This is a genomic window from Rhizobium sp. N122, assembly GCF_002211295.1.
Classification (GTDB): domain Bacteria; phylum Pseudomonadota; class Alphaproteobacteria; order Rhizobiales; family Rhizobiaceae; genus Rhizobium.
Genome location: NZ_LOKU01000029.1, coordinates 1 through 57,671, shown reverse-complemented (window position 1 = coordinate 57,671; position 57,671 = coordinate 1). Strand labels below are relative to the sequence as shown.

Below are 57,671 nucleotides of genomic sequence, written 5' to 3'. Positions count from 1 at the left end.
AAGGTCAGGCCGTTGTCGAATTCATGTTCGAACTGATAGCCGACCTGCTGCTGCTTGACCTTCTGGTAATCGTAGTCGGGATCGCTCTCCCTGAGTTCGTGGAACTTGCCGTCCAAGGTCGTGATCGCGCCGACATTGGAATCGGTCTCGTCCGACTGCGCCAGACCGTATACCGTTAGGGACGTGCCCTCGTCAGGCTTCCAGGTGAAAGACGGCGCCAGGAAATAGCGGTCGTCGGCAATATCGAAATTCGTGTCGCCGCGGCGGGCGAGACCGACGATGCGATAGAGGAAATCGTCGTTGCCCTCACTGATAGGCCCGCCGAAATCGAACATCCCCTGCAGCCGGTCCTTGGTGCCGTAGGTAATGCCGACTTCGCGGATCGGCTCCTCGGTCGGAAGCTTCGATATTTTGTTGACGAGGCCGCCCGGCGATCCCGCACCGTAGAGAACGGAAACTGGCCCCTTGATCACCTCGACGCGCTGTAACTGATAGGGATCGGTGCGGAACATGCCGTAATTCATGTAGGGCTGACGCAGGCTGTCACGAAAGTCGCCGACCGTCGTGATGTTGAAGCCGCGAATGTAGATCTGGTCAAATCGCGGATCGAAACCGTTCGGTCCGGTTGTCACGCCAGCGGTATAACGCACCGCCTCGATGACGCTCTGCGCGCCGCGCTGCTCGATTTCCTTCTCGGTGGTGACGGAGATCGAACGCGGCGTTTCGACGAGCGGCGTGCTGATCTTGGTTGCGCCCGCGCTGTTCTTGGCGGTAACGGACGTCCGGTCGGTCTTGCTATCAGAGGCTGCACCTTGAATGACGATCGGTTCCAGCGCCGTCGCGGTGTCACCTGTGGTCGCGCTCTGGGCGGCAGCCGGTAGGGCTGCAATGCCGGTCGCGATCAGAGCTGTCGTGGCAAACAGGCTATCCCTGTAAATTCTGGGTACAATATTAGAAACATTCAGAAAAACACGCGCCATTCTTGGTCCCTACCTCACGGATGCGGGCGGAACCTATGGAGCGAAGGAAGCATTGTCAACATAAGATGATTATTTTAGTCACCTTTTATTGATGAAATCCATGGCTTTCGGCACTCCCGAACAGGTTGCACACGTCCCCGAGGCTTGGCCCGGCCTCAGCCTCGCTTTTCAAGCGTCCAATTCCACATCGAAGTGAGCGCCGCTCTCGCCGGGACGTTGTTTTCCACGAGCGACTTCGCCGCAAATGTCGGGCACCCGACTCATCACCCAAAAGCCTATCCACTTGACAGATATCCTACAAGTATATATGTAGTGGTCATCCTTATCGGCGATGCTAGGAAGCGACCCGGCATGACATTGAAATCGATGAAGCCGCTGACGCGCGCACCGCTTTTGCACGTCTCCGTGCAGGAAAGTCTGCGCGCCTATATCGACGATAACGGCCTTGCCCCCGGAACCCTGCTTCCGGCGGAAGGAGAGCTTGCGACCCAGCTCGGTGTCAGCCGCAATTCGCTGAGGGAAGGCATCAAGGCGCTGGAATCGCTCGGCGTGCTGGAGACACGGCGCGGCGTCGGCATTTTCGTGAAGGCATTTTCCTTCGAGCCGCTTCTCGACAACCTCGCTTACGGCCTCGGCGGCGCCCTGCGGCAGATCGAGGAGGTTCTCGAAATCCGGCGCACGCTTGAGGTGGGATTGATCGGCAAGACGATCGATATGATTGGCGAGGAGGACATTGCCGAACTGCGCGCCACAGTCGATCGAATGCGCGCCCATGCCGAGCGCGGTAAAACCTTCGCGGCGGACGACCAGTTGTTCCACCGGCTGCTGTTTCGCTGCCAGGACAACGAGACGCTCGTACGGCTGATCGATGTCTTCTGGCTCGCCTTCTACAAGGCGTCGGATTTCGTCAATCTTGAAAATACCGATCCGATGGCGACGTGGCGCGATCACGCCGCAATCGTCGATGCGATCGAGGCAAAGGATCTGGAGGAGGCGCGCCGGCGCCTGGATCGCCATTACGAGGGAATTGCCCGGGTGATTGCCAATAACAAGACAAGTTCAAACATGGGAGGAACGCATGAAAAGACTGTCTAGACTATCCGCTATCGCGCTTGGCGCCCTGCTGTCGACAACAGCCGTTCCGGCTCTTGTCGTTTCGGGCGCTGCGATCCACGCGCAGGCTGCCACCCTGTCCGGCGGCTTCGATGTCGGCCCGGGAGGCTTCCAGGGCAACTTCAATCCGCTGGCGGCGACCGCCGGCTTTACCTGGCTCAGCATCTATTACGAACCGCTGATCACCTATGACGAGAAGCTGCAGAAAGTCGTCGGCGCGCTGGCGAACGCCTACGAGATCAGCCCCGATCAGCTGACCTACACGTTCAAGCTCGCCGACGCCAAATGGCATGATGGCAAACCCTTTACCGCCAAGGATGCGAAATTCACCCTGGACCTTGCGACGGATGCGAAAACCGGCTCGGTGCTCGCGGCCCGGCTGAAGGGCATATCGTCCGTCGAGGCGCCGGACGATCACACCGTCGTCATCAAGCTTAGCGCACCCAGCAGCAGTTTTCTCGACACGATGACCAAGGTGATGATGCTGCCCGAGCATGCGCTCGCCGCGATACCGGCTGACCAGCTGGCGAAGAACACCTGGTGGTCCACCGCGCCGATCGGCACCGGCCCGTTCAAATTCACCAAATACGTCTCGGATCAATATGTCGAGCTTGCCGCAAACACCGATTATCGCGGTGGCAAGCCGGCGCTCGAACGCGTCATCAACCGCTATTTCGCCAACCCGGCCGCGGCGATCGCGGCCCTCCGATCCGGCGAGATCCAGTTCACCTATGTCGATTCCAACGACGTGCCGACCTTCAAGGACAACAAGGACTTCAAGGTCATCGAAGGCAACTCTTTCGTCGTCAACTATCTGGGCTTCAACCACGATTCCCCGATCTGGAAGGATTTGCGCGTCCGCCAGGCGGTGATGTATGCGATCAATCGCAATGCCATCATCCAGAGCCTCTATGGCGGTGCAGCCAAACCGGCCAACTGCGCCTATGTCGCCGAACAGCTGATACCCCAAGGCATCGACAGCTACGCCTACGATCCCGAGAAGGCGAAGCAACTGCTCAAGGACGCCGGCTGGGATCAGATCAACGGCAGCAAGCCGATCACGCTTCTGACCTATTACACCACGCCGCTTGCCACCAACGTTCTTGCCGCAGTCCAGGCGATGCTTGCCCAGGTCGGCATCAACATCGTGCCGCGCGCCGTCGATGCGCCGACCTATAACAGCATCGTTCTCAATGCGACGCCGGATATTGCCCAGTTCCAGATGGTTTACGCCGGGCTGCAGAACGGGCCGGATGCCGGAAGCATCAATGTCGGCCTCAACGAGAAACAGATCCCTCCGGCCGGACCGAATGTCGCCAGAGTGCGAATGCCCGATCTCACCAAGGCGCTGGATAGCGCGCTTGCCGAGCCCGACAGCGCCAAGCGGGATGCGGCCTACCAGGACGTCTGCAAGGTGATGAACACCAACCTGCCCTGGGCGACGCTCTGGGTGGCAAACCGCTACGGCATCGTCTCGACCAAGGCCAAGGATTTCGTTTGGACGCCGGCGCCGGGCGGCGGCCCCTACCAGGCCGACCCGCAGAAATGGTCGATGGCCGAATAACGGTTTCCGCAAAGGCTCAAGGGTGGCTTCGGCCACCCTGACAGGACGGCCCGACAAGGCGGCCCGACAGACGGCCCGACAGACGGATTGACGATGCTCCGATACAGTCTTAGACGCCTGATCATAGGAACAGGCATGCTCGTCGCCCTGAGCATGCTGATCTTCCTGCTGTTGCGCCTGACACCCGGCGATCCGATCGATGCCTATATCGATCCGAACCTGCCGATGTCGCCGTCGCATCTTGCCGATCTGCGCCGACGCCTCGGGCTCGACCAGCCCTTGCCGGTCCAGTATCTGGGCTGGCTGCAGCAGGCGCTGGCGGGCAATCTCGGTTATTCGATCAAGCGTCTCGACCAGCCGGTTCTCAGCCTGGTGCTGTCGCGGATCGGGCCGACGGTGCTGCTGATGGGCACCGCACTTGCCTTCGCCATCGTCGCCGGCATCGCCTGCGGGGTGATCGGCGCCGTCCGCCGCAATTCGCTTGCCGATCTCTCCCTGTCGGTGGTCGCGCTTGCCGGCATTTCGAGCCCGGCATTCCTCAGCGCGCTGATCGGTCTCTATATCTTCTCCGTCCGCCTGCACTTGATGCCGTCGGGCGGCATGCTGACGCCGGGCGAAGAATTCTCGCTCAGTGATCTGCTCCACCACCTGATCCTGCCGGCAGCGCTTCTGTCCGTCGCCCAAGCCGCGTTGATCATGCGGTACATGCGCGCGTCGCTGCTCGAAGTTCTGAACCAGGATTACGTCCGCACGGCGCGCGCCAAGGGCGTTCGCGAGTTCTGGGTCATCAGCAAACATGCGTTGCGCAATGCGCTTCTTCCGATCGTCACCCTGATCGGCTCCACCATCGGGCTTGCGATCGGCGGCGCCATCTTCATCGAGAGCGTCTTCAACTGGCCGGGCATGGGCCTTTTGCTGGTCGATGCCGTACAGACCCGCGACTACCCTGTCATCATGGGCGCGACGCTCGTCATCGGCACTTGCGTTATCGTCGTCAATCTTTTGACCGACATCACCTATGCGGTCGTCGACCCGCGCATCAAGGTGGGCTGACCATGCTGGCACGCGCCCCCCAGCACCGCAGCCCGGGGCCGCTTGCCCGCGCCTTCAGCCGTTTCATGCTCAACCGCGCGGCGGTTGCCGGCGTCTGCATGGCCGTTCCGATGCTGCTGCTGATCCTTTCCTATCCGCTCTGGTGGGCTTTCCAGCCGAATGACATCGATCTTCTGGCGATGAATAGCGGCCCGACGGCCACTCACTGGTTCGGAACCGACGGCGTCGGCCGCGATGTCTTCGCGCGGGTGCTCGAAGGCGGCCGGATCTCGCTGCTGGTCGCCATCGCATCGACCGCGTTTTCCGCCATCATCGGTTTTCTCTTCGGGGCGATCTCGGTACTTGCGGGTCGTTGGGCGGATGCCGTCTCGATGCGCTTCGTCGATCTGGTGATGACCCTGCCGCCCGTCATCTTCCTGCTTGTGCTCGCCTCGATCGCCGGCACCGGCATCTGGCCGACGGTGCTGGTCATCTCACTGCTCTCCTGGCCGCTGCTGGCGCGGATGATCCGCTCCCGGCTGCTGGAATTGCGCGAGCGTGATTTCGTCATGGCCGCCCGCGGCATGGGCGCCGGCATCGGGCATCTGCTCTTCCGCCACGGCCTGCCGAATTCGATCGATATCCTCGTGGTTTATGCGACGCTGCAGATCGCCAACGCCATCCTGCTCGAGGCCGGCTTGTCCTTCCTCGGTCTTGGGATCGCCCCACCGGCGGCAAGCTGGGGCAACATGCTGAACGCCGCCCGCTCCACCGCCGTGCTCGAACAATATCCATGGCAATGGCTCTTCCCCGGCGGCGCGCTGATCCTTGCCGTGCTTGCAATCAACTTCATCGGCGATGGCCTCAGAGATGCCTTCGACCCGCGTGCCGAACTGAACTGAACTGACGATCGAAAGAAGCGAAAATGGCCAAATTCAAGGGTGTCGTCCCCCCCGTCGTAACGCCGCTCAATCCGGATCTTACCGTCGACTACCCCTCCTACACCAGGGTGCTCGAACATCTGATCGACGCCGGCTGCCACGGCGTATTCGTGCTGGGGTCGACGAGCGAAGTCATTTTCCATGACGAAAAGACCCGCCGCGAAATCATCGAGCATTCGGCCAAGGTGGTGAACGGCCGCGTGCCGCTGATCGTCGGCGTCATCGATCCGACCACCGATCGGGTCATCGCCCATTCGAAGGTCGCAAAGGCCGCCGGCGCCGACGCTGTGGTCGTGACCGCCCCGTTCTATACGGTCACCAGCCAGTCCGAGATCCTCGATCATTTCCGTTATGTCAGAGATGCGGTGGACGTTCCGCTGATCGCCTACGACATTCCCGTTTGCGTTCACGTCAAGCTGCAGCGCCAGACCGTCATTACGCTTGCCAGGGAAGGCGCCATCATCGGCCTCAAGGATTCCAGCGGCGACGACGGCAACTTTCGTTATGCGCTTCTCGACCTCGCCGAGCACAAGGACGTCTTCCTGATGACCGGCTCCGAGATCGTCGTCGATACCGCCCTGCTGATGGGCGCCCACGGCGTCGTTCCCGGCATCGCCAATGTCGATCCGCACGGCTATGTCAGACTCTGGGATGCCGCGCAGCGGGGCGATTGGGCCGCCGCAAAGAAGGAGCAGGAGCGGCTCTGCCGCCTGTTCGAAATCGTCTGGGTCGCCCAGGGCCGTGTCAGCGGCGGCGCATCGGGCATCGGCGCGTTCAAGACCGCCATGCAGCGCCTCGGCATTATCGACAGCGCCGTCATGCCGCGGCCGCGCGCCTCGCTCAACGATGCGGAAATCGCACGGATCGACGAGATACTGCGTGCAACCGGCCTGCTGAGCTGAGCCGGCCGATGGAACAGACGGCCGAACCGGTACTCGACATCAGGGGATTGCGAACGATCTTCCGCATCCGCGGCGGCGAGATCGCGGCGGTCAACGATATCGACCTGACGGTCGCCGCCGGCGAGACGCTGGCGCTCGTCGGCGAATCCGGCTCCGGCAAGTCGGTCACCAGCCTGTCGGTCATGCGGCTGCTGACCCGCAACATCGGTGTGATCGCCGCCGGCAGCATCCGCCTGACGACGAGAAGCGGCGCGGTCCGGGATCTTGTTTCCCTGGGTGAAGAGAGCATGCGCAGGATCAGGGGCGACGACATCGGCATGGTGTTCCAGGAGCCGATGTCGAGCCTCAATCCCGTTTTCACGATCGGTGACCAGATCGCCGAGCCGATCCGCATCCATCGCGGCGCGAACCGGAAGGCCGCAATGAACGCAGCCGTCGCCTTGCTGGAAAGCGTCGGCATACCGGATGCCCGGCGCCGTGCCGGCCAATATCCGCACGAATTGTCGGGCGGCATGCGCCAGCGCGCCACCATCGCCATGGCGCTCGCCTGCGATCCGGCCCTGCTGATCGCCGATGAGCCGACCACGGCGCTCGACGTGACGATCCAGGCGCAGATCCTCGATCTGCTGCTCAAGCTGCAGCGCGAGCGCGGCATGGCCATGCTCTTCGTCACCCACAATCTCGGCGTGGTCGCCGAAATCGCCCACCGCGTCGCGGTGATGTATGCCGGAAGGATTGTCGAGCAAGGGCCGGTCGGCGAGGTTTTCCGCAATCCGAAGCATCCCTACACGATGGGCCTTCTCGCCTCCATGCCGCGGCTTGGCGAGGCATCACGGATGAAACAGGCCGGCGAAAAACTCTCTGCCATTCCCGGCATGGTTCCGGGCCTGATGAACATGCCGAGCGGCTGCGCCTTTTCCCCACGCTGCAAATTTGCGATCGACGCCTGCCGTGCCGCGATTCCGGCACTCGAACAGGTCAATCCGCAGCACCGCAGCCGCTGCATCAGATGGCAGGAGATCTAGATGAACGCGCCCCTGCTCTCCGTCCGCGACCTGTCCAAACATTATACGTCCCGCGGCACGCGGCTGAACATTCTTGAGGGCATCTCCTTCGATATCGCCAAGGGGGAGGTCGTCGGACTTGTCGGCGAATCCGGCAGCGGGAAAACCACGATCGGGCGTTCCGTCCTTCGGCTGGTCGAACCTTCCTCGGGCAGTGTCCGCTTCGACGGACAGGAACTCACCGGACTTTCCCCTTCGGCGCTGAGGCGGCAACGGCCGCGCATGCAGTATATTTTCCAGGACCCCTTCGCCAGTCTGTCGCCGCGCATGACGATCGGCGAAATCCTGACGGAGGGCCTGAAGATCCAGGGGATCGGATCGGCACGCGATAGGCTCCAACGAGCGCAAGCCGCGTTGGCTCAGGTCGATCTGCCTGACGATGCGATCCATCGCTACGCGCATGAATTTTCCGGCGGCCAGCGCCAGCGCATCGGCATCGCCCGGGCATTGACCTTGTCGCCCGAATTCATCGTGGCCGACGAGCCGGTCTCGGCCCTCGACGTGTCGATCCAGGCGCAGGTGATCAACCTGTTGCGTGAGCTGCAGCAGCGGCTTGGCCTTACTATGCTGTTCATCTCGCATGATCTCGCCGTCGTCGAATATATCTGCGACCGGGTGATCGTGCTCTATCTCGGCCGCATCATGGAGATCGCGCCGAGTGCCGATCTCTATGCGAGACCGCAGCATCCCTATACGCGCGCGCTGCTCTCCGCGATCCCTTCACCCGATCCGGATGCCCGCCGCGACAGGCAGATCCTGAAAGGCGATATCCCCAGCCCGGCCAATCCGCCGAGCGGATGCGTTTTTCGCACGCGCTGTCCGAGCGCGCTCGAGGCCTGCGCCGGCACCGTTCCGCAATTGCGGGAAATCGCGCCCGGCCACCTCAAGGCCTGCATTCGCGACGACCTCAACTGATCCATGATCCATCGGGGAAAACAGATGAACGCGAAGACCCCGCATCCAGCCATCGGCGGCAACTGGGCAAGCCTGCTCCTGCCGATCGCAGCCGATGACAGCATCGAATTCGATAAGCTCGGCGAAGAGATCGACATCCTCATAGCTGCTGGCGTCGACGGCATCTATTCGAACGGCACCGCCGGCGAATTCCACAATCAGACGGAGGAGGAATTCGACAGGATCCAGGCGATGCTGGCCGAACGCTGCAAGGCTTCCTCCATGCCATTCGTGATCGGCGCCTGCCAGCCCGACCCGCGGATCATGCTCAATCGCCTCCGCCGCGCCGCGGCACTCGATCCCCGCGCCATTCAAGTCATATTGCCGGACTGGTGGCCGCTCACCGATGCCGAAGCGGTCGACTTCCTGAAACGGGCGGCCGACGTTGCCTGCGGAATTCCGCTCGTCCTCTACAATCCGCCGCATGCAAAACGGGTGTTGGCGCCAAAAGCGCTGGGCATGCTCTGCGCGGCAGTGCCCCAAGTGATCGGCGTCAAGCTGGCCGATGGAGACGGTTCCTGGTACGCGGAAGCACGCCAGCATCTGTCCGGGCTTTCGCTCTTCGTCCCCGGCCATCATCTCGCAACCGGCGTCAGGCAAGGCGTCGCTGCCGGCTCCTTTTCCAATGTGGCCTGTCTCAATCCCCGCGGCGCTCAGATCTGGACGGTGTCGATGCGAAACGAACTCGACGCCGCACTCGAACTGGAACGACGCATTTGCGCGTTCATGGACGCCCATATCGTCCCCTTCCGCCAACAATTCGGCTATTCGAACGCCGCTCTCGACAAGCTTTTGAGCGCCATCGGCAATTGGGGACCCGTGGGCACCCGTCTGCGGTTTCCTTATCGTTGGATCGACACGGAAGAAGCGGTCAGGTTGCGGCGCATCGCCCGTTCCGACCTTCCCGATCTTTTTCCCTGAGGTTCTTCGGGGATGGAAGAGCTGCCTCCGGGAGTAATGATTGAAGCAACATAGATCCAGGCGACCTGAGACGCGACACCCGTCCTGAGCGAAGAGAAGAATTTTCTGTTGTCGCAAATGAAAAATCTGATTTACTGATATTCCGCTGCTTGGCTTTAAGGGGGATATTGCCGATGCTGGGGACCCGCAGGGAAATTTTGCTTGGTGGTTTGGCGTTACTTGGCGCCGGTGCGGTCGGCAGACCGGCATTCGCCGCGGCGTCGTCCTATTTTGATGGCACCATCGTCGACAATGGCGTGACGTTCCGAGGGACCAACTTCGCCAAGATCGACAGGAAGTGGCACCGCCAGGTCGTCAAATATTTCAGCAGCGAGCCGATCGGCACCGTCGTCGTCGATACAAGGCACCATTTTCTCTACGTGATCATGGAGAACAAAACCGCCATTCGCTACGGCGTCGGCGTCGGCCGCGAAGGCTTCAAATGGTTCGGCCGCGCCACGATCGACGCCAAGTCGCTGTGGCCGCGCTGGACGCCGCCGCCGGAGATGCGCAAGCGCCATCCCGAACTGCCCGAATTCGTCGCAGGCGGCTCACCGAAGAACCCGCTCGGCCCCCGCGCCATGTATCTGCATCGCGACGGCGTCGACACCGGCTATCGCTTCCATGGCACGCTTGAGCCCTGGAGCATCGGCAAGGATGCCTCCAGCGGCTGCATCCGTATGTTCAACGAAGACGCCATCGACCTTTACCAGCGTTGCCCGATCGGCACGGCCGTACAGGTTCTGCCGCATATTGCCGACCAGGCCGAAAGCACCACGCAGCTCAGCCAAACAACCCCGGTCGAATAAGGAATATCACCTGATGTCTGCTACAACAGGATATGCGAGCCGCCTTCTCGCCGCGGCCATGCTCCTGGCACTTGCCGCCTGCTCCACCACGGAGATCGCCTCCCTGGAAGAACCCACTGCCGCGCCGATGACCGGCCAGACCAACGATCCGGCGCCCGGCTTCGAAAACGTCGCGGCCGGAAGCGAAGAGGATTTTATCCTCAATGTCGGCCGGCGGATCTACTTCAAGCAGGACTCGGCCGCACTCGATTCCGTCGCCATGGCAACCTTGGACAACCAGGCCAATTGGCTCAACAGGAACCCGACCTGGCTGCTCAAGCTGCAGGGCTTTGCCGACGATTCCGGTTCTGCTTCCAAAATGCAGACGCTGTCGCAGAAGCGCGCCGACGCGGCGATGACCTATCTCGCCTCAAAGGGCGTCGATCCGAAGCGCATGTGGGCCAAGGGCTACGGCAACGATCGCGAAGTCCGCGACTGCACGGAGCGCTCCTGCAAGGTACAGAACCGGCGCGTTGTCACCAATCTCCGCAGCCAGCCCGACGCTGTCTGATTGCAGGTCAGCAGCGGCCTCGTCGCCCGCCGTCAGTGAGACGGCGGCAGCACGTAGCTGGATGGGGACGACAGCTCGACGACGAACCTGACATCCGCGGCATTCGCCGCCCCGATTAGCTGATAGTCGCCTGCTTCGGCGCGGAAGGCGCCGGCCTCGACGTCGAAATAGGCGAGGTCGCGCGGCAGGATTTTCATTGTGGCCGTGCCGGTCTCGCCGGGCTGCAGCGAAAGTTTTGCGAAGGCACGTAGCTCCTTGTCCGGCCGCTCTACCTTGGTCTTCGGCGAACGCACATAGAGCTGCACCAATTCGGATCCCGCCCGGTCGCCGGTATTGGTCAGGTCGACACTGACGGTCACGCCTTCGGCGCCCATTTCGCCAGCCGACAGCCGCGGTGCACCCCAGGTGAAGCGGGTATAGCCAAGGCCGAAGCCGAAGGGGAAGAGCGGCTCGACGGCATGGGTATCGTGATGACGGTAACCGACGAAGACGCCTTCGGCATAACGCACATGCCCATCCTTGCCGGGATAGACGGCGGGATCGCCTGTGATGGCGGAATTGTCGGCCAATGCCTTCGGGAATGTCTGCGGCAGGCGGCCGCCGGGCTCGACATCGCCGAACAGCACATCGGCGAGCGCATTGCCGAGTTCCTGCCCCGGATACCACATCTCGAGCACGGCGCGGACCTTGCCGAGCCAGGGCATTTCCACCGGGCCGCCGGTCTGCAGCACGACGACGGTATTGGCGTTGGCGGCCGCCACCCGCTCGATCAGTTCTTCCTGCCGGCCCGGAAGCCGCATGTCGGGCAGGTCCAACCCTTCCGTATCCCATTCGCCGTCGCGGCCAACGAAGAGAAGCGCCACATCGGCATTCCGGGCCGTCTCGACGGCTGCCTCGATATCGGCCTCGCCGAGCGGTTTTTCCACGCCGAAACGAACAGCGATGAGGTTGATGCCCTCGCCGCTCGCGATGGACGGCTCATACGCAACCGTCAGCTGATAGGCTCGGCCGGCTTCGAGCGCCACGCTGCCGCGCTGTTCGTCATTGGCGGTGCCGAAATAGTTTTCGCCGCGTGTCCAACCCTCATGGCCGTCGACCATCAGCGCACCATCGACGAAGAGCCGCGCCAGGCCGGCATTGGTCATGCCGAAGACATAATCGCCGCTCTCCTCCGGCACGTACTGCATGGTCATCCTGGCCGAGAAATCGGCAGGGTCGAGTTCGCCCGATGGCAGCTCGAACCAGAAGAACTCGCCCTTGTCGACGATTTCCAAATGCAGCGGCTCGCCCTTGCAGCCGCGTCCCTTGAAATATTCGACGGTGATCTTTCCCTTGAACACGTCGATCAGGCGATTGTGGCGGCAGCCGACCGCATGGCTGATGCTGTTGGCATTGGAAAGGGCGGTGCGGATGCCTTCGAGCGGGCTTACCGTATAATGCGCCGCGATCTGCGCACTGCCGCCGCCCATGACGCGGGCGCTCGCCGCATTCGGTCCGATGACCGCGATGCGGTCGAGCGAGGTCTTGGCAAGCGGCAGGATGCCGTCATTCTTGAGGAGAACCGCGCCCTCGGCGCCGAGGCGCCGGATCAGTGCACGATCCTCCGGCAGATCGATTGCCCGTTCCGTCAGATCGGGCTTGTTCTCGAAGGCGCCAACGCGCTCCAGCAAAACCAATATGCGCCGCGCCGCGGCGCGTACCGCAGCGGCTTCGACCTTGCCCTCGCGCACGGCAGCGACCAGCTTTTCGCCGCGGTCGCGCGCCGGCCCCGGCATTTCGAGATCGAGGCCGGCATTGATCGTCTCGGCGGTCGAATGCGAGCCGAACCAGTCGGACATGACGATGCCGTCGAAGCCCCATTCCTCGCGCAGCACCTGGGTCAGCAGCCAGTGATGCTCGCTGGTATAGGTGCCGTTCAGGCGGTTATAGGAGGACATGACGGCCATGACGCCGGCGCGGCGCACCGCCTGTTCGAAGGGCGGCAGGTAGATTTCGCGCAGCGTCCGCTCGTCGATATCGGAAGACATGGTCTGACGCTCGATCTCGGATTCGTTGCCGGCGAAATGCTTGATCGTCGCCGCGATCCCCTCGCCCTGCACGCCGTCGATATAGGCGACGGCCAATTCGGCCGTCAGCATCGGATCTTCGGAATAACATTCGAAATTGCGCCCGTTGAGGCCGGAGCGGTGGATATTCACCGTGGGTGCCAGCAGCACGGCCGCACCCTTGCTCTTTGCTTGGCGCGCAAGGGCTGCGCCCATCTGCGAGACGAGATCGGGATTCCAGCTGGCGCCGAGCGCAACGGCGACGGGAAAGCAGGTCGCCTTGACGCCGGCGACCAGCGAACCGGCGCCGCGTGCGCCGTTCGGCCCGTCCGTCACCTTGATCTTCGGCACCCCGAGACGCTCGACCGGAACGGTCGTCCAGAAATCGGCGCCGGATAGCAAGGAGACCTGCTCCTCGAGCGTCATCTGGTCGAGAATGGAATCGATCATGCAAACCTCCCAAGGAAATCCTTAAACCTACCGATTACTCGGTATTTTTAAGATGTCAATCTGGCAAGCCTGATGTATGGATGGACAGCATGGACGAAATCGGCTGAAGGCGCGCCGATTGCCGCGCTAAGAGGCAGACAGGAGACTATGGCGGAATTGTCGGAACAGCAGACCGGAGAGGAAAAACGACGGCGCCGATCCCGCAAGGGAGAGACACGCCGCGCGGAAATCCTGAGGGCGGCGATGCGGCGTTTTGCCGAAGACGGCTACCAGAATGCGGCAATCGGCGACATCGCCCGCGATGTCGGCCTGTCGCTGCCCGGCCTGCTGCACCATTTCCCCACCAAGGTCGATCTGCTGCTCGCGATCCTCGCCAAACGCGATCTCGAAAGCGCCGATTTCATCGGACATTATCGCTCCGATCTCAGCGGCCTGCTCCAGGGCATGGTCGCCGTCTTCCGCCGCAACACCGAATTGCTCGAGGTCGTCAGGGCCTTCGCCATCCTGAATGCGGAGAGCCTTATGAAGGACCACCCCGCCAAGGCCTGGTTCCTCGCCCGCGCCACCCAGATGCAGAACGACATCGCCGCGACCTTCGGACGGGCGATTGCCGACGGCACGATCGACGCCAAGATCGATGGTGAGGAGATGGCCGCCGAACTCATCGCGGTGATGGACGGCCTGCAGATGCTCTGGTTGCGCGACCCCACCCGCTTCGACATGGTCGGCGGCCTGGAAGCCTATGTCGGCCGGCTGCTGGCAAGCCTCGGTTTGGAAGGCTGATCACATAGAGCTTCATCGAAGCGAGCCAACCAATCCATGATGCGGCTTACCGCTTCGTGATATCTTTGCCCGACCAGCAAACCGGTATGCGTCGTCCCCCGGAGACCTAGATATTCGCCGCCAATGTGGCGTGCCGCCGCCCTACCGCGGCGATCATCGTCTTCACCGTCGACAGCCGAGATGACCAGGCTGGGACATGTGATCTTTTCGCCATCGACGGAAATTCCTTCCGCCCCGCAATGAAAGGAAAATGCAGCGAATGCCTTCGCCGATTCCATCGACAGGTACTTCCGCTGAAACTCGATATCTTCGGGCGTTTCATCGGCGCTCCCTTGCTCCTCGCGTGCCGGCGCCGGCACAACAACGCCGGGCATTCGTGGCGCAAGGTCGCGATAGGGCACCTCGGCATGCACTTCCCTGCAAATGCTGGAATCGATCAACACCAGCCCGGCAATCCTGACGTTTTCCGCCAGTTTCTGGCTAAGGATTCCTCCCATGCTGAAGCCGATCACGATTGGGGCGACTGCGCATTCCTCACCGATGTCGAAGATCGCCTGGCGGATGTCATCGAGGTAGTCCTCAAAGGTGACCTTGGTCAAATCGACCGATCGGCTCTTGTAGTGGCCGCGCAAGTTGAGGCAATACGCTCTCCATCCGGCCGATATGAAGTGAGGAATGTACTTGCTCCACATCCAGCTCCCGGTGAAGGCGCCGTGAACGAAGAGCAGAGGCGGCCGGACGGAATGATCCGAGCCCTTGTCCCCATGGAAAACGTCTAGAAGCAGGTCGTTCTCTCCGATGTATTTCGCCGTGTGCTTGGGCAATTCTTTCACAAAGTCCCGCATGCCGCTTACTCCTTCGTATTGGCAGATATCGCCCGCGGGCTGCGCCTCGCTGGCCCGCGGCTTCGAGAACAAAGGATATTTCATACGCAATATTGATCAATTGCCCATGTCGGACATACATAAAGGACACAATATCTCTAATCTGGGTGCTGCATGGAAAGCCTCGCGAGCATTTTTGCCCTTGTCTACGCTGCCGAACAGCAGAGCTATGTGGGGGCCGCGCGCGTCGCCGGAGTTTCGCCATCCGCCATCGGAAAGGCGGTCGCGCGTTTGGAAAGCCGGCTGGGCGTGCGGCTCTTCAACCGCACGACACGCAGTATCAGTCTGACCGAGGAAGGGGCGGTCCTCTACGAACGCTTCAAGCGCATCATCGACGATATGGAGGATGCCGAGGCAACCATCGTGCGTAGCCGCGAACGCCCCAGGGGACGCCTGCGGGTCAGCGTGCCGCATATCGTCGGCCATCACCTGCTGATGCCGATCCTGCCGGTCTTCGCGGCGCGATTTCCGGAGATCGAACTGGACATCGATTTCGAAGACAGGGTCATCGATCTGGTCGCCGAGGGCCTGGATGTCGTCGTGCGCAGCGGCGAGCTTGCCGATGCACGGTTGATCGCCCGCCGTCTCGGCGATCAGCATTTCGTCGTTTGCGGCAGTTCCGACTATCTCGAGCGTCGCGGACGGCCGGAGACGCCTGATGATCTCGCCCGGCACGCCTGCATTCACTTCAAATATCCATCCAGCGGCCGGATCGCGCCATGGGCATTCCATCCGCCATCTGAGCGGCTGCTTTTGCCGAGAAGCCTGACCTTCAACAATACCGATGCGGGACTGCGGGCAGCACAGGCCGGCCTCGGGCTCGCGCATCTGCCGGTCTATGTCGCCGAGCCGCACATCCGAGCCGGCACTTTGATGCCCGTCCTCACCGCCTTCATGGCGCCATTCGGCTCGCTCTCGCTCGTCTGGCCATCCAACCGGCAGCTTTCGCCGAAAATCCGCGCTTTCGTGGATTTCGTGGTCGAGAATTTTGCCGCCCGACCCGAGGCATTTCGACCGGCGATAAACTTGTCCCGATGATCAGATCTATGCGAGCCGATCGTTTCGATCGGTGCTGCAACGCCTTGCCTTTCGCCCGCAGTCACCGCCCACCCGGTAACTCCCGGCATCGGAATTTACTGAAATTGAGCGGGTTCAACAGGCGCGCCGGCCGAGCCGATATCAGAACTCCTCCCATGACGCCGCCGCGGCAGTCGCCGTAGCAGTGCGGCCGCCAAAGGCGCCGGCGAGCTTCTGGCCGAGTGTGCGCGCCGGCGAGGCAACCGGTCTGCTCTGGGGAGTGGCAGCACGTGGCGCGGCCTGTGCAGCGTCCAGCTTGAAACGGGCGATCAGCCGGGCAAGATTGGCTGCCTCTTCCGCCAGCCGGTTGGTCGCGGCGGTGGATTCCTCGACCATGGCCGCGTTCTGCTGCGTCACCTGATCCATCTGATTGACGGCAGTCGAGACTTCGGAGAGACCGGTCGACTGTTCGCGGGCGGCCGTCGCGATCGAGCGCACATGCTCGTCGATCTTGACCACATGGCCCTGGATATGGCCGAGCGCCTCGCCCGTCGCCGTCACCAGCTTGACGCCGGAATGGACCTCGTCGCTGGAGCGGTTGATCAGCACCTTGATGTCCTTGGCGGCATTGGCCGAACGCTGCGCCAGTTCGCGCACCTCCTGCGCCACGACGGCAAAGCCCTTGCCGGCCTCGCCGGCACGCGCCGCCTCGACACCGGCATTGAGCGCCAGAAGATTGGTCTGGAAGGCGATCTCGTCGATGACGCTGATGATCTTGCCGATTTCGCCCGAAGCCTGTTCGATCCGCCCCATGGCCGAAACGGCCTGACTGACGACGTCGCTCGACTGGCCGGTGCCTTTCTTCGCCTCGTCGACCATATGGCTGGCTTCCAACGCACGCTCTGTGGAGTGCTTCACCGCGACAGTGATCTCCTCCAGGGCGGAGGAGGTTTCCTCCAGCGACGCCGCCTGCTGCTCGGTGCGCTGCGACAGATCTCCGGAGGCGATCCGCATCTCGCCGGCGCCGCCATTGATGATATCGACGGCCGCCCGCACCTCGCCGAGCACGGAGCGCAGGTTGGTCATCGTCGCGTTGACATTGTTCTGCAGCTCCGCGAAAGACCCCTGGAACTCGCCGCGCATATTCTCGGTCAGATCGCCATTCGCGAGCGCCGAGACGACCCGGCGGGTTTCCGCGACGCCGCGGTCGACCGAGGCGATGAGCTGATTGAGACCGATGACGATGCGATTGAGATCGGGATAGCCGAACTCCTCAGGCGCACGCTGCGTGAAATCGCCCGCCGCCGCCGCCGTGATGACCGTGTCGATGCTCTTCTGCATTTCGATGACTTTGGCCCGCTTATCCGCGCCGGCGGCATCCAGTTCGCGCACCCTGGCGCCGTTCTGCTTGAAGACTTCGACGGCACGGGCCATCTCACCGATTTCGTCGCGCCGGCCGGCGAAAGGAATGCCGGCGTCGAGATTGCCGCCAGCGAGCTCGTTCATGCTCGCGGTGATCCGGCCGATCGGCTTTGCAATCGCCCGGGCGCCAAACACGGCGGAGCCGATCAGCGTGGTGATCGTCAGCAGGCCGATGCCGAGATTGAGAAAGAGAACCAGAACGGCGGCGGCATCCGCCTCCTCCCCAGCCTTTGTTGCCATCGCCTTTGCCGAATCCACTCCTTCGTCGAGCAGCTTGGCCGCCTCATCCGAAATCGCCATCAGCTTTGCCTGAGAGTCCTTCTCCTTTGCGTCGAGGGAAGTGTCGCCAGCTTTGAGGGCGAGTTTTGCCTTGGTAATGTCGACCATGTCGCCGGTAGCGTTGAAAAGGCTCTCGGCCAGCGTTTTGAGCTTCACGATCCGGTCCCTGTTGACCTGCATCCGCAGTCCGCCCATGGCATCGTCAAGGTATTTGATCACCGAGTGATGGCGGGCCGCGAGGTAATCGGCGGCCTTGGCGATCTCGGCGGCGGAGGCGGCGAGACGCAGATCGCGCACCCCGACCTGCATGCCCCGCCATGAAGCCTTGGCATCGACCAGGTCGCGGGAAACGACCAGCTGGCCCTCCTGATATTTCGCGCGTTCATAGACGTGCTGGCCGCCCTGCCAGACGGTGAGCAGCATCACCGCCACCAGAAAAATGCCGATGGCGGAAAGGGTGGCCAGTTTGGCGCTGATGCGCGAAAAAATGCTTGCGGGCATGTATCGGGTCCTGCTGAGCGCAACAGGAGTCCTCATATCCCCTGCCCGCCACGGAATGGGTGATCGACTTCATTCGACCGCCATCTACGCGCCCGGCTTTCCGAGATCGCCTCCGCTTCGAAGGGATCACTGTCGCCATGGCCTCGGCCCACTAACAGTCGATAAACATATAATAAAAAGTTCCCCTTTCGCCGGGCCGGGAACTTGGATGCGCGATCGGGATAGGGTGCGCTGAAAGTGGATATGGCAGCGAACCGCCCCGATTGCCCGGACCGGTTCGGATTGCACGGCGGCTCAGTTCAACACCCCGCAGCAACGAAGCAGCGAAGCGTGCTCTCCCAACGGGTTGGGTTAGGCCTTCTGCAGCTTCCAGGTCCGGATCTCAAACGGCATAATGTCGGCGGGGCCTTTCCGGTCCATCGGCTCTTCAAGAATGTTGAGCGGCTGCGAGGCCGACCATCCGGACGGCAGGGCGACAGAGAGGCGGCCGCGCCGGCCGGCGGGTTCGTAGAGGCGCAGGATCAGGCCATCGCCCTCTTCGGCCGGTTTCAGGCCCGAAAAGGCGACGGGCGTGCCGGCAACCGCGAGCGGTGTGAAAGTGCTTGTGGAGAGACCCCTGGCTTCGGTCGCCACAAGCGGCTGGTTGAGATCGATCGCCTCATCAAGCACGCTGCCTTCATGCCAGGCGCCTTCATGCGGCATCAGCGCATAGGTAAAGCTCTGCTCGCCTTCATCGGCCAACGGATCGGGATAGATCGCCCCGCGCACGAGGCTCATGCCGATCACATTGCCGCGGGCGCTGTGGCCGTATTTGGCATTGTTGAGCAGGGCGACGCCGAAACCCGGCTCGCTGATATCGACGAAACGATGGGCGACGGCCTCGAACATTGCCTGCTCCCAGGAAGTGTTGGTATGCGTCGCCCGCTCGACGATGCCGTAAGCGCATTCGAACGTTGCTTTCCGGGCCTTTACGTCGACCGGGTTGAGGGTGCGCAGCAGGGTGCGCCGGTCGTGCCAATCGATCGTCGTTTCGATGTCGAGCCGCCTGGCATTGGCCGTCAACACGTAAGTCTGGGTGACGCTCGAATTGCGATAACGATGGACGACGCGGATCGCCGCGCGGTGCGGGCCGCTTTCGACGAGGGAGATGCTTTCGGGCGTATCGAGCCGGACGGCCTTTTCGGCATAATCGGCGTCGATATCCCAGGCGTCCCAATTGCGCGGCTTGTCGGCCGGATAGACCCAGAGCTGGTTTGCCGAACCGTCGACCGCTTCGCGGCCCGTCGCCTTGTGGACAAGGCTTGCAACCGCGCCGTCCTTGCCGATGACGACGGCGAGATGGTCGTTTTCGAGGCGCCCGGGGCCGGCCTTCAGCCCGCCCGCCGGCTGCAGCGCCTGCCTGTCGAAGACCGCGACGGACAAGGGGGCAACGATATCGCCGGCCGAAACGACGGTGCCGTCGGCAAGCGTGGCGCTGACCGGCCGCGGCGCAAGCGACGGATTAACGACGATCAGAGCATCGGCAACACCGCCCTTCGGCAGATGGGACGACAGCGCCTGCACGGCCTTTGCCTGCTCGGATTTGGCGTTGTCGAGGACGCCACCGAGTTCCTGCTCCGCATCCTGGTAGACCTCGCGGATGCTCGATCCCGGCAGGATATCGTGGAATTCGTTTTTCAACACCACGCGCCAATCCGCTTCGAGGCTTTTCGGCTTGTCGGCACCCAGCATATGGGCGAGCGAAGCTAGCGTTTCGGCGGTGATCAGCGCACGCTCCGCCTGGCGGTGCTTGCGCTTGACACCGCTCTGCGTCGTCAGCGTGGCGCGGTGCAGTTCGAGATAGATCTCGCCGTCCCAGACGGGGAGGTTCTTTTCCGCCGCGGTCTGATGCGCCTTCTCATAGAAGCTTTTGACGGTGCCCCAGCGCGCCTGCGGGATGGCGGGAAAATCGCGCAGCTGCACCTCGCGCTCCACCATATCAGGCGTCACGCCGCCGCCGCCGTCCCCGTAGCCGACGGCCAGAAGCGAGGTGTCGTGCTGCACCTTGCCGCGGAAATTCTTCCATGTCGGCAGATAGCAATCTGCCTGCACGAAGCCGTTATATCCCTGCATCGGATTGTCGAAGGTGTGGGTCAGCACCTGGCTGCCGTCGAGGCCCTTCCACCAGAAGAGATCGGAAGGGATATGATTGGTCTCGCTCCAGTTGACCTTGATGGTGAAGAAGCTGTCGATGCCGCCCTGTTTCAGGATCTGCGGCAGGGCGCCGGAGAAACCGAAGCAATCCGGCAGCCAGCACACCGTATGGCGGGTGCCGAAGGTCTTTTCGAAATAACGCTGGCCATAGAGAACCTGGCGGACGAGGCTTTCGCCCGTGGGCATGTTGGTATCGGGCTCCACCCACATGCCGCCGACGGTTTCCCACTTTCCTTCGGCGACCTTCTTCTTGATCCGTTCGAGAAGCTCCGGATCCTCCTCTTCCATCTGCGCGTAATAATGGGCAGTCGACTGGTTGAAGCGGAAATCGGCCGATCGCTCCATCAGCGACAGCGCCGTGTTGAAGGTGCGCCGCATCTTTCGCCGCGTCTCGCGATAGGGCCAGAGCCAGGCGAGGTCGATATGCGCATGACCGGTCAGCAGCAGCTCGCCATTCGGCGGAAAGCGCTTCTGCAATTCCTTCAACCGCGCCGTCAGCAGCTCGAAGGCGGAAGCCGCCGAAGCACTCTGCTCGTCGGAGAGACCTGCCGGGTTCGCCTCAAGCTCCGGCAGTTCCCAGATCTTCTGCTGCATCACGGCATTGGAGGTGCGGGAGACGTAAGCCGCCGTATCCGATGGCCAGTCGAGGCTGCGCAAGGCCTGCTCGGAAGCATCGACCAGATGCGGCACGACTTCATGCTCGCCGAGCACCTCGATCGCCTCTGAAACCTGCTTCAACAGAAGATGCAGGCGATGCGCCGGGCCATCGAGCCAGATCAGCCGCGCCTTGTTCAGCCGCGGCGCCCGGTTCGGCTCCCCGAACGGAAAGCGAGCAACGCTTTCCGTCGCAATCGAAAAGCGGCGACCCTTGACCGGAAATTCCTGGTGGTAGGGATCGAGCCCGAATGTCTCGCTTTGACCATCGGGATAGCTCAGCGTGATCAGGCTCTCGCCGCCGAGATCGAGCTGCAGGCGGATATCTTCGAGCGGCCAGCCCGCCGGCGCCTCCGCATTCGCGGCAAAATGCACTACGCCCTGCCGATGCGGCCAGTCCTGATGATGAGCGATCGGCTCGCCTTCGAAGGTCCAGCCATCGATCGCAGCACTCTGTCGATCCCGCCAATGCGCCAGCTCGGCAATGCGGACTTTCAGGCGATCGAGGCGTTGGGCAATGGTCAGGGGCATGGCTTATCCTGTTCAAAAATCGGCGGCAAAAGGTCCGGAATCATGGCTTCGGGAGATGAAGATGGCGCGACAGACATCGCGAATTGCCGGCCCTCCTCCCAGCAAGCCTGCCGAGTCTTAGATTAAGTAACTTTGATTTGGCGTCAAGAGAGGAAAGCGGGACACGGCAGTCCTCGGTTTGAAGCGGCTGATTGGCCCAACGAATAACGAAATCTTGATCGTCAGCCCCGGTTACCGCTCGCCGGATCCGCACTATTTCCTTCGATTCATGCTGGAATTGCCGGTTTCGAGCATCCACGGGAGGGTAAGATGCGTCAAATTCGCAAATCATTGGCAGCCGTCGCAGCCATCATCATGGTTGCCGTCTCATCGTCCTGCACGACAAGCTCGACCGACTCAGTGCAGACGGGCTCGGTGGGATACAGCAGCGTCGACTATGGGCTGAGACCCGCCTGCCGGGACGGCTTCGGCAACGATCGCCCTTGCAGCTACTAAATCCTAAGGTCGGCCGGAGTGACATCGGGGGTGAGCCGCCGGAAGCCGCTTCAGCTTTGTCGTGAGCGTTCAAAGTAGCGATTCACGATGTCCTTGACTTCGCTTGAACTGAACCCCGGAACCCATCTGTGCGATATCGCGACGGTCCTTTCAAGAGGCTGCCGCTTGCGCAACACTTCAAGTATTTCCGGATCAGCGTCCTTGCGCACAGTCAGATAAATGAATCCCGCCCACCAGACCTGAGGGACATCCACGCGTTCGATCATCGGCCAAGGGATGCGCTTCGGCAGCCTTTGACCGGCGATGCCGTCGGGCCCGATCACCATTAGGGGCTTGGTGAAATCCACCTTCCGAGCCTTTGCCACAACATAGACGATGAGGGCGAGGAAGACGATCGCAAACAAGCCCTCTCCGACACCGCTCGTCGGCCTGCTCATTTCGATCTGCCCAAGGGCGATAAGCAAGAGGTAGACGAAACAGAGTGCCAGGACGCCAAGGATCATGAGGAGGTATCTAACGCTCCCTCGCAGAACGAGGATTGGCTGGGCGGCGTTTGGGTCACCGTCAGTGGCGGGAGAATGCTCATCGGTCATCGGTTGAATTCAACGCTCCACGTAAGTAATTCCGAGCGCATCTTAACTGTGTAGAGTCGAGGCCCTTCGTTACACCACCTACTGTAAAATCGTTACGAACACCTGCAAGCGTGATACACAACCGAATAGTGCTCTAGGAAAGGCGGTCATGCGGTATCTTCGGTCAGGGCCGCGTCGGCTTCATACCCAGGAGATGGGCGGTCCGCGCGTCAAAACGGTGGGTCTGCGGTCGGGGGAGATCGCCGACCGGAATATTCGCGTCATCCTGGAAGCGGTCCGCAGGCATGGGCCGCTGACGCGCACCGAGCTTGGCCGGCATAGCGGGCTGACCGGGCCCGGCATCACTAATATTCTGCGGCGACTGGCGGAGGAAAAGCTCGTCACCTCGAACCGGCGCAACGGCCTTGGCGGCGGCGCCACGGCGACGGAATTCGCATTGCGGCCGGAAGGCGCGTTTTCGGTCGGGGTCAAGCTTCGCCAACGGCGCGGCGAGATCGTGCTCGTCGATCTGAGCGGCCAGGTGCATGACCGGGCCTATTTCGACGTGGAGCCGACAGAAAAGGTCAGGCGGGTGCATGCGGCCGCCCGTGACATGGTCGATCGGCATGCCGACCTGCCGGTCATCGGGCTCGGCATCGCCACCAACAACTGGACGGAAGATGAGAGCGACGCGATCGCCGCCATATCGACCATCGCGCGTCCCTATGTCGAAAACGAGTGCACGGCGAGCCTTCTAGCTGAGCGCACGATCGGCAGCGCCCTTCCGGAAGGGGGGCTCGCGATGATCATCATCGACGACGACGTACAGGCGGGCTTCCTCATCCGCGGCGCGCCCTATTCCGGCGTGCACAGGCGGGCGGGCAGCATCGGCGAAATGGTGACCGGGCCCGACAATGCCCAGCTCAACACCGTCGTCGGTTTCCAGGCGCTGCGCTCGCGCATCGGCGATGACGACTTCGCCCGTCTGCTCAAGGGCGAGGAATTCTCCTGCCCCTTGCTGTCGCAATGGATCCGCGAGGCCGCCGGCCATTTGCTCGATCCGATCATCACCATGGCCGGTTTCTTCGCTCCCAGCACCGTCATGATCGGCGGAGATCTGCCGCAGGGCGTGCTCGAGGCGCTGATCCATCAGCTTTCCATCGAGCGGCGCGATACGTCGACACGCCCGATCATCACGCCGTGGATTTCGCCGATGCGGCCGGCAAGCTTCAGCGGCGGCGGCGTAGCACTCGGTGCCGCGCTCCTGCCCTTCCTCAACACCCTGCTTCTGCCGCCGGCTTCGGCGTGACGTCCAAGGCGCTACGCGCTTTGGACGGGATCAGGCGAGCGTTTCGTCCTTGTGGCTGAGATCGGAGGCCAGCGCCTTGTCGAGCACCTTCTGGATGTTGGCGGCGCGGCGGAAGGACGGTTCCTGGGTCTTGCCCGCGCGCACCGCCTGGACGAAACGCTGGTAATTGGTCTCGACGGGATCGAAGGGCACGTCGCGCCAGGTCGCCGTGTGCACGTCGTCGCCAATACAGGCGCGCAGCGTCGAGTTCCCGGTATCGTAGACCATCTCGATCGAGCCGGTTTCGCCATAGACCCTGAGGCGTAGCTGATCCATCTGGCCGGCGGCGGTGCGCGTCGCCTGGATCGTGCCGATCGCCCCGTTGGTGAAATCGACATTCATCGTGAAGCTGTCATTGGCGTCGAGATCGTACTCGCCGATCTTATGGCCCGGCACCTTATCGAAGGTCTTTAGCCGGGCGAAGACATGGGCGATGTCGAGGCCGGAACCGTAGGAGGCGAAATCGACGATATGGATGCCGATATCGCCCAGCGCGCCGTTCGACCCATGTTTCTTGCTCAGCCGCCACAGCCATTTGCTTTCGCTCTTCCAGTCGCCCCAGTGGCGGCCGACCAGCCAGCTTTGCAGGTGGGATGCCTCGACATGGCGCACCGCGCCGATTTCGCCGGCAAGCACCATCTGCCGGCCTTTCTGCAGGGCGGGCGAATTGCGATAGGTGAAATTGACCATGCCGACCTTGCCCGAACGTTCGATCGCCTCGGTCATCTCCATTGCCTTGACCGCATCGGTCGCAAGCGGCTTTTCGCAGAAGACATGCTTACCGGCGGCCACCGCCTGCAGCGTCGTCGGGTGGTGGATGCTGTCAGGCGTGACATTGGCAACCGCGTCGAATTCGCCCCAGGCGAGAGCCTCCTCGAGAGAGCTGAAATGATTGGCGATGCCATGTTCGCTGCAGAAGGCGGCAAGCCTTTCCGGCACGACATCGACACCGCCGACGACGCTGACGCCCTCGATCGCCTTGAACCGCGCGGCATGCTGGTTGGCCATGCCGCCGGTGCCGAGAATGAGTAAACGCATCTTTTCCTCCATAGAGTTTCAATTTCCGGCCGCCTCCGCAGCCGGGCAGGCCAGCCCGGGCCGTCGCGCATAATCGCGATTGCCGTGCTGTTCTTCCTCTGGAAATTGCCGGGATATGCGCTAGCTGCTGTTGATCGTCGCCAGCATCTCAACCTCCCAAGGTCTGGCTTTACAAGCTCTGGCTTGACATCAAATCAAAGTAACTTAATCTAATTAATGCAGCACGGAAATGAGGAGAGGTCAACCGACCGCCAGGCTGTATTCGTTCAAAGTGGGGAGGAGACCCATCATGAAGAGCGCCACCGTCAGCGCATTTGCGCTGAGCACAATGTTATTTTCAGCATCCGTTTCATTTGCCCAGGAACTTGCCACCAAGGACCGGATCGGCCTTGCCGATGCACCAAAATCCCTCGTCGTCCGCCTGACCAACGACAGCCCGAACAATTCCGATCCCGCCATCGCCGAGGGCTATCAGAAGCTCTTCGTCGACTTCATCAAGAAGCATCCCGACTGGAAACTGCAGATGCAGTTCATGTCCTCAGACATCGGCACCGAACAAGCCAAGATGCTGGAGCAGGCCAAGGCCGGCAATGCACCGGATTGCGCCGCCGTCGATTCCTTCGTGCTGTCGCAGTTCATGGTCAATCACGTGCTGGCCGATTTCACGCCTTATTTCTCGAAGGAAGAAGTGGACGACCTTTTCCCTTTCATCCGCAGCGGCATCACCGACAAGGACCAGACGATACGGGCCTGGTGGTGGGATACGGATTTGCGCGTGCTCTACCGCAACAAATCGATCGTCGCTGATGCGCCTGCGACCTGGGACGATCTGAAGGCAGCCGCCCTTGCCTCCACCAAGGAAGGCATGGAAGGCGTGCTCTTCAACGGCGGGCGCTGGGAGGGCACGACCTTCGACTGGCTGGCGAACTATTGGGCGCTCGGCGGCAAGCTCGTCGACGATACCGGAAAGCCGGTCTTCGGCGAAGGCGAGAACAAGGAGAAGTTCCTGAAGGCGCTCAACTATTTCAAGGATCTCGTCGATTCCGGCGCGGCTCCGAAACGCGTCAGCACCATCGCCAATTACGACGACATGAATGCCGCGGCAGCGGCCGCGACGACAGCCCTCTTCATCGGCGGCAACTGGCAATATGCGCAGCTGAAGTCCACGCTCGACGAAGATGAGTTCAAGAACTGGACCTTCTCGCCGATCCCCGGCCCGACGGCCGATCAGCGCTCGACCGGCACCGGCGGCTGGACGATCGCCTCCTTCAGCAAGGACAAGGACAAGGTCGAGATGTGCGCCAACCTGGCGCGCGAGGTTTATATGGGGCCGGCCAATGCGCTGCAGCAGCAGTTGCCGACCCGCAAATCGCTGTTCGACAAGTATGAGGTCTTCTCGACCGAAGCCAACAAGACCTTCGCCAAGGCGCTGGTCGACGGACAGGCCCGCCCGGGCGTGCCGATCTATCCGGAGATCTCCAACCAGATCCAGATCATGATGGGCGACGTGCTCTCTGGGACCAAAAAGCCGGAAGAAGCCCTGGATGCCGCATTCAGCGCGGCGATGGAGGCTTACAAGCGTCTGTGATGCTGTGGTTAGGTTCGGGAGATTGGCGAGAGCAGCCCCTCATCCGGCTGCCGCCACCTTCTCCCCGCCCGCGGGGAGAAGGGAAGATGCCGCAAGCTCTCCGTCCCTCACAAGCGCCTCGTAGGGCACGTCCCCTCTCCCCGTGAGCGGGGAGAGGGTTAGGGTGAGGGCAACTATCTCCACCGCTCCAGACAGCGGCGGCGCCTGCCTGCAGGCGCCGCCGGCTTTGCCAAGTCAGGACAGGGAAGCCAATGAGCCCAATTGCCATCGAGGCTGACAGCCCGCCTCAAAGCAGAACGTTCATGCGCCGTTTCGCCGGGGCGCCGCTGCCCTGGATCATGCCCGTGATCGTCGTCATCGGCATCTTCTACCTCTACCCCGTCATCGACGTTTTCCGGCTTTCCTTCACCAATGCGACCCTGATCGGCGACACCCAGGACTATACGCTGGGCTCGATCGTCAATGCCTTGAGCTCACCGCAGCTGCCCGACATTTTATGGGCGACGCTGATCTTCGTCGGCGGCAGCGTCATCGGCCAGCAGATCCTCGGCCTTGCAGTCGCCGTCACCGTCATTCGCGGCGAAAAACGCGGCCTGTTCGGCACCACCATCCTGAGGACGACAGCGCTGATCGCCTGGGTCGTGCCGGGCATTGCCGGCGGCATCATCTGGCAGATGCTGTTTTCCGAAGCGCCTTACGGCGCGCTGAACAGCATTCTGAGATTGCTGCATATGCCAACCGTCGCCTGGCTTTCCGATCCCGCCATGGCGCCATGGTCGACGCTGATCTCCAACATCTGGCGCGGCACGGCCTTCTCCATGGTCGTCATGTATGCGGCGCTGAAGGCGATCGATCCCTCGCTCTATGAAGCAGCCGAGGTCGATGGCGCGACGGCCTCGCAGCAGTTCTTCTTCGTCACCCTGCCGCAGCTGCGCGCCGCCATCCTCGTCAATATGATCCTCATCACCATCCAGACGGTAAACACCTTCGATGCGATCATCACGCTGACCGGCGGCGGTCCGGGGCGGGCGACGGAGGTGATCTCGCTCTACGCCTTCAACATCGTCTTCAGAAACTACGATCTCTCCGGCGGCAGTGTGCTCTCGGTGCTGATGCTGATCATCAGCCTCGGGCTTGCCTTCGTCTATGCCTCGTTCCTGCCGAAGGAGGAGGAGCAATGAGCGGGAGGACCGGAACCAGGCTTGGCGACGCCCTGAGCTATCTCTTCATGCTGGTGATGTTCGTCTTCTTCGCCGGCCCCCTCACCTATCTCCTGTCGATGGCGATGCGTGACAAGCGCGAAATCTATCGCGGCGCGGCGCGTTATATTCCTCAGAACCCGACGATCGACAATTTCATCACCGTGCTGAACAACAGCTATTTTCCGATCTATCTCTGGAACGGCCTCAAGCTCGCGGCCCTGAGCGGGATCGGCGTGCTGATCGTGGCGCTGCCCGCGGCTTACGCCTTTTCCCGCTTTCAGTTCCGCGGCAAGGGCCTGTCGATGATGGGGCTCCTGCTCTTCCAGATGATCTCGCCGCTTGTCATCATGGTGCCGCTCTACCGCTACATGAACCGGCTCGGCATGCTCGACACGCATTTTGCCGTCGTCATGGTCTATATCGCGCTCGGCGTTCCGCTGGCGACCTGGCTGTTGAAGAGTACGGTCGACGGCATTCCGCGCAGCCTCGACGAAGCCGCCATGATCGACGGCTGCAACCGGTTTTCGGTGTTCTGGCGTATCATCCTGCCCCTGTCGGCGCCGGGTATCGCTTCGGTCTTCATCATCACGGTGATCGGCGGCTGGTCGCAATTCCTTGTGCCTTTCCTGCTGCTCACCAAAAATGACCTGATGCCGATCGGCGTCGGAATCTTTAACTTCCGCGGCATGCAGACCGACTCGTCCATCCAGCTGCTTGCCGCCGCCTGCCTGATCTCGGTCGTTCCGGCGATCGTGGCCTCCCTGTCGCTCCAGAGGCTGATCCTCGGCGCGATGACCAGCGGCGCGGTGAAGGGATGAGGATCGGTTCAGTCTCGATGATTGATGAAGGATTCGACCCTATGAACCAGACACTCGGCGCCAGGCCGTCGCCCGATCTGACCGGCGCCAATGTCGAGGATGCCGGCGAGCATAACAGGGCGGTCGTCCTGCGCTGCATCCATCGCCAGGCGCCGATTTCGCGCGCCGAAATCGCGAGGCGCACCGGGTTTACCAAACCGGCCATCGCCCGCATCGTCGATCGGCTGCTGGATGAGGGGCTGATCATGGAAGCCCGCCGACGGCATGGGCTGAGAGGCCAGCCGGCGATCGAACTCGAGATCAATCCGGATGCCTGTTTTGCGATCGGCATCAACATCGACCGCGACCATCTGACGATCCTGGCGGTCGACGCCGTCGGCAATGTGCGCGCCCGCGTGCATCACGAAAAGCGCTTCATCCTGCCGGCGGAATTCCTGCAGCTGACATCAGATGCGATTTCGCATTTCCAGCGCAGCCGGCTGATCGATGATGCGCGGCTCGCCGGCATCGGCCTGGCGATGCCGGATTGGCTCGGCGAAATTTCGCTGCTCGGCAAGCCCAGGGCCTATCAGGAATGGACCGCATTCGATGTGCGCGCCGCACTGGAGAACCTGACGCAACATCCCGTTTTCATCGAAAACGAGGCCAATGCGGCAGCCCTTGCGGAGCTCGATTACGGCCTCGGCGCCGAGAGCAGCAGCTTCTTCTATATCGCCATCAATGCCTGCCCCGGCGGCGGTCTCGTGCTTGACGGCAACGGCCATCGCGGCGCCATGGGCCTCAGCGGCGAAATAGGCTGGCTTCCCATTGCCGACGGCCGGGACGAAAAGGCCCACAAGGTCCAGCTTCTCGGCGAAATATTCTCGCTGTTTTCCCTTTATGATTTTCTTGCGCGCCACGATATCGAGGTGAGTGTTCCGCACGATCTGCTGACGCTCGATGCGCATGGCAGGCGCCTGGTTTCGCAGTGGCTGAAGGAAATGAGCGCGCATCTGGCCGTCGCCGTCAAGCATATCGGCTTGATCGTCGATCCCGACGCCGTCCTCGTCGGCGGCCGGCTGCCGATCCGCATCGTCGACGAGCTGCTGCGCTATGTGCACGAGCATCTCGACCCCGAAGACACCACCCTGCCCTCGCTGCATCGCGCCTCAATTGGCGAGGATGCCTCGGCCATGGGCGCCGCCGCCATGCCGATGGCGGCGGCCCTCATGCTCGCATCGGCGGATGTGGTTCAACGCACGCGTTCGCCGCTGAAAAACATGGATCGCCTGAACAGTTGAACCGGCCGGCAAGGCGCCAGGGACTGGTGAAGATGGGAGGATTTTGATGAAGATCGGCTTTTACACCTCGACATTCAATGATCGCCCGCTTGAAGAAGTGGTGGATTTCGCGGCGTCGGCGGGGTTCGACGCGATCGAAATCGATGTCGGCGGCCATATCAAAACGCCGGATCAGGTGGAGGCAGCCGTCACGCTTGCCCGCAGCCGCAATCTCTTCGTCTCTTCGATCACCTATTTCGGCAATCAGCTCGACGCCGACCGCGACAAACGCCGGGAACTGCGGGCAAGGACCGCCGATTTTGCCGAGGCGATCGGCGAGGCCGGCGTCCCGATCTTCGTGATCTTCCCGGGCCGCGACGACAGCGCCGGCGAGGAGGCCAATTATGACGACTTCGCCGATTTCGCAAACGCGTTGATCGGAAAGACGCAGTCCTCCGGCCTCACCTTCGCGATCGAGAATTGGCCGGGACCGAAGGACCATTTTATCGGTACGACGCCGAGAGGATGGCAAGAGCTATTTCGCAGGATCGAAGATCGCCGCTTCGGCCTGGAATTCGATCCCTCACACCTCATCCGCATCGGCGTCGACCCCTATCAGGCGATGGAGGCGGTAAAAGACCGCATCGCCATCCTGCACGCCAAGGATACGGCGATCGACAATGAGGTGCTGCAGGCTGTCGGCTATCACGGCAAGGGCTGGTGGCAATACAAGCTGCCGGGGCAAGGTCTTCTCGACTGGCCGCGCTTCCTGCGCCAGGCGCGCGGGCATGGCTTTGACGGCACGCTGTCGATCGAGCACGAGGACGCCGCCTATGGCTGGCCCGGCAAGGATCTTGCTGCGCGCAAGGAGGGCGAGCGTCTCGGCCTCACTTATCTCAAAACGGTCCTGAGCGGACTTTGACGACGAATTCGGGAGGACTGTCATGGCCCATGTTTCGGTCAACAATGCGCGCAAGGATTACGGCGCGTTCAAAGCCATCAAAGGCGTATCGGTCGACATCGGCGACGGCGAGTTCGTCGTTCTGGTCGGCCCATCCGGCTGCGGAAAATCCACCCTTTTGCGGATGATCGCCGGCCTCGAAGGCATCACCTCGGGCAAGATCCAGATCGGCAAGCATATCGTCAACGAGCTTGCGCCCAAGGATCGCGACATCGCCATGGTGTTCCAGAACTACGCGCTCTATCCGCATATGACGGTCGCCAAGAATATGGGCTTTTCCCTGCGGCTGAAACGCATGCCGAGGACGGAGATCGACCAGCGGGTCGGTAATGCCGCCAAGATCCTCGGCCTCGAAAATCTTCTCGAAAGATATCCAAAGCAATTGTCCGGCGGCCAGAGGCAGCGCGTCGCCATGGGCCGGGCGATAGTGCGCGACCCGGCGGTCTTCCTGTTCGACGAGCCGCTGTCGAACCTCGACGCCAAACTCCGGGTGCAGATGCGCTCGGAGATCAAGGAACTGCATCAGCGGCTGCAGACGACCACCATCTACGTCACCCACGACCAGATCGAAGCCATGACCATGGCCGACAAGATCGTCGTCATGAAGGACGGGCTGATCGAGCAGTCGGGCTCGCCGCTGGAACTCTACGATCGGCCGAACAATCTTTTCGTCGCCGGTTTCATCGGCTCGCCGGCGATGAATTTCATCCAGGGCAGCATGACGGAAGGCGGCTTCAAAACCGCCGACGGCCTGCTGCTGCCGAGCGAGCGCCGCCCGAGCGATGCCGTGACCTATGGCATCCGGCCCGAGCATATCAGGCTTGATCCCGACGGCATCGAGGTAACGACTGTCGTCGTGGAGCCGACGGGTTCGGAAACGCTTGTTATCGTTCGGTTGGGCACACAGACGCTCACCTGCGTCTTTCGGGAACGGATCAGGGCCGCCCCTGGCGACGTGCTGAGGATCGCGCCCATCCACGACACGGTCCACCTGTTCGGGGCGGACGAACAGCGGATCACCTCCGGTGAAACCCCGCTGAACTGAGCCGGCCGATTGCCCCCTCCCCTTCGGCCGGGCGGCGGCCGGGAGCGCGTTTTCCGCGCCCCGGCCGTGAAATTTCTTGGTGCGCCGACGTCCGGGCAGCATCCGCCCAGTGCTTGAACCAGCGCTGAAAAGGTTAATATACGTTAACCTTAAAATTCTTGGCCGGCATCGGAGAATCGCGGATAATAACGGTTAGAGGGGCTTTTGATCCCGAAAATCGTTATCCGAAAGATTGCTGCCGATGAACGCTAATTTGACGGCCTTGAAGACGGCGCCGTTGCATTTCGAGGATCAGATCCTCGAGCATGGCGACGTGATTTCAAAGAAGCTGCATCTGCTCAGCGTGCAGCGCTTTCCGCCCAATGCCAAGAAGACTCTGCGCAACTTCTCCCTGGCGGAGGTCGCCAATTATGTCGGTGCCTCGCAAAGCACGCTGAAGAAGCTGCATCTCGAAGGCAAGGGCCCCTGCCCGCAGACCTCACCTTCCGGGCGGCGCTCCTATAGCGCCGAGCAGATGCTGGAGCTCCGACGCTATCTCGATGTCCACGGCCGCTCCGAGAGCCGCATGTATGTTCCCCATCGCCGCAGCCATGAGAAGCTGCAGGTACTGGCGGTCGTCAATTTCAAGGGCGGCTCGGGCAAGACGACGACGGCGGCCCATCTAGCCCAGCATCTGGCGTTGACCGGCCACCGTGTTCTGGCCGTCGATCTCGATCCGCAGGCATCGCTCTCTTCCCTGCATGGCTTCCAGCCGGAGTTCGACCAGGCCTCGTCCCTTTATGAAGCGATCCGCTACGACGGCGAGAAGAAGAAGCTCTCTGACATCATCCATAAGACGAACTTTCCAGGCCTCGATATCGTGCCGGCCAATCTCGACCTGCAGGAATATGAATACGACACGCCGCTTGCGATGGCCGACAAGTCGAGCAATGACGGCAAGACCTTCTTCACCCGCATTTCGCGGGCACTTGCCGAAGTCGATGACCGCTATGATGTCGTCGTCATCGATTGCCCGCCGCAGCTGGGTTACCTGACGCTGACGGCGCTGACGGCGGCGACCAGCGTGCTGATCACCATCCATCCGCAGATGCTCGACGTCATGTCGATGGGTCAGTTCCTGCTGATGCTCGGCGGAATCCTGAAGCCGATCCGTGCGGCCGGCGCCGAAGTGAACCTGTCCTGGTATCGCTATCTCATCACCCGCTACGAACCGACCGACGTGCCGCAGGCGCAGATGGTCGGTTTCATGTCGACGATGTTCCACGAATTCATGCTGAAGCAGCAGATGCTCAAGTCGACGGCGATCTCGGATGCCGGGATTACCAAGCAGACGCTCTACGAGGTCGAACGGTCGTCGATGAACCGGGGAACCTATGACCGGGCGCTGGAGGCGATGGACGCCGTCAACGCCGAGATCGCCGAGCTTATTCATCGAGCATGGGGGCGGTGATTTGTCGGCTGACAAATTCGCTGTTTCCTTTAACTGAATCAATTGATTGACCGCAATCGGAGGACGTGATGGCACGAAAGAATCTGCTGGAAGGGCTGACCGACATGCCCGACGAGAGTGCAGGCGCGCCGAACTATCCGATGCGCGGGGCGGGCCGGTCGCTCGTCCGCTCGCTGGACGAACTCGCCAAGCAGGCGGAAAAATTCCTGGAGGGCGAGGCGGTCGTCGATCTCGATCCCGATGTCGTCGAGGTCTCCTTCGTCAAGGACCGCCTGTCTGAAGATGACGAGGAATTCCGCGCGCTGGTCGAAGCGATCCGTGCGCGCGGCCAGGACACGCCCATTCTTGTGCGCCCCCACGCCAGGATCGACGGACACTATCAAGTGGTCTTCGGCCATCGGCGGCTGCGGGCCGCCCGCGAGCTCGGCCGCAATGTCAGGGCCGTCGTCAAGGCGATCGACGACCGCACCCATGTCATCGCCCAGGGCCAGGAGAATTCGGCCCGCGCCGATCTCACCTTCATCGAACGGGCGCTCTTCGCCGGGCGGCTGGAAGAACTGGGATACGACAGGGAGGTCATTTCGACAGCCCTTGCCGCCAATGCGGCGTCGGTCTCGAAAATGATATCGGTGATGGATCGCATCTCGCCGGAGGTCGTCCAGACGATCGGCCCCGCACCCGGCATCGGCCGCGAACGCTGGGTGGAGCTTTCGCTGCTCGCCGGCAAATCGGCCAATGCAGCAAGCGTCGCCCAGGTCCTGCAGGACGACAGCTTTCATCAGCTACCTTCCGACAAACGTTTCGAATCGCTCTATGCGGCGCTGAACAAAAGCGCGCGGCCGGTGAAGAAAACGTCAGCGGCAAGGAAGGTGAAATGGCAGCCGCGAGATAAGGCGGTTCAGGCGGAAATGAAGAATGACGGCAAGGCGTTCTCGCTCTCGATGAAAGCTAGGAATGCCGGCCGCTTCGGGGAATTTCTCTCCAGCAGGCTGGATGCGCTCTATGCGCAATTCCTCGCCGAGGAGAGCAAACAAGGAGACTGAAACCGCAAAAGAAAAAGGCCCCCAAACGACCTGAGTCGTGGAAGCCCTTCTCCTATCCTTAAGCAAGACAGAGAATCGCATTTTCACGAATCCCAGTCAAGAGTCCTGCAGCGCGACCGCCCGCGTCTTTTTAGACGCGTAAGAGACGCTACGGCACTTTTATCCTCGCATCGTTTCGGTGAGCGGATTTCTTTTGCCTGATCGAAGGTGAAGGAAATGGAGAGTGAATATGTGACGACGCCCTTCGGGCGGCGGCCGATGTCGCTTGGCATGCTGCTGAAACAGCGACGCGGCGAAGCGATCGAAGCCGGGACGAGGCGCAATAAGTGGAAGCTGTTCAGATCGGTCTGCGAGGCCCGAGCGGGTCTCGGTGTCAGCGATCGGGCACTGACGGTGCTCGATGCGCTGCTGACATTTTTTCCCGACGACGAGCTGTCCCGTGAAAAAGGACTGGTCGTCTTTCCCTCGAACATGCAGCTTTGCCTCAGGGCACGCGGCATGGCGGCCGCGACATTGCGCCGGCATCTCGCCGGTCTGGTCGAGGCCGGACTCATCTCCCGCAAGGACAGTCCGAACGGCAAGCGCTATATCAGGCGCAACAGGGAAGGCGGGGTCGACGAGGCCTATGGCTTCAGCCTGGCGCCGCTTCTTGCCCGCGCCACCGAGATCGAAACGGTTGCCGCCCGCATTGCCGCCGACCGGCAGATGCTGCGCGCAATGAAAGAGCGGCTGACCATCTGCCGGCGCGATATCGCCAAGCTCGTTTCCGCCGCCATCGAAGAAGCGGTTCCCGGCGACTGGGAGCATGTCTCTTCGATGTTTCATGCACTGCTGCAGCGCATCCCGAGGACAGCAACACTCGAAAGCCTCCAGCCGATCCTGGAAGAGCTTGAGACGATCCGCCTTGCAGTCGTCAAAACGTTGGAATCTCGAGAGAAAACTCGAATGACGAGCACCAATGAATCCCGGATTGAGCGTCACATACAGAATTCGAATCCCGAATCCACATCTGAATCTGAACCGGGTTTGGAAACGGGGCAGGAGGCGGAACGGGATCAAGAGCCGAGGACCGGCAGCCGTGAACCCGGAATTGCCGGAAAGGACGGGGAGGGATCGCGGGCCATTGCCCGGGCAAATGCAGGGGGATCGAAATCCTTCCCGCTCGCCACGGTTCTCCAGGCCTGCCCTGACATCGTCGACTACGGACCCGGCGGAGCGATCGCCAGTTGGCGGGATCTGATGACGGCGGCGGCCGTCGTGCGCTCGATGCTGGCCGTCGGTTCGTCGGCCTATGAGGAAGCGGCCTTGGTTATGGGATTAGAGAACACCGCAATTGTCATGGCCTGCATTCTGCAGCGGGGAGGGCACATCAACTCCGCCGGCGGTTATCTCAGGGACCTCACGCGGCGCGCCGAACGCGGCGAATTCGTGATCGGCCCGATGCTGACGGCTCTCTTGCGGGCGAGGGACCCGTTATCTCACCAAGCCGGCGCCTCGGCCCGACGATGGGAACAGAGCGGCGCTCAAGCGGCGTCGCGATAGGTCCCCGTGCCAGGCGCCGCCCTGCCCAATTCGAACTGGGTGACCAATTCGCGCAGGCGTTCGGCCTCGCTCGCCAACGTGACGCTGGCCGCCGTGGTTTCCTCCACCATTGCGGCATTCTGCTGGGTCACCTGGTCGAGCTGGTGCATGGCCGCATTGACTTCCGACAGGTTGGTGGACTGCTCCCGCGCCGCGCCTGCCAGTGCTTCCATGAAACGGTTGATATCGACGATGAAGCGGCCGATGTCGCCAAGGGCTGCGCCGGTCTGGCTGACCAGTTCGACACCGGTGCTGACCTTGGCGGATGCCCGCCCGATCAGATCCTTGATCTCCTTGGCCGCCTGGGCCGAGCGTTGCGCGAGTTCGCGCACTTCCTGGGCGACGACGGCAAAACCCTTGCCGGCCTCGCCGGCCCGGGCCGCCTCGACGCCGGCATTCAGCGCCAGGAGGTTGGTCTGGAAGGCAATCTGGTCGATGACGGCGATGATATTGTTGATCTGCTTCGACGATTCCTCGATCTGCCCCATGGCCTCGACCGTCTGGGCCACCACCTTGCCCGATGCCATGGCGCTGCGATTGGCGCTGTCGGCGACGCCGCGGGCCTCGTCGGCGATCTTGGAGGCTTCCGTCACTTTGGCAGTCACGGCGCTCAACGCCGCAGCGGTCTGTTCGAGCGTCGCCGCCTGCCGCTCGGTGCGGCCGGAGAGTTCGTTGGAGCCGTTGCTGATCTCGCGGGTGCCGGAGTTGATGATCGATACGCTTTCGGAGACGGAAAGCAGCGTGCCGCCGAGCTGCTCGACGGAGGCGTTGAAATCATGCCGGAGCGGTTCGAATTCCGCCGCGAACCGGTCTGCGAGCTTGAAAGCGAGGTCACCCTCGGCGAGCCGCTTCAGCCCGGCCGCCAGGCCCGACGTGGCGACCGTTAGCCGCTCGGCCGCGCTCGCCTCCGCCTGCTCTTGATCCGCCAGCCGGTTTGCTTCCGCCAGCCGCCGGTTCTGCTCCGCCTCGTTTTCGAGCCGGGTGCGGGCGATGGCGTTCTGACGGAAGACTTCCACCGAACCGGCCATCAGGCCGATCTCGTCGCGGCGCCCCGCATAGGGGATTGCCTTGTCGGTCTCGCCGCCTGCGAGTTCCTGCATGGATTGGGTGATGCGCTGGATCGGGCGCGACACATGCCGGGCAATGGCGATCAGGATGCCGAGGCCGAGGATCGCGGCAAGGCCCGCCAAGGCCAATTCGATTTCGATCTTCGTCTCCAGCGCGCTGCCGGCTTCAGCCACACTCTCCGTCGCGATCTTATCGACGATAGCGTTGACGGCGGCAATCCCGCTCAGGATCGCCTGCTGCGAGCGCGCCAGCTTTTCGGCCGTCGGCACCTCGTCCGCCTGCTCCAGGCCAAGGCTGATCCTGACATCCTTTTCCCAGACCTCATGCGCCTCGCCGAGCGATCGCACGCCTTCGGTCAGCGAAGCTGCCAGGTCGACGCGGCCAAGCTCATCGAGCGATTGCGAGAGCGCGCCGTCGGTCGCGTCGAATTCCGCCTTGACCTCGGTCGCCGGCACGAAATTCGTCATCGACAGCACCCGGTCGACAACTGATGTGGCCTGTCTGAACTGCTGTTCGATATGCGCGGAGGCCAGCTTGGCGTTCACCGCCTCCTGCACCACCGCGGCGACCCGGGTCTGGCCGGTGATTGCCTGGTAGCCGATCAGGAATGCGCTGCCGAAGCCGACGACGATCGTGGCCACCATCGGCACGAGAATCTGCATGCGTATGGAGAGTTTCATTGCCTGCACCTCAGTTCGGCAGCGTCGGCAAGGGGATGTCTTGCTTTTCCGCGGTCAAAGTTCCCAGAAAGGCGACCAGATCCTTGCTCTCCTCTTCCGTCAGCAGGAAGGGCGACATCGCCGGATCGAGTGACGGACGGCTGACACCGCCACTTTCATAGTGGACGATCACCTCGTCCATGCTCTTCAGGCTGCCATCGTGCATATAGGGACCACGGTAGAGCGTGTTGCGCAGGCCGGGTGTCTTGAAAGCATATTTATTGCCAGGGCTGCTCGCGTCGATCTTGTAGCGGCCGATATCCTCACTCGGCAGGCCGATGTCATGGAACTTGTTGTCGGTAAAATTCCAGCCCGAATGGCAGGCGGAACAGCCGGCCGTGCCGGTGAACAGCTCGAAGCCGCGCTTGGCGCTGTCGGAGACCGCTTTCTCGTCGCCATCCACCCAGCGGTCGAAGGGCGACCAGTTGGAAACCACCGTCCGCTCATAGGTGGCGATGGCCGTCAGCAGCGTCTCCTTGCTGATGCCCTTATCGGGAAAGACCTCGCCGAACCACTTCTTGTAGTCGGGTATATCCTGCATTTCGCTCACGGCGTCGTCGAGCTTGCCGTTCATTTCGGCGGCTGCGGTGATCGGGCCCGCCGCCTGCTGCTCCAGGTTCGGCGCACGGCCGTCCCAGAAGAAGGGCGACACCCAGGCAACGTTCAAAACCGTTGGCGCCTGGCGCCCGAGCGCGGTATTGGCCGCGCCGATCGGCGTCTTCACAGGCGTCTCGAAGCCGAAGGACGGATTATGACAGCTGGCGCAGGTCATGTTCTTGTTGCCGGAAAGCCGGGGGTCGAAGAACAGCATCTTGCCGAGCGTCGCCAATTGCGGAGAATAGGCCGTCACCCCCTGGAAAGGAACTGTCAGCGGCCGTTTATAGGCGGAAAGATCGGCGGCCGCGCCGGGCTCTGCTGCGGCCAATGCGAAGAGGGAAGTTGCAATCAGAAAACGCATGGCATTAGCAAATCCGAACCGGGTTGTGGTTGGTGCTAAAATTAGCGCAATTGCATTAATGCTCTGTAAAGCAAAATATACCTGAGGAGGACACGAAGGTTTTGACGAATCGACACGGCGATCGTCTATAAGCCGCAGACCATCCCCTCATTTGAACAAGCGGCGCTCTATTCTTCGATCCAGCACTATACGGATCTAGCTGACGGCGTTCCTTTTGCCGAGCAGGGCCGCGCGGATCTGTTCGCTTTTGCTCAGCAGGGGAGGGGGAACCGGTGCGGGCTGCTCGGGCGCTTCGGCTTTGCTGGTGCTCTGCTTGAGGCTCAGGAAGCGCTTTTGCGCGACGAGCCGATCTTCGGGCGACAGCGGTTCGACGGGTTCGCCGGCAAGGTCATGGCGCATGGCATCGGGTTGGGCGCTGGCGAAATAGTAGCGTCGGCAGTGGACGTAGGCGGCGGTGGCCCGCCGCAGCGCCGTGACGCCGGCATCAGGTTTCAGCAGCGGACGGAGTTCATTGAAAAGACCGACGGCAAAAGGGCGGATCGGATCTCCCGCTTTGGCCGGAAGCACGGCGACCGGCCGGATCAACAGCATGTTGATCGCGGTTGCCTTCTCCACGTCGAGTTCGGTTGCCGCAATCGGTCCGCGGCTGATCTTCCAGGGCTTGTCCATGCGTCCTCCATGTAACGTCCATAGCGACCGACTATGATGGTATCTTGACGGATAGGGCGAGCCATGGAAGTCGCACATCGCCGGTCCGCCTGCAAGCGGCTCGGAAGCGGTGCGGGAACCCCATGGCGAAATGCCGTTTTCCCGGGCCGATATCGCTCGGTGTTCGGCATGCCGTTCCATCTAATCGTTTTTATCGCAGAATATGCATTGACCTCCAGCATCGATTACAGTCCTTATCCGCGCCCAAGATGGAGTGACCGGCAGCGGGGAGGATATATGCGGGTTTTCTCGAGCATTGATGAATTGCGCCACACGCTCGATGCGCTGAAGCGGCAGGGGCGCACGGTCGGCCTCGTTCCGACGATGGGCTATCTTCATGCCGGTCATATGGAACTCGTCTCGCGCGCCCGCGCCGAGAACGACATCGTCGTCGTTTCGATTTTCGTCAATCCGCTGCAGTTCGGCCCGGCCGAAGACCTGAGCAAATATCCGCGCGATCTGGAACGCGACGCAGCCATGCTGAAGCAGGCCGGGGTCAATTTCCTTTTTTCGCCCGGCGTCGAGGATATGTATCCCCGGCCCATGCTGACCGTGGTCGACGTTCCCGATCTCGGGCATGAACTCGAAGGGGCAGTCCGGCCCGGGCACTTTGCCGGCGTCGCCACCGTCGTCAACAAGCTTTTCAACATCGTGCAGCCGCAGACCGCCTATTTCGGAGAGAAGGACTACCAGCAGGTCGTCATCATCAAACGAATGGTCGATGATCTGGCTGTACCGGTGCGGGTGATATCGGTGCCGACCGTCAGGGACGGCGACGGCCTCGCATTGTCGTCGCGCAATGTCTATCTCAGTGCCGAGGAGCGACGTGCCGCTGCGATCGTCCCGCAGACCCTCGACGAGGCGGAGCGCCTGGTTGCCGACGGCCTGACGGATGCCAAGGAATTAGAAGCGAAGCTCATGGAATTCCTCGGTCGCGAACCTTTGGCAAAGCCCGAAGTCGTCGCCGTCAGAGACGCTTCGACGCTTGAGCCGGTCGGCTCGATCGAAGAGCCCGTCGTCGTGGCGCTGTTCGTCCGGTTCGGCTCGACGCGGCTCCTCGACAACCGGGTGGTCCGCAGCAACCGGATTGCCGGGGTTATCGGCGGGAAGGGCCAGCCGGGAAGGGGAGTGACGAAATGAGCGCGACCGGATCTCAAAAGCGCCTGACGCCGACGCGCATCTGCGCCATGAAGGGTGGCAAGCCGATCGTCTGCCTGACCGCCTATACGACGCCGATGGCGCGCCTCCTCGATGAGCATTGCGACCTGCTGCTGGTCGGGGATTCGCTCGGCATGGTGCTCTACGGCATGGAGACCACCATCGGCGTCACACTCGACATGATGATCGCCCATGGCAAGGCTGTGATGCGCGGCGTCAGCAAGGCTTGCGTCGTCGTCGACATGCCGTTCGGCAGTTATCAGGAATCGAAAGAGGTTGCCTTCCGCAATGCCATCCGCATCCTGCAGGAAACCGGCTGCGATGCCGTCAAGCTGGAGGGCGGCGAGGAGATGGCCGAGACCATCGCCTTTCTGACCAAGCGAGGCGTCCCGGTCATGGGGCATATCGGCCTGATGCCGCAGCAGGTTCATACCGCCGGAGGCTATCGTTCCGTCGGCCATTCCGAGCACGAGACGTCGAAGATCCGGCGCGACGCGCACGCCATCGGCGGCTCTGGCGCCTTTGCGGCCGTCATCGAAGGCACGGTGGAGCCGCTTGCCCGGGAGGTGACCTCAGCCATGCACATACCGACCATCGGTATCGGCGCCTCTTCCGCCTGCGACGGCCAGGTTCTGGTGTCCGACGACATTCTGGGGCTCTTCAACGATTTCACCCCGCGTTTCGTCAAGCGTTACGACGAGCTCGGCAAGAGGATCGCGGCGGCGGCGGCGGCCTATGCCGACGAAGTCCGGTCGCGAAAATTTCCGGCAGCCGAGCATACGTTCAAACGGCGCCCGTAAGGCGAGGGGCTGAGCCCGGTTGCATGCAGCCGGCGCGTCGATCGATACGCGCCACAGAGCGGGTTCGATGTTCGTTTGAGAGCCCGGCCGAGTGACGCCACCGGCTTGAAGCCTTCCCGGCGAAGGCGATAAAGCGCGTCGATCCGCGCCAAGATATCCAGAATTAGAGCGGTCTATACGATTCGCGCCAGAAAATTTCCCCTATTGTTCCCACACGGCCTGGCATTTCCTGGTCGTTAATGGTGCCGCCGTAGCCCTACCTCGGGAGGACATGAGAAAACTAAAGATATTTTGAGCCGATTGATATGACACGCCATTTCTTTTCCCTTTCCCGCCTGACCGACAATCGCGACGGAGCCGTCGCAATCATCTTCATTTTGGTCGCGGTGCCTCTGCTTCTCGCAGTCGGCGCCTCCATCGATTTCATCAGAGCTTACAACGACCGAATAGATTTGCAGTCGGCCGCAGATTCCGCAGTGCTCGCGGCTGCATCGAAATATAAGCATGGGATGCCGGAGGCGAATATCTCGAGCACGGTCAGCGCCTTCCTGTCGGCGAATGGGGCGCCCAAGACAGCCATCGCCGGCAAACCGGAAGTGTCGAGCGACGAAGCGGAACTATGCCTCGACGTCGCGGACGCCGTCCCCACTACGTTCATGCAAGTGGCCAATATCCAGTCAGTTCCGATCAGTATCAGGTCCTGCGCAGCCTTGCCGGGGGTGAAGCAATTGGAGATCGCGCTGGTTCTCGACGTGTCGAGTTCGATGATCGAGGAGAACCGTTTCGCACCGATGCAAACCGCGGTCAGCGGCTTTCTGCATGCCTTCTCGTCCAACGCCGCGCTCGTCGACAAAACCAAAATCTCGATCGTGCCTTTTTCCAGCCGCGTCAACATCGGCATGGGGAATACGGCCTGGCTCCAATCGTATAATGGAGCAGCTGCGGTTCCCAAACGCTGGACCGATCCGAAATCCGTCTACACTTCCTCCAGCTATAAGCTCGGTTATTGGATCGACGGCGTTACGCCGGTTATGTCCACATCCACAAATTACTACTGGATGGGTTGCATCGAGCCCCGTGCCGATGTCGAGGTCAGGGATGCCGGCGCAATCGGCGCCTATGGTGTCAGCGATTCGCTGCCGACCACATCCGCTTTCGTCGCGATGGACGCCAATCCCAAATCGGCAACGAGCTTCTGTCCGCCGCCGATCACGCCGCTGACCGGCGACTTCACCTATCTGAAAAACGTCGTGACCCAGCTGACATCCGAAGGCTCCACCCGCCTGGACGCCGGCGTGGTCGCGGGATGGTACACCTTGTCGCCGAAATGGAAGGGCGTGTGGGGCGACAAGTCCTCGCCGGCGGTCGCATCCGATTCCGTGCAGAAAGTCATGGTGTTCATGACCGACGGCGAGATGAACACGAAATATGACCCGAACGGCAAGTTCGATTGGATCTGCTCTCAATCGCCATCGTCAGCCTGCAACAAGGTCGCCACCTCCGCGATGCAGGCCGCATGCTCGGCGATGAAGAAGAGCGGCATCGAAATCTATACGCTGTCTTATAGCAGCGATGCCGATGTGGTGAACATTCGCAACTGCGCCACCAATACCGCACATTTTTTCACCGCATCACCGGCCACCATCAAGACCGTCTACGAGACGATCGCCGCTGCCATTCGCGGGGATACGTTGCGGCTGACACAGTAGTCGCCGAGGCTGACGCTTGCGGCCCAAGACCCCTGCCCAACCCCTCCCCACAAGAGGGAGGGGCTAATGTGCCGCACCGTTTCACGTAGCCTCGACTATGGCAATCCGTTGAACGGTCGCGGCGAGCAAGTCCTCGCCTTTTGGTCTCGGCCTGGGCCGCAGGTTAAGTCCCTCCCCGTTGTGGGGAGGGGTTGGGGAGGGGTCTTAGTTGCAAACAAAACCCATCATCCATCACCCCCAGCACACTGCCCTCGCATCGCCTCCGCCGAGCGGCGAACCGCCTCGGAGACCTGCAGGAGCTGTTTGGCCATGGGGGTGGAATTGCGCCAGACCATGCCGATCGTTCGCGACGGCTGCGGAGACTGGAAGCGGGAGATCGAAACCTGCGCCGAGCGTGTTTCGATCGGAACGGCCATTTCCGGGATCAAGGTAATGCCGATTCCGGCGCTGACCATCTGGACCAGGGTGGAGAGCGAGCTGCCTTCCATGACTTCGCGCGGGCGGGCCGGCCCGATCTTGCAGAACGACAGCGCCTGATCGCGGAAGCAGTGGCCTTCTTCCAACAGCAGCAGCCGCATCTCGCGTAGCGCTTCGCGTTCGGGCACCGGCTTGCCTTCGTCTTCGGGCCGCCGCACCAGCACGAACTCCTCCTTGAAGAGTTCGAACTCGGTCAGCGACGGTTCCGACACCGGTAGCGCGACGATCGCCGTATCCAGTTGGCCTTGCGCCAGCTCCTGAACCAGCTTTGCCGTCTGCGTCTCGCGCACTTCGATCTGAATGCCGGCGAAAGTTTTGTTCAGATCGTTTATGATAACCGGCAGCAGGTAGGGGGCGATCGTCGGAATGATACCGATGCGCAGCCGTGTCAGGAAGGAATCGCGTGAGGCGCGCGCCAATTCCCCCAGCTCGTCCACGGCGCGCAGGATCTCGCGGACCCTCAGAGCGAAGGTCTGGCCGAAGGCCGTCAGTTTCACCTCGCGCGCGCTGCGCTCGAAAAGCTCGCTGCCCAACTCCTGCTCAAGTTCTTTGATCTGCATGGAGAGGGCCGGCTGGGAAATGGCGCAGGCCTCGGCAGCGCGCCGGAAGCGCCCATCCCTTGCGAGGGCTTCAAAATAACGCAGCTGTTTCAGGGTCAGGTTCTTCATAAGCTCAACTTATCGCAGCAATCAGTAAATCCAACTTAAAATTATCATATGCTTCCGATATGAAGACAGCAAGGCAGAGCGGGACGCCCACTCGGCTCGACTTTTGAACGGCAGACAGATCAAGCAATGAAGGAGACAATCATGGACAATCCCACTGACAGCACAGGCAAATGTCCTGTTGCACATCACAAGGCTCCCGCCGGCCGGTCGAACCGCGACTGGTGGCCGAACCAGCTGAACGTGCAGATTCTTCACCACAACTCCGGCCGCGCCGACCCGCTCGGCCAGGCCTTCGATTATGCCGAGGAGTTCAAGAAGCTCGATCTCGAGGCGCTGAAGCAGGATCTTACCGCGCTGATGACGGATTCGCAGGACTGGTGGCCGGCCGACTTCGGCCATTACGGCGGCCTCTTCATCCGCATGGCCTGGCACAGCGCCGGCACCTACCGCATCACCGACGGCCGCGGCGGTGCCGGTCAGGGCCAGCAGCGTTTTGCGCCGCTGAACAGCTGGCCTGACAATGCCAACCTCGACAAGGCCCGCCGGCTGCTGTGGCCGATCAAGCAGAAATACGGCAACCGCATCTCCTGGGCCGACCTTCTGATCCTCACCGGCAACGTCGCGCTCGAATCGATGGGCTTCAAGACCTTCGGCTTCGCCGGCGGCCGTGCCGACGTCTGGGAGCCGGAAGAGCTCTACTGGGGTCCTGAAGGCACCTGGCTCGGCGACGAGCGCTATAGCGGCGAACGCCAGCTGGCCGAACCGCTCGGCGCCGTGCAGATGGGTCTCATCTACGTCAACCCGGAAGGCCCGGGCGGCAATTCCGATCCGCTCGCTTCTGCGCGCGACATCCGCGAAACCTTCGCCCGCATGGCGATGAACGACGAAGAGACCGTCGCGCTGATCGCCGGCGGCCACACCTTCGGCAAGACGCATGGCGCGGGCGACCCGTCGCTCATCGGCGCCGAGCCGGAAGGCGGCGCGATCGAGGATCAGGGCCTCGGCTGGAAGAGCTCGTTCGGCACCGGTGTCGGCAAGGATGCGATCACCGCCGGCCTAGAAGTCACCTGGTCGCAGACGCCGACCAAGTGGAGCAACTACTTCTTCGAAAACCTCTTCGCCTTTGAATGGGAGCTGACGACGAGCCCGGCCGGCGCGAAGCAGTGGCAGGCCAAGAACGCCGAAGCGTCCATTCCGGATGCTTACGATGCCGGCAAGAAGCATCTGCCGACCATGCTGACCAGCGACCTGGCACTGCGTTTCGATCCGGTCTACGAGAAGATCTCGCGCCGCTTCCTCGAAAATCCGGCCGAGTTCGCCGATGCTTTCGCCCGCGCCTGGTTCAAACTGACCCACCGCGACATGGGCCCGAAGGTGCGCTACCTCGGCCCTGAGGTGCCTGCCGAAGACCTGATCTGGCAGGACGTAATCCCGGCCGTCGACCATCCGCTCGTCGACGACAAGGACATTGCCGAGCTGAAGGCCAAGGTTCTCGCCACCGGCCTCAGCGTGCAGGAACTGATCTCCACCGCCTGGGCGTCCGCCTCGACCTTCCGCGGCTCCGACAAGCGCGGCGGCGCCAACGGCGCGCGCATCCGCCTTGCCCCGCAGAAGGACTGGGACGCCAACCAGCCGGCCCAGCTCGCCAAGGTGCTTGGTGTTCTCGAAAGCCTCCGGAAAGACTTCAACGCCGCCCAGACCGGGGGCAAGAAGATCTCGCTGGCCGACCTGATCGTTCTCGCCGGTGCTGCCGGCGTCGAAAAGGCGGCGGCTGCCGGCGGCAATACCGTCAGCGTGCCGTTCACGCCTGGCCGCACCGACGCCTCCGAGGCACAGACCGACGCGCATTCTTTCGCGGCGCTCGAGCCGCGGGTCGACGGTTTCCGCAACTATGTGAACGGCAAGCGCCTGCAGTTCATGAAGCCTGAGGAAGCACTCGTCGACCGCGCTCAGTTGCTGACGCTGACCGGCCCCGAGATGACCGTTCTCGTCGGCGGCCTGCGCGTGCTGAAGGCCGGCCAGCCGGAGCACGGCGTCTTCACCGCGCGTCCGGAAACGCTGACGAACGACTTCTTCGTCAACCTGCTCGACATGGGCACCCAGTGGGTTCCGGCCGCCGGCAAGGACGGCGTCTATGAAGGCCGCGACCGCAAGACCGGTGCCGCCAAGTGGACCGGCACCCGCGTCGATCTGATCTTCGGCTCGCACTCGCAGCTGCGCGCTTTTGCCGAAGTCTACGGCCAGGCCGACGCCAAGGAGAAGTTCGTCAAGGACTTCGTCGCCGCCTGGACCAAGGTCATGAACGCAGACCGCTTCGATCTCGTCTGATCGGCAAGCATTTCACCCGGGCGCAGCTTTGGCTGCGCCCGGGCTTTTTCATCTCAATCGAAATACCGTGCGTTTCCAACGCATTCCTTCTCCTCCCCCGCGATGCGGCGTGTTTTACAAAAAAGAGAAGGCGTGCCGTGGCCGCCCCCTCTGCCCTGCCGGGCATCTCCCCCACAAGGGGAGAGATCGGATGGGGGCTGGATCATCGCTTCCTCTCTACCGTCTCGGAGTCTGCGGTAGTTGTTTGAGGAAACCATCGCGCCCAGCCAATCTCCTAACCTGTGGGGGTCCGAAGGACGGGCGAGACCCGCGGCTCGCCCCGGGCCCGGCAGGGCAGAGGGGGCGGCCACGGCACGCTTCTCTTCCGTCCGTCAACAGCGGAAAACCCCGTGTGGGGTGAACACGGGGTCTTCCTGCCGGACCAACAGGTCGATGAAACCTTACTTCTCCGGCATCATCGAAGAGTGGTGCGAGGTGATCAGCCAGTTCCCGTCCTTGAACTCGTAGGTGTAGGTATAGCGGGCCGGGACCTTGGAGCCGTCCTTCAGCGTGAAGGTGTAGGTGCCGGTATCGACGGCCCAGTTGCAGCCGAGCTTGATGTCACGGCTGTCGATGTGGCCCTTGGGCTCCTTTTCCAGGAAGTGCGTGAAATAGTCGATCCGCTCTTCCTGGGTCAGGCGCGGCTTGTTCGCGAGCGTCGCCAGCAGCACTGAGTCTTCGCTGTAGTTCTTGGCGACTTCCTGGGGGCTCAGCGTTGCGAGCGAAGCGTTCCAGCGGTCGAAGAGCTTGGCGACCTGCTCTTCGCTCACCGGCGCGCAAGTCGCCGTTTCGGCCGCTGCAGCCGACTGGACCTGAACGAAACCGAGGACGAGGGCGGCAGCAATGATGGTACGCATATTTGGCTTCCTATCTGGCGGTTCCGGCGGATATCGCTTCGGTCGACCGCATGACCAATATCTAAGAGCCCGCCGCCGCTGCTCCCATCTGCCGGGTGGCTCCGATCCGATCTGCCGAACGGCATAGATGACATTCGCACCGGAATGACTATCGTGCCCGCGTCATTCATTTCAGGAGCAGTCACCTTGGGCCTGGAGCATAACACAGATACGGCGCACTCGCCCGATGTCGCGGAGATGAGAGCGCTATACAGGGCGGCGGAGGCGCGGGCGGCGCGGCTGCGTTTCATCATCGAAGTGCGAAACCTGCTCGATGCGCAAACATTCGAAACGGCCGCCCCGGAGGTTCTGTCCCGGCTTGCCGATTTCGCTGGCGCATCGCTTGCCAGGCTTGTCTTCCCGTCCTTGCGGGCAGAGGCGCCCATGCAACTGACCGTCGGGCAATCGAGGAGCCCGGAAAGCGATGGCATCCTGTTTGCCTCGCAGGATGGTTCCGATCTCCATCTGACGCTCATCGGCCCGTCGGGAGGACGGCCCGTCGATGCCGACGACCGGCAAACCTTGGAGGTGGTGGCGGGCCAGCTCGCCGACGCCTGCGATCTCGAACGGCAAGCGGCGGAGAAGCAGGCGCTGCTCGGCGATCTCGAACGGCAGCGCAGCGAGCTTGCGGCCCTCGTCGCGCAGTTGATCCAGGCACAGGAGCAGGAGCGGCGGCGGGTGGCGCTCGATCTGCACGACGGCTCGGCGCAGCTTGCCGCCGGCCTCAGCTACCGCCTGCAGGACCTCGCCGCCCGCATCGGCGAGGCGCATGCGTTGAAGCCGGAGATCGACCAGCTCGCAGCCCTCGCGCGCCGCTCCGTCGCCGATCTTCGCGCGGCCATCGCCGATCTTCGCCCACCCGAACTCGACGATCTCGGCGTCGCGGCCGCACTGCGCACCCGCCTCGATGCGATCGACGGCATGGAGGTGATCGCCGATCTCGACGCCGGCGCCGACCGCTGGCCGGCATCGACCGGGATCATCTTCTACCGCGTCGCGCAGGAAGCGATCACCAATGTGATCAAGCATGCAAAGGCGCGCCGGCTCATCGTGCGCCTCTTCGAGGACAGCGCGGGTGACGCCCATCTCGAAGTGATCGATGATGGAAAGGGCATCGGGGAAGCGCCCCAGATTCACGAGCGGGGTGCGCGGCTAGGCATCGTCGGCATGCGCGAGCGGCTGGCGCTGCTCGGCGGCCGCATCGAGATCGGCGCTGGAACTTCGGGCGGCACTTATGTCCGCGCCTTCGCACCCATTCAGCAGGAGACGATATCGGGATGACCGCCTCCATTCTCGTTGCCGACGATCATGACATCGCCCGCGCCGGGCTGATCGCCATGATCGGCGGCCAGGACGATTTCCATGTCGCCTTGGATGTGCGCGACGGCGTGGAAGCGGTGGACGCCTGTGCTGCCCGCAAGCCGGACCTGGCACTGCTCGATATCCGCATGCCGCGCATGGACGGCCTCGCCGCCACCCGCGAGATCCGCCGCGTGTCGCCGGGGACGCGGGTGATGATCATCACCATGCATGACAGTCTCGATTATCTGGAAGCGGCGATCGAGGCCGGTGCCACCGGCTATCTGCTGAAGGACGCCAGCCGCGACGACATTCTGCGCACGATCCGCCGCGTGCTGGCAGGCGACGCCTTCTTCGACGGCCCGCTGGTCGCAAGGCTGTTGAAGCGCGCCGCCACCAAGCCGCAGACCAACAATAGCGGCCTGGAAACACTGACGGTGCGTGAGCGCGAAGTGCTGACGAAAGTGGCCGGAGGCCTGACCAACAAGGAGATCGGACGGGCGCTGAAGATTTCGCCGGGCACCGTCAAGATCCATGTCGAACGCATCATCGGCAAGCTCGGCGCCGGCGACCGGACGCAGGCCGCCGTCATGGCCGTGCGCGGCGGGCTCGTCGCAACCGCCGGAGAAGAGCAGTGATGACCCGGACAATGACGGCAACAGCGGGCCGGCGGGCGCTGCGCTTCGCTGACCTTCCGCTGCGGGCGAAAGGCATCGTCATCATCATGGTACCGCTGGCGCTGCTCCTGGCGGCCCTCGCCTCGGTCTTCGTCGCCGACCGGCAAAGCCGGATCGCCGAGGATCAGGTGCGGGTGACGCTGGAGATCCAGTCGGGCATTCAGGAGCTTCACGCCTTGATCGCCGAAGCCGCGACGGCGATGCGGGGATACCTCCTGACCGGCAGGCCCGATTTTCTCGACCCCTTCAACCGGGCCGAGGACAGGCTGCCCGTGGTGCTCGACGAAGTCGGCCGCCGGCTGCGGGATGAAGAGCAGAAGACCCGCCTCGACCGCATCCGCGCCCTGGTCGACGCCAAAGTCGACCGTCTCCAGCTGTTGAAACAGGCCGACATCCTGCGCGCCGGCGGCCGCGAGGATCTTGCCGCCAGGCTCATCGAGGGCAAGCAGGTGCTCGATGTGCTGAGGCAGGAGATCGACGCGATGAACCGGCGGGAGGCCGATCTCCTTCACGCCAGGACAGAGACCGCCGACCAGGTCCGCACCCTGTCGCGCAGCCTGATGATATCAGCCGGCTTCCTTGGTTTTGCCGGTGCGCTCGCCGCCGTCTTCCTGTTTTCGGCAAGCATCGTGCGCCGCGTGCACGCATTGAAGGCCCAGGCGCATCTCCTGTCGCAAGGCGAGGTCGTCACGGCGGCCGATCCCTTCCGCGATGAACTCGGCAGCCTCGAACAGGCGCTGGAAGATGCGAGCGTCCTTCTGAAAAGGCGCGAGGCCGATCTGACCGAGAGCGAGGAACGATTCCGGCAACTGGTCGAGGGCGTCAGCGATTACGGCATCTTCGGGCTCGATCCCCATGGGCAGGTGGTGAGCTGGAATGCGGGCGCCGAGCGGATCACCGGCTACGGCACCGAGGAGATCGTCGGCCAGCATTTTTCCCGCTTTTATCCCGAAGACAGCAGGGACAGCTTTCCCGCGGAAGAGCTTTCCAAGGCAGCCGGCAATGGGCGCACGGAAGCGGAAGGCTGGCGCCTGCGCAAGGACGGATCGCGGTTCTGGTCGCATGTCGTCGTTACCGCGCTCCATGACGAGACGGGCCGCCTGCGCGGCTTTTCCAAGATCACCCGCGACATTACCGAGCGCAAGAAATTCGAGGAGGCCCTGCTTGCCGCCCGCGAGGATGCGATCCGTGCCAGCAACGCCAAAAGCGAGTTCCTGTCGCGCATGAGCCACGAGCTGCGCACGCCGCTGAACGCCGTTCTCGGTTTCGCCCAGCTTCTGGAAATGGATCTGACCGATGCCGGTTCCAGGGAGAGCGTCGCGCAGATCCTGAGAGCCGGCCGGCATCTGCTCAGCCTGATCGACGAGGTTCTCGATATGGCCAGAATCGAGGCCGGCCGCATGGATCTCGCTGTCGAGCCGCAGCCCGTCGCCGACGTGATCGATGAAGCGGTATCGCTGGCAAGGCCGCTCTGCGGCAAGCAGCAGATCCGGATCGAGGTCACCGCGCCGGCCGAACCCGATCTGCTCGTGCTCGCCGACCGGCGGCGTCTGCTGCAGGTGTTCCTGAACCTTCTCTCCAATGCGGTGAAATATAATCGTCCTCAGGGAAGCGTGAGCGTCAGCCACCACGCGATGGGTGACCGCATTCGGATCGAAGTCAGCGATACCGGTCCCGGCATCCCCGCCGACCGCGTCATCAGGCTGTTCACGCCGTTCGACCGGCTGGGGGCCGAGCGGATCAACCAGGAGGGGACGGGCCTCGGGCTTGCGCTGTCGAAACATCTGATCGAGGCCATGGGCGGGACGCTCGGCTTCAGCAGCTGCCAAAGCGGCGCCACCTTCCATGTCGATCTGCCGCGCGCACCGGTGGCGATGCGGGACGCCGCGGCACAAGATGTCGCGGTGCCGTAGGCACCGCCAATTTGTTGAAATGCTCTCCTCCGTCATGCTCGGCCTTGTGCCGAGCGTCTGACCACGGTAATTGCTTGACGGGAAAGCATTTATTTTTAGAAACTTGATTGGGCCGGCGTAGAGCCTCGGTACACGGCCGAGGACGACGTCGCGGTGGTCCATGGCAGATTCCACTGATATCGTGCGAGCCTCGACGATCCTGATCGTCGATGACGAGCCCGCCAATGTTTCGCTGCTGGAGCGCATTCTCAAGCGCGAAGGCTTCGAAGCGTTGATCAGCACCACCGAGCCGCGCGAAGCCTTGCGGCTTTTCCGCGAGCATCCGGTCGATCTCGTTCTTCTCGACCTGATGATGCCCGACCTCGACGGCTTCGCCCTGCTGGAGACCTTTGCAAGGCTCATTCCCGAAAACAGCTACCTGCCGATCCTGGTACTGACCGCCGATGCGACCCTGCCGACGCGCAGGCGGGCGCTTTCCCTCGGCGCCAAGGATTTTCTGACGAAGCCCTTCGACGCGATCGAGGCCGTCCTGCGCATCTTCAACCTGCTCGAAACCCGGATCCTGACGCTGGAGCTTGCCAGACACGGGCTGGCGACGCCGAAATCGGAACGTCCGCGATTAGATTGATCGCGGCCCCCGCCGAAATTGGAGCCGGCTGGAAGCCGGCCCCATTCAGAACTTCGATCAGAACATGGTGTTCTTGTTGGCGGCCTCTTTCGGAACCGCCTGGATCACATCCCAGTGTTCAACGATCTTGCCGTCCTTGACGCGGAAAATATCGACGATCGCCTGACCGCGATCCTCGGTGCCGTTCGTCGCATGCACATGCAGCCAGACGAGATCGCCGTCGGCCGAACTGCGGACGATTTCGGCCTTCGACTGGGCATTGTCCTTGAAGAAGCCGGTGAAGAAGGAGACGAACGGCTTCTTGCCATCGGGCACCTCCGGATTGTGCTGCCGGTACTCGTCCGCGACGACCGAGGCGGCGGCGATATCGTGTTTGTTGAAGAACCGGTCGTAGAACTCCACCACCAGCTTGCGATTGGCTTCCTCGACCTTCACATCCCGCGAGGCGGCAAACGCGCCTGAAGGCATGGCCATGCCCGCCAGAATGGCGAGTGCGAAAAGCGATTTCCCGAATGTCATGCATCAAGCTCCTTGGTATGGATCCGCGATCTAGTCTAAGAAACAGACTATGAGGCTTGGTCTAGGATACCGCGGCATGCCCAGCAAGAAGGCAGTTTTCGGTGCCAAGGTCAGCGGGCGATGACCCGGAAGGAGGACGCCATGACCGAGGAAGCGGGTAACCCGGGGGCGGGATGCCCGATCAGAGGCGTGCTCGATCGTATCGGCGATCAATGGAGCCTGCTGACGCTCGAGGCGCTGGAAATCGACAAGAAGCGCTTCAACGAACTGCTGCGCGAGATCGGCGACATCTCGAAACAAATGCTCTCCAAGACGCTGCGGCATCTGGAGCAGGACGGCTATATCAGTCGCACCGTCTATCCCGAGGTTCCGCCGCGGGTGGAATATGAGCTGACGGAGCTGGGGCGATCCTTCCTCATCCCGATGAAAGCCCTGGTCGGATGGGCCGATCAGAACCACCCGGCGATCATCCGATCGCGGCGGCGGCACGAAACTTTGTAGGGTTTGAACCGAGGCAGGTGCAAGAAGCAGCGCTGGCGCGTGTCCTTCGAGGCTCCGGCCTACGGCCTCCACGCCTCAGGATGAGGGAGGTTGCGGATGCCGCGCCGATGATAACGGGCGGATGAGGATCCGCCAACGCCCACGAGAGCCTCATCCAGGTGCCCCGCAGGGGCCTCGAAGGACGAGGCGGGCGCTGGTTTTGTCAGGCCAGCAGCACCTTGCCGCCCGCCCGGAAGGGAAGGGCGGAGTGCAGCGCCTGGCCGATCTTTTCCAGCGGAAAGACCTCGCGGACCTCGGTCGCGATGACCTCCGCAGCGATCTGCGCGGCCACTTCGGCATAGGCGCGCTGGACGTGATCCATAGCTTCGGAATGAACCCATTCGCGCAGGTGGAAATAGGAAAAGACGATGTCGGGATGGGAGGCCCAGAAGGAAGGCTGGATGCTTTGTCCGGAAAGCAGACCGTAATGCACGAAATGCCCGCCGGGTTTGAGCGCAGCGGCGAGGTGGCCGGCATGTGCGCCGCCGACGCAGTCGAGCACCGCGTCCAGCCCATGGCGGCCGGCGAGCCCCGCTGCCAGATCGCCGTCGGCCCTGTCGACGATGACGGCCTCGAGCCGCCCGCGCAGGCGCGCGACCGATTCCTCGCTGCGGACGATCGCCACCGGCTCGACGCCGACGGCATTGGCCAGACCGATCAGGATCGATCCGATCGAAGAGGCGGCGGCGTTGACGGCGATGCGCATGCCCGGCTTCAGCCCGATTTTCTTGTGCAGCATCAGCCAGGCCGTCATCGGGTTGACGTAGCTCGTCGCCGCCTCGAAGTCGGACAGCGCGTCCGGAACACGAAGACACCAGCTGGGATCGGTATCCTTGAATTCCTGCCATCCGCCGGCGCTGCGCACCGGCAGCACGCGGCTGCCAGGCGCAAGCCCGTGGACCTCTTCGCCGCAGGCTTCGACCACGCCGAAGGCTTCGAAGCCGGGGATGAAGGGCAGGGTGGTGCGGCCGGCATAGGCGCCTGATATGGTGATGATATCGGAGGGATTGATCGATCGCGCAAGCAGGCGCACGCGCACCTGGTCGCGCCGCAGCGGCGGCAGCTCGGTCCGCTCGATCCCGACGACCTCCGGGGCCGGCCCGAATTTTCGCACGATCGCCTGATATTGCATTGCATCCCCCGGACAACAGCGGTTAGAACAGCGCACCAATTTTCGGTGATCGCATGAGTGTTGACGACAGGCCTTTAGCATCCTTCCGGGTCTCGATGCGAGACATCGACGTCTATGGCCATGTCCACAATTCGGTTTACCTCGATTATTGCGAGGATGCGGTCGTCGAGTTCCTGCGGCACCGGGAAATCTTGGGCCACTTCCGCCACACCTCATCGGGTGTTGCCTATCACGTGAAGAAGGCGGAGATCACCTTTCACAGCCCGATCGACATCGACGACGTCGTCGAAGCCAAGGTGGCCGTCGAGAAAATCGGGCGCACGAGCCTCTCCTTCGCGATCGAGCTCCTGCGCCGGCGCGACGGCGCCCATTGCGCCTCGGCGGGGCTCGTCTGGGTCTGCGTCGGCCTCTCCGACAGCCGCCCGACGCCGATCCCCGAGACCACCCGAGCCGCTTTGGGCTGACGGCCGATCTTCAACCAGCGAGTGTCCATGCCGATCCATGCGCAGCTTCTTCGACATGCAGCGGAAAGGCCTGACAAGCCGGCCCTGGTGATCGACGGCCGTGTCTTGCGCTACGGCGAACTGCATTCGCGCGCCAAGGCGATTTGCCGTTATCTCCGGGAATTGCCGCACTCGAGCCGCCGCACGCTCGATCTGCCCGGCGTCGAAAAACTTGTCGCCCTCAGCCTCGGCAACCATATCGGCTTCGCCGAATATTTTATCGCCGCCACCGCCTTGCCCAACGCCTGCGCGGTGATCGACCCGATGATGCCGCCGGAGAGAATCGAGCGCATCATCGAGCGGCTGGCGCCTGATGCGCTGATTGTCGACGACGACGCCGGACCGAGCGCCGAAATTGCTCGCAGACTCGGCATATCAGTCGTCGTGGCCGGCGCCGAGCCCTTCGATCTCGCCGCGGCGGAAAGCGACCTGCCTGATGAAGCAGAAGGGATTTTCCTGATCGGCTTTACCTCGGGCACCACCGCCGAGCCGAAATCCTATTATCGCTCTCGCGAGCAGTGGCGCCGGAGCCTCGATCGCGGACACACCGTCTTCGAACTCGCGGATGCGCCGTCCACCCTATGCCCCGGCGCCCTGGCGCATGGGCTGGCGCTTTACGCCTTGGTCGAAGCCCTGGATGCCGGCGGCACCTTCCATTCGGTCAGGAAATGGGATCCCGCCGCCGTCGCGCGCATTCTCTCCGCCGAACAGATAGAACGGCTGGTCGCCGTGCCGACCCATATTGCCGGCATTGCCAGGGCCTGGACAGACAAACCGGCCCTGACCTCCCTGCGCGACGTCCTGACCGCCGGCGCCAAGCTCGACGTGAACGGGGTCGAAGCCATGCGCCGCCTTTTCCCGAGGGCGCGCATCCGCGAATATTACGGCGCATCCGAAATTGGTTTCATGACCGTCTCCACCCTTGTCGGCGGCGCGGTCGATTTTCCGATCGACCGGGTGGGGCAGGCCTATCCCGGCGTCGAGATCTCCATTCGCGACCCTGATGAAAACGACGTCGGGACCGATGTACCGGGCACCATCTTCGTCAGGAGCGACCTCATCGCCGACGGCTATCTCTGGGGCGACGATGGCCAGGCGTTTCGGGTCACACCGGCTGGCGCCACCGTCGGCGATCTCGGCGAAATCGACGCCAACGGCATGCTGCGGGTGATCGGCCGGGCAGGCGGCATGATGATTTCAGGCGGCAACAACGTCTATCCCGCCGAAGTCGAGAGCGCGCTGAAAACCTGTCCCGGCGTCGAGGAAGCCGTCGTCTTCGGCCTGCCGGATGACTATTACGGCCAGAGGATCGTCGCCGTCGTCTCCGGTGAGGCGATCGATGCGAAAATCCTGGCCGAGGATTGCGCAAGCAAGCTTGCCAGGTTCAAGATCCCCAGGCAATTCTACCATATCGCCTCCTGGCCGATGACGAGCAGCGGCAAGATTTCCAGAGGCCAGGTGGAGGCAGCGGTGATTTCGGGAGACGGTCTTGTCCTACGCCTATCAGCCTGACGAGGATTGGCAGCCGGTCGTGGTTGCCGCCTACCGCACGCCGATCGGCCGGTCCTTCGGCTCGCTTGCGACGGTCGCCGCCGAAGACCTGCTTGTGCCGATCATCCGCCGGATCGTCGCCGAGACAGGCATTGCGCCCGAAGCCATAGACGATGTGCTGGTCGGCAATGCCGCCGGCGGCGGCGGCAATATCGGCCGGCTGGCGGCCCTCGCCGCCGGCCTGCCCGTCGCGATTCCCGGTGTGGCCATCGACCGGCAATGCGGCTCGGGCCTGGAAGCGATCATCATGGCTGCCCGGCTGATCCAGGCGAAGGCAGGCTCCTGTTTCCTCGCCGGCGGCGTCGAGAGCGTCAGCACCGCGCCGTGGCGCGTCGAACGGCCGAAAGCCAACGGGGCGCTGCCGCGCTTTTACGGGCGCGCCCGGTTTTCCCCCGAAACGGTCGGCGATCCCGATATGGGCATTGCCGCCGAAAACGTCGCCCGGCAATTTTCCATCACGCGCCGGAGGCAGGACGAATTCGCGCTGCGCAGCCACCGGCTCGCGGTCGCGGCCGCCGAGGCCGGTCTTTTCCGGCCGGAGACTGTCGATATCTCCACCGGCCAGGGGCTTGTGGAACGGGACGAATGCCCGCGCGCCACGACATCGATCGAAGCACTGGCAAACCTCAAGCCCGCTTTTCTGGCCGAAGGCTCGGTGACTCCAGGCAATGCCTGCCCTGTGAATGACGGCGCCTGCCTGTTGCTGGTCATCAGCCGCGGCATGGCAAAGAGCCTCGGCATCGACAGGGGCCTCGCCTTCATCGACAGCGCTGCCGCCGGCGTCGACCCCAACCTGCTCGGCATCGGCCCGGTCGCCTCGACCAGGAAGCTGCTGCAGCGTCAGCCAGGACTTTTGCTCTCCGGCATCGATGCCATCGAATTCAACGAGGCTTTCGCCGCCCAAGTTCTGGCATCGCTGGATCAGCTCGATATCGCCACCGACGCGGTCAACAGGGAGGGCGGCGCCATTGCCCTGGGCCATCCCTTCGGCGCATCCGGCGCGATCCTGGTTACAAGACTGTACAGTCAGCTGGTCCGCGCCGGTGTTCCCGGCGCCACAGGCCTCGCGATGATCGGCATCGGCGGCGGCATCGGATTGACGGCGCTGTTCGAGGCTGTCGCGCTTTCCTGATGAGACGAAGTCCGGCTCCGACTTCGGACAAATTCGCCCTATTCCACTTTCGCCGTGGTCAGGCGAGGAGATCGGCGAGACCGGCCCCTCATCTGCCTGCCGGCACCTTTGTAACTTCCCTTTACCCGCTATTGGCGTAGTACTGCCTATTGCGGTGGCGGATGGAAGACCGTTGCACCTTTGGGACACCAAGCCCGTGGGAGAGCCTGGGTCTCCGTCCG

The 57,671-nt window shown here is 62.5% G+C and carries 49 protein-coding genes (1 of these 49 running past the window's edge); 35 read left to right on the top strand and 14 right to left on the bottom strand.

Translation table 11 applies throughout. The features are described 5' to 3' along the window. Positions 1-980 carry the 5' portion of a TonB-dependent siderophore receptor gene (locus ATY75_RS20615; protein WP_088938976.1) on the bottom strand. It extends 1,195 nt beyond the left edge of the window, so 980 of the gene's 2,175 nt are visible here — the first part of the coding sequence; its start codon is at positions 978-980; the stop codon falls past the left edge of the window. Between the two features lie 351 nt (positions 981-1,331). Between ATY75_RS20615 and ATY75_RS20610 the strand changes: the two genes are divergently transcribed. The 10 genes from ATY75_RS20610 (at position 1,332) to ATY75_RS20565 (ending at position 10,869) form a co-directional block, all read left to right on the top strand. Beyond that, the gene (locus ATY75_RS20610; RefSeq protein ID WP_088938975.1) at positions 1,332-2,075 is read left to right on the top strand and encodes a FadR/GntR family transcriptional regulator; all 744 of its coding nucleotides are present in this window, start codon (positions 1,332-1,334) and stop codon (positions 2,073-2,075) included. Beyond that, positions 2,059-3,657, top strand: coding sequence for an ABC transporter substrate-binding protein (locus ATY75_RS20605; RefSeq protein ID WP_088938974.1), 1,599 nt, complete (start codon positions 2,059-2,061; stop codon positions 3,655-3,657). The genes ATY75_RS20610 and ATY75_RS20605 overlap by 17 nt, the downstream gene beginning before the upstream one ends. A 93-nt stretch (positions 3,658-3,750) precedes the next feature. After that, entirely contained in the window at positions 3,751-4,710 is a 960-nt protein-coding gene (locus ATY75_RS20600) for an ABC transporter permease (RefSeq protein ID WP_088938973.1), read from the top strand. Positions 4,711-4,712: 2 nt separating this feature from the next. After that, a complete protein-coding gene (locus tag ATY75_RS20595; RefSeq protein WP_088938972.1) occupies positions 4,713-5,591 on the top strand; it encodes an ABC transporter permease in 879 nt (292 codons plus the stop codon). A gap of 23 nt (positions 5,592-5,614) precedes the next feature. Further along, positions 5,615-6,532 carry a dihydrodipicolinate synthase family protein gene (locus tag ATY75_RS20590; RefSeq protein WP_088938971.1) on the top strand — a complete coding sequence of 306 codons (918 nt, stop codon included), beginning with the start codon at positions 5,615-5,617 and terminating at the stop codon, positions 6,530-6,532. Positions 6,533-6,540: 8 nt separating this feature from the next. Next, positions 6,541-7,557, top strand: a complete 1,017-nt coding sequence (locus ATY75_RS20585) for an ABC transporter ATP-binding protein (RefSeq protein ID WP_088938970.1) — start codon at positions 6,541-6,543, stop codon at positions 7,555-7,557. Continuing rightward, on the top strand, positions 7,558-8,511 hold the full coding sequence (locus tag ATY75_RS20580; RefSeq protein WP_088938969.1) for an oligopeptide/dipeptide ABC transporter ATP-binding protein: 954 nt from the start codon (positions 7,558-7,560) through the stop codon (positions 8,509-8,511). 24 nt (positions 8,512-8,535) lie between these two features. After that, entirely contained in the window at positions 8,536-9,471 is a 936-nt protein-coding gene (locus ATY75_RS20575) for a dihydrodipicolinate synthase family protein (RefSeq protein ID WP_088938968.1), read from the top strand. A 173-nt stretch (positions 9,472-9,644) separates the two neighbouring features. After that, positions 9,645-10,319: a L,D-transpeptidase gene (locus tag ATY75_RS20570; RefSeq protein ID WP_088938967.1), complete on the top strand. Its 675-nt coding sequence runs from the start codon at positions 9,645-9,647 to the stop codon at positions 10,317-10,319. Positions 10,320-10,332: 13 nt separating this feature from the next. Then, positions 10,333-10,869, top strand: a complete 537-nt coding sequence (locus tag ATY75_RS20565; protein ID WP_088938966.1) for an OmpA family protein — start codon at positions 10,333-10,335, stop codon at positions 10,867-10,869. 32 nt (positions 10,870-10,901) lie between these two features. Here ATY75_RS20565 and ATY75_RS20560 read toward each other — a convergent pair whose 3' ends face one another. Continuing rightward, positions 10,902-13,364, bottom strand: coding sequence for a glycoside hydrolase family 3 C-terminal domain-containing protein (locus ATY75_RS20560; protein WP_088938965.1), 2,463 nt, complete (start codon positions 13,362-13,364; stop codon positions 10,902-10,904). Between the two features lie 147 nt (positions 13,365-13,511). On the opposite strand from ATY75_RS20560, the gene ATY75_RS20555 reads away from it, so the two are divergent. Continuing rightward, entirely contained in the window at positions 13,512-14,147 is a 636-nt protein-coding gene (locus ATY75_RS20555; RefSeq protein ID WP_088938964.1) for a TetR/AcrR family transcriptional regulator, read from the top strand. Here ATY75_RS20555 and ATY75_RS20550 read toward each other — a convergent pair. Next, entirely contained in the window at positions 14,105-14,992 is an 888-nt protein-coding gene (locus tag ATY75_RS20550; RefSeq protein WP_088938980.1) for an alpha/beta hydrolase family protein, read from the bottom strand. The two genes, ATY75_RS20555 and ATY75_RS20550, sit on opposite strands and share 43 nt — an antisense overlap. 153 nt (positions 14,993-15,145) lie before the next feature. Here ATY75_RS20550 and ATY75_RS20545 point away from each other — a divergent pair, with 153 nt between their 5' ends. Next, entirely contained in the window at positions 15,146-16,069 is a 924-nt protein-coding gene (locus tag ATY75_RS20545) for a LysR family transcriptional regulator (protein WP_088938963.1), read from the top strand. Positions 16,070-16,210: 141 nt separating this feature from the next. Here the strand turns inward: ATY75_RS20545 and ATY75_RS20540 are convergent, their stop codons facing one another. Together ATY75_RS20540 and ATY75_RS20535 are read right to left on the bottom strand one after the other, a co-directional pair. Then, positions 16,211-18,250: a methyl-accepting chemotaxis protein gene (locus ATY75_RS20540; protein WP_088938962.1), complete on the bottom strand. Its 2,040-nt coding sequence runs from the start codon at positions 18,248-18,250 to the stop codon at positions 16,211-16,213. A gap of 351 nt (positions 18,251-18,601) precedes the next feature. After that, positions 18,602-21,628, bottom strand: coding sequence for a glycoside hydrolase family 38 C-terminal domain-containing protein (locus tag ATY75_RS20535; protein WP_088938961.1), 3,027 nt, complete (start codon positions 21,626-21,628; stop codon positions 18,602-18,604). Positions 21,629-21,937: 309 nt separating this feature from the next. Here ATY75_RS20535 and ATY75_RS20530 point away from each other — a divergent pair, with 309 nt between their 5' ends. Beyond that, positions 21,938-22,123: a hypothetical protein gene (locus tag ATY75_RS20530; protein ID WP_088938960.1), complete on the top strand. Its 186-nt coding sequence runs from the start codon at positions 21,938-21,940 to the stop codon at positions 22,121-22,123. A gap of 50 nt (positions 22,124-22,173) precedes the next feature. Here ATY75_RS20530 and ATY75_RS20525 read toward each other — a convergent pair whose 3' ends face one another. Beyond that, a complete protein-coding gene (locus ATY75_RS20525) occupies positions 22,174-22,626 on the bottom strand; it encodes a hypothetical protein (protein WP_245317608.1) in 453 nt (150 codons plus the stop codon). Positions 22,627-22,864: 238 nt separating this feature from the next. On the opposite strand from ATY75_RS20525, the gene ATY75_RS20520 reads away from it, so the two are divergent. Further along, a complete protein-coding gene (locus ATY75_RS20520) occupies positions 22,865-24,004 on the top strand; it encodes an ROK family transcriptional regulator (protein ID WP_088938958.1) in 1,140 nt (379 codons plus the stop codon). Between the two features lie 30 nt (positions 24,005-24,034). Here ATY75_RS20520 and ATY75_RS20515 read toward each other — a convergent pair whose 3' ends face one another. After that, the gene (locus tag ATY75_RS20515) at positions 24,035-25,081 is read right to left on the bottom strand and encodes a Gfo/Idh/MocA family oxidoreductase (protein ID WP_088938979.1); all 1,047 of its coding nucleotides are present in this window, start codon (positions 25,079-25,081) and stop codon (positions 24,035-24,037) included. A 289-nt stretch (positions 25,082-25,370) separates the two neighbouring features. On the opposite strand from ATY75_RS20515, the gene ATY75_RS20510 reads away from it, so the two are divergent. The 9 genes from ATY75_RS20510 (at position 25,371) to repC (ending at position 35,989) form a co-directional block, all read left to right on the top strand. Continuing rightward, positions 25,371-26,669 (top strand): ABC transporter substrate-binding protein, encoded by a 1,299-nt coding sequence (locus ATY75_RS20510; RefSeq protein WP_088938957.1) that lies wholly within the window; start codon positions 25,371-25,373, stop codon positions 26,667-26,669. A 251-nt stretch (positions 26,670-26,920) separates the two neighbouring features. Then, the gene (locus ATY75_RS20505; RefSeq protein ID WP_088938956.1) at positions 26,921-27,850 is read left to right on the top strand and encodes a sugar ABC transporter permease; all 930 of its coding nucleotides are present in this window, start codon (positions 26,921-26,923) and stop codon (positions 27,848-27,850) included. Continuing rightward, positions 27,847-28,689: a carbohydrate ABC transporter permease gene (locus ATY75_RS20500; RefSeq protein ID WP_088938955.1), complete on the top strand. Its 843-nt coding sequence runs from the start codon at positions 27,847-27,849 to the stop codon at positions 28,687-28,689. The genes ATY75_RS20505 and ATY75_RS20500 overlap by 4 nt, the downstream gene beginning before the upstream one ends. Before the next feature lie 41 nt (positions 28,690-28,730). Next, on the top strand, positions 28,731-29,969 hold the full coding sequence (locus ATY75_RS20495) for an ROK family transcriptional regulator (RefSeq protein WP_088938978.1): 1,239 nt from the start codon (positions 28,731-28,733) through the stop codon (positions 29,967-29,969). Between the two features lie 46 nt (positions 29,970-30,015). Next, the gene (locus tag ATY75_RS20490) at positions 30,016-30,870 is read left to right on the top strand and encodes a sugar phosphate isomerase/epimerase (RefSeq protein ID WP_088938954.1); all 855 of its coding nucleotides are present in this window, start codon (positions 30,016-30,018) and stop codon (positions 30,868-30,870) included. Positions 30,871-30,892: 22 nt separating this feature from the next. Then, positions 30,893-31,954: a sn-glycerol-3-phosphate ABC transporter ATP-binding protein UgpC gene (gene ugpC, locus ATY75_RS20485; protein ID WP_064844937.1), complete on the top strand. Its 1,062-nt coding sequence runs from the start codon at positions 30,893-30,895 to the stop codon at positions 31,952-31,954. 241 nt (positions 31,955-32,195) lie between these two features. Continuing rightward, entirely contained in the window at positions 32,196-33,404 is a 1,209-nt protein-coding gene (gene repA, locus ATY75_RS20480) for a plasmid partitioning protein RepA (protein WP_088938953.1), read from the top strand. Between the two features lie 68 nt (positions 33,405-33,472). Continuing rightward, positions 33,473-34,447 carry a plasmid partitioning protein RepB gene (gene repB / locus ATY75_RS20475; protein ID WP_088938952.1) on the top strand — a complete coding sequence of 325 codons (975 nt, stop codon included), beginning with the start codon at positions 33,473-33,475 and terminating at the stop codon, positions 34,445-34,447. 216 nt (positions 34,448-34,663) lie between these two features. Next, positions 34,664-35,989: a plasmid replication protein RepC gene (repC, locus tag ATY75_RS20470; protein WP_088938951.1), complete on the top strand. Its 1,326-nt coding sequence runs from the start codon at positions 34,664-34,666 to the stop codon at positions 35,987-35,989. Here the strand turns inward: repC and ATY75_RS20465 are convergent. From ATY75_RS20465 to ATY75_RS20455, 3 genes are all read right to left on the bottom strand, one after another. Continuing rightward, positions 35,971-37,776, bottom strand: coding sequence for a methyl-accepting chemotaxis protein (locus ATY75_RS20465; protein WP_088938950.1), 1,806 nt, complete (start codon positions 37,774-37,776; stop codon positions 35,971-35,973). The genes repC and ATY75_RS20465 overlap by 19 nt on opposite strands. A 10-nt stretch (positions 37,777-37,786) precedes the next feature. Next, positions 37,787-38,773, bottom strand: a complete 987-nt coding sequence (locus ATY75_RS20460) for a cytochrome c peroxidase (RefSeq protein WP_088938949.1) — start codon at positions 38,771-38,773, stop codon at positions 37,787-37,789. Positions 38,774-38,968: 195 nt separating this feature from the next. Further along, entirely contained in the window at positions 38,969-39,442 is a 474-nt protein-coding gene (locus ATY75_RS20455; RefSeq protein WP_088938948.1) for a ProQ/FINO family protein, read from the bottom strand. A gap of 276 nt (positions 39,443-39,718) precedes the next feature. Here ATY75_RS20455 and panC point away from each other — a divergent pair, with 276 nt between their 5' ends. From panC to ATY75_RS20440, 3 genes are all read left to right on the top strand, one after another. Next, a complete protein-coding gene (gene panC, locus ATY75_RS20450) occupies positions 39,719-40,621 on the top strand; it encodes a pantoate--beta-alanine ligase (RefSeq protein WP_088938947.1) in 903 nt (300 codons plus the stop codon). Beyond that, the gene (gene panB, locus ATY75_RS20445) at positions 40,618-41,439 is read left to right on the top strand and encodes a 3-methyl-2-oxobutanoate hydroxymethyltransferase (RefSeq protein ID WP_088938946.1); all 822 of its coding nucleotides are present in this window, start codon (positions 40,618-40,620) and stop codon (positions 41,437-41,439) included. The genes panC and panB overlap by 4 nt, the downstream gene beginning before the upstream one ends. 305 nt (positions 41,440-41,744) lie before the next feature. Further along, the gene (locus ATY75_RS20440) at positions 41,745-43,148 is read left to right on the top strand and encodes a pilus assembly protein TadG-related protein (RefSeq protein ID WP_088938945.1); all 1,404 of its coding nucleotides are present in this window, start codon (positions 41,745-41,747) and stop codon (positions 43,146-43,148) included. A 224-nt stretch (positions 43,149-43,372) separates the two neighbouring features. Here ATY75_RS20440 and ATY75_RS20435 read toward each other — a convergent pair whose 3' ends face one another. Beyond that, a complete protein-coding gene (locus ATY75_RS20435; protein ID WP_088938944.1) occupies positions 43,373-44,293 on the bottom strand; it encodes a hydrogen peroxide-inducible genes activator in 921 nt (306 codons plus the stop codon). A 141-nt stretch (positions 44,294-44,434) separates the two neighbouring features. Between ATY75_RS20435 and katG the strand changes: the two genes are divergently transcribed. Continuing rightward, positions 44,435-46,621, top strand: a complete 2,187-nt coding sequence (katG, locus tag ATY75_RS20430; RefSeq protein ID WP_088938943.1) for a catalase/peroxidase HPI — start codon at positions 44,435-44,437, stop codon at positions 46,619-46,621. 440 nt (positions 46,622-47,061) lie between these two features. Here katG and ATY75_RS20425 read toward each other — a convergent pair whose 3' ends face one another. Further along, positions 47,062-47,517: an SgcJ/EcaC family oxidoreductase gene (locus ATY75_RS20425; protein ID WP_065092838.1), complete on the bottom strand. Its 456-nt coding sequence runs from the start codon at positions 47,515-47,517 to the stop codon at positions 47,062-47,064. A 237-nt stretch (positions 47,518-47,754) separates the two neighbouring features. Between ATY75_RS20425 and ATY75_RS20420 the strand changes: the two genes are divergently transcribed. The 4 genes from ATY75_RS20420 to ATY75_RS20405 all read left to right on the top strand — a co-directional run bounded on the left by ATY75_RS20420 (position 47,755) and on the right by ATY75_RS20405 (position 52,073). Next, on the top strand, positions 47,755-48,837 hold the full coding sequence (locus ATY75_RS20420; RefSeq protein ID WP_245317607.1) for an ATP-binding protein: 1,083 nt from the start codon (positions 47,755-47,757) through the stop codon (positions 48,835-48,837). Continuing rightward, positions 48,834-49,493 carry a response regulator transcription factor gene (locus ATY75_RS20415; protein WP_064843865.1) on the top strand — a complete coding sequence of 220 codons (660 nt, stop codon included), beginning with the start codon at positions 48,834-48,836 and terminating at the stop codon, positions 49,491-49,493. Before ATY75_RS20420 ends, ATY75_RS20415 begins: the two co-directional genes overlap by 4 nt. Next, the gene (locus tag ATY75_RS20410; protein ID WP_245317606.1) at positions 49,493-51,445 is read left to right on the top strand and encodes an ATP-binding protein; all 1,953 of its coding nucleotides are present in this window, start codon (positions 49,493-49,495) and stop codon (positions 51,443-51,445) included. Before ATY75_RS20415 ends, ATY75_RS20410 begins: the two co-directional genes overlap by 1 nt. A 160-nt stretch (positions 51,446-51,605) precedes the next feature. Then, positions 51,606-52,073 carry a response regulator gene (locus tag ATY75_RS20405; protein WP_088938941.1) on the top strand — a complete coding sequence of 156 codons (468 nt, stop codon included), beginning with the start codon at positions 51,606-51,608 and terminating at the stop codon, positions 52,071-52,073. A gap of 57 nt (positions 52,074-52,130) precedes the next feature. Here the strand turns inward: ATY75_RS20405 and ATY75_RS20400 are convergent, their stop codons facing one another. Next, positions 52,131-52,592, bottom strand: a complete 462-nt coding sequence (locus ATY75_RS20400) for a nuclear transport factor 2 family protein (protein ID WP_088938940.1) — start codon at positions 52,590-52,592, stop codon at positions 52,131-52,133. 141 nt (positions 52,593-52,733) lie between these two features. On the opposite strand from ATY75_RS20400, the gene ATY75_RS20395 reads away from it, so the two are divergent. Then, positions 52,734-53,093: a helix-turn-helix domain-containing protein gene (locus tag ATY75_RS20395; protein ID WP_088938939.1), complete on the top strand. Its 360-nt coding sequence runs from the start codon at positions 52,734-52,736 to the stop codon at positions 53,091-53,093. Positions 53,094-53,295: 202 nt separating this feature from the next. On the opposite strand, the gene ATY75_RS20390 is transcribed toward ATY75_RS20395, so the two are convergent. Next, positions 53,296-54,264 (bottom strand): zinc-dependent alcohol dehydrogenase family protein, encoded by a 969-nt coding sequence (locus tag ATY75_RS20390; protein WP_088938938.1) that lies wholly within the window; start codon positions 54,262-54,264, stop codon positions 53,296-53,298. A gap of 53 nt (positions 54,265-54,317) precedes the next feature. On the opposite strand from ATY75_RS20390, the gene ATY75_RS20385 reads away from it, so the two are divergent. From ATY75_RS20385 to ATY75_RS20375, 3 genes are read left to right on the top strand one after another with little or no spacing between them, the layout of a single operon-like run. Continuing rightward, positions 54,318-54,728, top strand: a complete 411-nt coding sequence (locus ATY75_RS20385; RefSeq protein WP_088938937.1) for a thioesterase family protein — start codon at positions 54,318-54,320, stop codon at positions 54,726-54,728. A gap of 27 nt (positions 54,729-54,755) precedes the next feature. After that, positions 54,756-56,279, top strand: coding sequence for an AMP-binding protein (locus tag ATY75_RS20380; protein WP_088938936.1), 1,524 nt, complete (start codon positions 54,756-54,758; stop codon positions 56,277-56,279). Next, positions 56,257-57,450, top strand: coding sequence for a thiolase family protein (locus ATY75_RS20375; protein WP_088938935.1), 1,194 nt, complete (start codon positions 56,257-56,259; stop codon positions 57,448-57,450). The genes ATY75_RS20380 and ATY75_RS20375 overlap by 23 nt, the downstream gene beginning before the upstream one ends. Positions 57,451-57,671 lie beyond the last annotated feature (221 nt).

Coding starts and splice junctions, on each gene's coding strand:
- ATY75_RS20440 (WP_088938945.1), top strand. CDS start 41,745: ATGACACGCCATTTCTTTTCCCTTTCCCGCCTGACCGACAATCGCGAC.
- ATY75_RS20390 (WP_088938938.1), bottom strand. CDS start 54,264: ATGCAATATCAGGCGATCGTGCGAAAATTCGGGCCGGCCCCGGAGGTC.
- ATY75_RS20455 (WP_088938948.1), bottom strand. CDS start 39,442: ATGGACAAGCCCTGGAAGATCAGCCGCGGACCGATTGCGGCAACCGAA.
- ATY75_RS20560 (WP_088938965.1), bottom strand. CDS start 13,364: ATGATCGATTCCATTCTCGACCAGATGACGCTCGAGGAGCAGGTCTCC.
- ATY75_RS20605 (WP_088938974.1), top strand. CDS start 2,059: ATGAAAAGACTGTCTAGACTATCCGCTATCGCGCTTGGCGCCCTGCTG.
- ATY75_RS20525 (WP_245317608.1), bottom strand. CDS start 22,626: ATGATCCTTGGCGTCCTGGCACTCTGTTTCGTCTACCTCTTGCTTATC.
- ATY75_RS20595 (WP_088938972.1), top strand. CDS start 4,713: ATGCTGGCACGCGCCCCCCAGCACCGCAGCCCGGGGCCGCTTGCCCGC.
- repA (WP_088938953.1), top strand. CDS start 32,196: ATGAACGCTAATTTGACGGCCTTGAAGACGGCGCCGTTGCATTTCGAG.
- ATY75_RS20410 (WP_245317606.1), top strand. CDS start 49,493: ATGACCCGGACAATGACGGCAACAGCGGGCCGGCGGGCGCTGCGCTTC.
- ATY75_RS20490 (WP_088938954.1), top strand. CDS start 30,016: ATGAAGATCGGCTTTTACACCTCGACATTCAATGATCGCCCGCTTGAA.
- ATY75_RS20575 (WP_088938968.1), top strand. CDS start 8,536: ATGAACGCGAAGACCCCGCATCCAGCCATCGGCGGCAACTGGGCAAGC.
- ATY75_RS20570 (WP_088938967.1), top strand. CDS start 9,645: ATGCTGGGGACCCGCAGGGAAATTTTGCTTGGTGGTTTGGCGTTACTT.
- ATY75_RS20505 (WP_088938956.1), top strand. CDS start 26,921: ATGAGCCCAATTGCCATCGAGGCTGACAGCCCGCCTCAAAGCAGAACG.
- ATY75_RS20610 (WP_088938975.1), top strand. CDS start 1,332: ATGACATTGAAATCGATGAAGCCGCTGACGCGCGCACCGCTTTTGCAC.
- ATY75_RS20545 (WP_088938963.1), top strand. CDS start 15,146: ATGGAAAGCCTCGCGAGCATTTTTGCCCTTGTCTACGCTGCCGAACAG.
- ATY75_RS20510 (WP_088938957.1), top strand. CDS start 25,371: ATGAAGAGCGCCACCGTCAGCGCATTTGCGCTGAGCACAATGTTATTT.
- ATY75_RS20500 (WP_088938955.1), top strand. CDS start 27,847: ATGAGCGGGAGGACCGGAACCAGGCTTGGCGACGCCCTGAGCTATCTC.
- ATY75_RS20395 (WP_088938939.1), top strand. CDS start 52,734: ATGACCGAGGAAGCGGGTAACCCGGGGGCGGGATGCCCGATCAGAGGC.
- ATY75_RS20380 (WP_088938936.1), top strand. CDS start 54,756: ATGCCGATCCATGCGCAGCTTCTTCGACATGCAGCGGAAAGGCCTGAC.
- panC (WP_088938947.1), top strand. CDS start 39,719: ATGCGGGTTTTCTCGAGCATTGATGAATTGCGCCACACGCTCGATGCG.
- ATY75_RS20550 (WP_088938980.1), bottom strand. CDS start 14,992: ATGCGGGACTTTGTGAAAGAATTGCCCAAGCACACGGCGAAATACATC.
- ATY75_RS20460 (WP_088938949.1), bottom strand. CDS start 38,773: ATGCGTTTTCTGATTGCAACTTCCCTCTTCGCATTGGCCGCAGCAGAG.
- ATY75_RS20580 (WP_088938969.1), top strand. CDS start 7,558: ATGAACGCGCCCCTGCTCTCCGTCCGCGACCTGTCCAAACATTATACG.
- ATY75_RS20425 (WP_065092838.1), bottom strand. CDS start 47,517: ATGCGTACCATCATTGCTGCCGCCCTCGTCCTCGGTTTCGTTCAGGTC.
- ATY75_RS20465 (WP_088938950.1), bottom strand. CDS start 37,776: ATGAAACTCTCCATACGCATGCAGATTCTCGTGCCGATGGTGGCCACG.
- ATY75_RS20540 (WP_088938962.1), bottom strand. CDS start 18,250: ATGCCCGCAAGCATTTTTTCGCGCATCAGCGCCAAACTGGCCACCCTT.
- ATY75_RS20555 (WP_088938964.1), top strand. CDS start 13,512: ATGGCGGAATTGTCGGAACAGCAGACCGGAGAGGAAAAACGACGGCGC.
- ATY75_RS20600 (WP_088938973.1), top strand. CDS start 3,751: ATGCTCCGATACAGTCTTAGACGCCTGATCATAGGAACAGGCATGCTC.
- ATY75_RS20495 (WP_088938978.1), top strand. CDS start 28,731: ATGAACCAGACACTCGGCGCCAGGCCGTCGCCCGATCTGACCGGCGCC.
- ATY75_RS20435 (WP_088938944.1), bottom strand. CDS start 44,293: ATGAAGAACCTGACCCTGAAACAGCTGCGTTATTTTGAAGCCCTCGCA.
- katG (WP_088938943.1), top strand. CDS start 44,435: ATGGACAATCCCACTGACAGCACAGGCAAATGTCCTGTTGCACATCAC.
- ATY75_RS20420 (WP_245317607.1), top strand. CDS start 47,755: ATGAGAGCGCTATACAGGGCGGCGGAGGCGCGGGCGGCGCGGCTGCGT.
- ATY75_RS20515 (WP_088938979.1), bottom strand. CDS start 25,081: ATGCGTTTACTCATTCTCGGCACCGGCGGCATGGCCAACCAGCATGCC.
- ATY75_RS20400 (WP_088938940.1), bottom strand. CDS start 52,592: ATGACATTCGGGAAATCGCTTTTCGCACTCGCCATTCTGGCGGGCATG.
- repB (WP_088938952.1), top strand. CDS start 33,473: ATGGCACGAAAGAATCTGCTGGAAGGGCTGACCGACATGCCCGACGAG.
- ATY75_RS20530 (WP_088938960.1), top strand. CDS start 21,938: ATGCGTCAAATTCGCAAATCATTGGCAGCCGTCGCAGCCATCATCATG.
- ATY75_RS20535 (WP_088938961.1), bottom strand. CDS start 21,628: ATGCCCCTGACCATTGCCCAACGCCTCGATCGCCTGAAAGTCCGCATT.
- ugpC (WP_064844937.1), top strand. CDS start 30,893: ATGGCCCATGTTTCGGTCAACAATGCGCGCAAGGATTACGGCGCGTTC.
- ATY75_RS20415 (WP_064843865.1), top strand. CDS start 48,834: ATGACCGCCTCCATTCTCGTTGCCGACGATCATGACATCGCCCGCGCC.
- ATY75_RS20520 (WP_088938958.1), top strand. CDS start 22,865: ATGCGGTATCTTCGGTCAGGGCCGCGTCGGCTTCATACCCAGGAGATG.
- repC (WP_088938951.1), top strand. CDS start 34,664: ATGGAGAGTGAATATGTGACGACGCCCTTCGGGCGGCGGCCGATGTCG.
- panB (WP_088938946.1), top strand. CDS start 40,618: ATGAGCGCGACCGGATCTCAAAAGCGCCTGACGCCGACGCGCATCTGC.
- ATY75_RS20565 (WP_088938966.1), top strand. CDS start 10,333: ATGTCTGCTACAACAGGATATGCGAGCCGCCTTCTCGCCGCGGCCATG.
- ATY75_RS20385 (WP_088938937.1), top strand. CDS start 54,318: ATGAGTGTTGACGACAGGCCTTTAGCATCCTTCCGGGTCTCGATGCGA.
- ATY75_RS20590 (WP_088938971.1), top strand. CDS start 5,615: ATGGCCAAATTCAAGGGTGTCGTCCCCCCCGTCGTAACGCCGCTCAAT.
- ATY75_RS20405 (WP_088938941.1), top strand. CDS start 51,606: ATGGCAGATTCCACTGATATCGTGCGAGCCTCGACGATCCTGATCGTC.
- ATY75_RS20585 (WP_088938970.1), top strand. CDS start 6,541: ATGGAACAGACGGCCGAACCGGTACTCGACATCAGGGGATTGCGAACG.